This is a genomic window from Burkholderia sp. KCJ3K979 (assembly GCF_016759955.1).
GTDB lineage: Bacteria > Pseudomonadota > Gammaproteobacteria > Burkholderiales > Burkholderiaceae > Burkholderia > Burkholderia orbicola.
In genome coordinates, this window is sequence record NZ_JACFYV010000009.1 from 1 (window position 1) to 55,631 (window position 55,631).

57 protein-coding genes (1 of these 57 running past the window's edge) are annotated in these 55,631 nt (G+C 66.1%); 29 read left to right on the forward strand and 28 right to left on the reverse strand.

Features of this window, described 5'->3' with window-relative positions; translation table 11 throughout:
- Positions 1–72: 72 nt before the first annotated feature.
- The 7 genes from H3O04_RS03760 to H3O04_RS03790 all read right to left on the reverse strand — a co-directional run bounded on the left by H3O04_RS03760 (position 73) and on the right by H3O04_RS03790 (position 5,807).
- On the reverse strand, positions 73–2,004 hold the full coding sequence (locus H3O04_RS03760; RefSeq protein WP_105798111.1) for a type II and III secretion system protein family protein: 1,932 nt from the start codon (positions 2,002–2,004) through the stop codon (positions 73–75).
- A 104-nt stretch (positions 2,005–2,108) separates the two neighbouring features.
- Positions 2,109–2,948, reverse strand: a complete 840-nt coding sequence (gene cpaB, locus H3O04_RS03765; protein WP_105798112.1) for a Flp pilus assembly protein CpaB — start codon at positions 2,946–2,948, stop codon at positions 2,109–2,111.
- Between the two features lie 35 nt (positions 2,949–2,983).
- On the reverse strand, positions 2,984–4,384 hold the full coding sequence (locus tag H3O04_RS03770; RefSeq protein ID WP_202587165.1) for an ATP-binding protein: 1,401 nt from the start codon (positions 4,382–4,384) through the stop codon (positions 2,984–2,986).
- A gap of 43 nt (positions 4,385–4,427) precedes the next feature.
- Positions 4,428–4,967, reverse strand: coding sequence for an A24 family peptidase (locus H3O04_RS03775; protein WP_202587166.1), 540 nt, complete (start codon positions 4,965–4,967; stop codon positions 4,428–4,430).
- A gap of 28 nt (positions 4,968–4,995) precedes the next feature.
- A complete protein-coding gene (locus H3O04_RS03780) occupies positions 4,996–5,202 on the reverse strand; it encodes a Flp family type IVb pilin (protein WP_105798114.1) in 207 nt (68 codons plus the stop codon).
- Between the two features lie 82 nt (positions 5,203–5,284).
- Complete coding sequence (locus H3O04_RS03785) at positions 5,285–5,476, reverse strand: Flp family type IVb pilin (RefSeq protein ID WP_011549059.1); 192 nt, start codon at positions 5,474–5,476, stop codon at positions 5,285–5,287.
- Between the two features lie 139 nt (positions 5,477–5,615).
- On the reverse strand, positions 5,616–5,807 hold the full coding sequence (locus tag H3O04_RS03790; RefSeq protein ID WP_011549060.1) for a Flp family type IVb pilin: 192 nt from the start codon (positions 5,805–5,807) through the stop codon (positions 5,616–5,618).
- Positions 5,808–5,978: 171 nt separating this feature from the next.
- Here H3O04_RS03790 and H3O04_RS03795 point away from each other — a divergent pair, with 171 nt between their 5' ends.
- From H3O04_RS03795 to H3O04_RS03825, 7 genes are all read left to right on the forward strand, one after another.
- A complete protein-coding gene (locus tag H3O04_RS03795; RefSeq protein WP_185921500.1) occupies positions 5,979–6,320 on the forward strand; it encodes a hypothetical protein in 342 nt (113 codons plus the stop codon).
- Between the two features lie 536 nt (positions 6,321–6,856).
- Complete coding sequence (locus H3O04_RS03800) at positions 6,857–8,095, forward strand: glycosyltransferase family 87 protein (RefSeq protein ID WP_202587167.1); 1,239 nt, start codon at positions 6,857–6,859, stop codon at positions 8,093–8,095.
- Complete coding sequence (locus H3O04_RS03805; protein ID WP_202587168.1) at positions 8,092–9,471, forward strand: glycosyltransferase family 87 protein; 1,380 nt, start codon at positions 8,092–8,094, stop codon at positions 9,469–9,471. The genes H3O04_RS03800 and H3O04_RS03805 overlap by 4 nt, the downstream gene beginning before the upstream one ends.
- Before the next feature lie 24 nt (positions 9,472–9,495).
- The gene (locus H3O04_RS03810; protein WP_011549064.1) at positions 9,496–10,539 is read left to right on the forward strand and encodes a glycosyltransferase family 2 protein; all 1,044 of its coding nucleotides are present in this window, start codon (positions 9,496–9,498) and stop codon (positions 10,537–10,539) included.
- A gap of 12 nt (positions 10,540–10,551) precedes the next feature.
- Positions 10,552–10,935 (forward strand): GtrA family protein, encoded by a 384-nt coding sequence (locus H3O04_RS03815; protein WP_202587169.1) that lies wholly within the window; start codon positions 10,552–10,554, stop codon positions 10,933–10,935.
- Positions 10,936–11,230: 295 nt separating this feature from the next.
- On the forward strand, positions 11,231–11,734 hold the full coding sequence (locus H3O04_RS03820; RefSeq protein WP_023475068.1) for an inclusion body family protein: 504 nt from the start codon (positions 11,231–11,233) through the stop codon (positions 11,732–11,734).
- A 65-nt stretch (positions 11,735–11,799) separates the two neighbouring features.
- Positions 11,800–12,339 carry an AidA/PixA family protein gene (locus tag H3O04_RS03825; RefSeq protein WP_023475069.1) on the forward strand — a complete coding sequence of 180 codons (540 nt, stop codon included), beginning with the start codon at positions 11,800–11,802 and terminating at the stop codon, positions 12,337–12,339.
- 72 nt (positions 12,340–12,411) lie between these two features.
- Here H3O04_RS03825 and H3O04_RS03830 read toward each other — a convergent pair whose 3' ends face one another.
- Together H3O04_RS03830 and H3O04_RS35995 are read right to left on the reverse strand one after the other, a co-directional pair.
- Positions 12,412–13,353, reverse strand: a complete 942-nt coding sequence (locus tag H3O04_RS03830; protein ID WP_202587170.1) for an ABC transporter substrate-binding protein — start codon at positions 13,351–13,353, stop codon at positions 12,412–12,414.
- A gap of 96 nt (positions 13,354–13,449) precedes the next feature.
- Positions 13,450–13,875, reverse strand: coding sequence for a TauD/TfdA family dioxygenase (locus tag H3O04_RS35995; RefSeq protein ID WP_337249614.1), 426 nt, complete (start codon positions 13,873–13,875; stop codon positions 13,450–13,452).
- Between the two features lie 67 nt (positions 13,876–13,942).
- On the opposite strand from H3O04_RS35995, the gene H3O04_RS36000 reads away from it, so the two are divergent.
- The 3 genes from H3O04_RS36000 (at position 13,943) to H3O04_RS03845 (ending at position 17,725) form a co-directional block, all read left to right on the forward strand.
- Positions 13,943–14,581: a hypothetical protein gene (locus H3O04_RS36000; protein ID WP_237666166.1), complete on the forward strand. Its 639-nt coding sequence runs from the start codon at positions 13,943–13,945 to the stop codon at positions 14,579–14,581.
- Between the two features lie 380 nt (positions 14,582–14,961).
- Entirely contained in the window at positions 14,962–16,404 is a 1,443-nt protein-coding gene (locus H3O04_RS03840) for an MFS transporter (protein ID WP_202587171.1), read from the forward strand.
- A gap of 52 nt (positions 16,405–16,456) precedes the next feature.
- Positions 16,457–17,725, forward strand: coding sequence for an ATP-grasp domain-containing protein (locus H3O04_RS03845; RefSeq protein WP_202587172.1), 1,269 nt, complete (start codon positions 16,457–16,459; stop codon positions 17,723–17,725).
- An 8-nt stretch (positions 17,726–17,733) separates the two neighbouring features.
- On the opposite strand, the gene H3O04_RS03850 is transcribed toward H3O04_RS03845, so the two are convergent.
- A complete protein-coding gene (locus tag H3O04_RS03850; RefSeq protein WP_202587173.1) occupies positions 17,734–18,609 on the reverse strand; it encodes a LysR family transcriptional regulator in 876 nt (291 codons plus the stop codon).
- Between the two features lie 147 nt (positions 18,610–18,756).
- Here H3O04_RS03850 and H3O04_RS03855 point away from each other — a divergent pair, with 147 nt between their 5' ends.
- Together H3O04_RS03855 and H3O04_RS03860 are read left to right on the forward strand one after the other, a co-directional pair.
- On the forward strand, positions 18,757–19,701 hold the full coding sequence (locus H3O04_RS03855) for a hypothetical protein (RefSeq protein ID WP_175833196.1): 945 nt from the start codon (positions 18,757–18,759) through the stop codon (positions 19,699–19,701).
- Positions 19,702–19,738: 37 nt separating this feature from the next.
- Positions 19,739–20,950, forward strand: coding sequence for an ATP-grasp domain-containing protein (locus tag H3O04_RS03860; RefSeq protein ID WP_202587174.1), 1,212 nt, complete (start codon positions 19,739–19,741; stop codon positions 20,948–20,950).
- Here the strand turns inward: H3O04_RS03860 and H3O04_RS03865 are convergent.
- A complete protein-coding gene (locus H3O04_RS03865) occupies positions 20,934–22,130 on the reverse strand; it encodes an MFS transporter (protein ID WP_202587175.1) in 1,197 nt (398 codons plus the stop codon). The genes H3O04_RS03860 and H3O04_RS03865 overlap by 17 nt on opposite strands.
- A gap of 95 nt (positions 22,131–22,225) precedes the next feature.
- On the opposite strand from H3O04_RS03865, the gene H3O04_RS03870 reads away from it, so the two are divergent.
- Positions 22,226–23,119, forward strand: a complete 894-nt coding sequence (locus tag H3O04_RS03870) for a LysR substrate-binding domain-containing protein (RefSeq protein ID WP_077217491.1) — start codon at positions 22,226–22,228, stop codon at positions 23,117–23,119.
- Positions 23,120–23,185: 66 nt separating this feature from the next.
- Here H3O04_RS03870 and H3O04_RS03875 read toward each other — a convergent pair whose 3' ends face one another.
- Positions 23,186–23,800 (reverse strand): NIPSNAP family protein, encoded by a 615-nt coding sequence (locus H3O04_RS03875; RefSeq protein ID WP_202587176.1) that lies wholly within the window; start codon positions 23,798–23,800, stop codon positions 23,186–23,188.
- A 96-nt stretch (positions 23,801–23,896) separates the two neighbouring features.
- Between H3O04_RS03875 and H3O04_RS03880 the strand changes: the two genes are divergently transcribed.
- Positions 23,897–24,817, forward strand: a complete 921-nt coding sequence (locus tag H3O04_RS03880; protein ID WP_202587177.1) for a LysR family transcriptional regulator — start codon at positions 23,897–23,899, stop codon at positions 24,815–24,817.
- A gap of 183 nt (positions 24,818–25,000) precedes the next feature.
- Here H3O04_RS03880 and H3O04_RS03885 read toward each other — a convergent pair whose 3' ends face one another.
- The 3 genes from H3O04_RS03885 to H3O04_RS03895 all read right to left on the reverse strand — a co-directional run bounded on the left by H3O04_RS03885 (position 25,001) and on the right by H3O04_RS03895 (position 27,113).
- Positions 25,001–25,225 carry a hypothetical protein gene (locus H3O04_RS03885; RefSeq protein ID WP_011549078.1) on the reverse strand — a complete coding sequence of 75 codons (225 nt, stop codon included), beginning with the start codon at positions 25,223–25,225 and terminating at the stop codon, positions 25,001–25,003.
- Between the two features lie 273 nt (positions 25,226–25,498).
- Positions 25,499–25,702, reverse strand: a complete 204-nt coding sequence (locus tag H3O04_RS03890) for a cold-shock protein (RefSeq protein ID WP_011549079.1) — start codon at positions 25,700–25,702, stop codon at positions 25,499–25,501.
- Between the two features lie 307 nt (positions 25,703–26,009).
- Positions 26,010–27,113 (reverse strand): alpha/beta fold hydrolase, encoded by a 1,104-nt coding sequence (locus H3O04_RS03895; RefSeq protein WP_202587200.1) that lies wholly within the window; start codon positions 27,111–27,113, stop codon positions 26,010–26,012.
- Positions 27,114–27,368: 255 nt separating this feature from the next.
- Between H3O04_RS03895 and H3O04_RS03900 the strand changes: the two genes are divergently transcribed.
- Positions 27,369–27,950, forward strand: coding sequence for a TetR/AcrR family transcriptional regulator (locus H3O04_RS03900; RefSeq protein WP_105798128.1), 582 nt, complete (start codon positions 27,369–27,371; stop codon positions 27,948–27,950).
- A gap of 345 nt (positions 27,951–28,295) precedes the next feature.
- Here H3O04_RS03900 and H3O04_RS03905 read toward each other — a convergent pair whose 3' ends face one another.
- Entirely contained in the window at positions 28,296–29,216 is a 921-nt protein-coding gene (locus H3O04_RS03905) for a LysR family transcriptional regulator (protein ID WP_023475092.1), read from the reverse strand.
- Between the two features lie 81 nt (positions 29,217–29,297).
- Between H3O04_RS03905 and H3O04_RS03910 the strand changes: the two genes are divergently transcribed.
- From H3O04_RS03910 to H3O04_RS03935, 6 genes are all read left to right on the forward strand, one after another.
- Positions 29,298–30,248 (forward strand): ketopantoate reductase family protein, encoded by a 951-nt coding sequence (locus H3O04_RS03910; RefSeq protein WP_124478028.1) that lies wholly within the window; start codon positions 29,298–29,300, stop codon positions 30,246–30,248.
- The gene (locus H3O04_RS03915) at positions 30,245–30,637 is read left to right on the forward strand and encodes a VOC family protein (protein WP_023475094.1); all 393 of its coding nucleotides are present in this window, start codon (positions 30,245–30,247) and stop codon (positions 30,635–30,637) included. The genes H3O04_RS03910 and H3O04_RS03915 overlap by 4 nt, the downstream gene beginning before the upstream one ends.
- A 2-nt stretch (positions 30,638–30,639) precedes the next feature.
- Positions 30,640–31,098: a MaoC family dehydratase gene (locus H3O04_RS03920; protein ID WP_023475095.1), complete on the forward strand. Its 459-nt coding sequence runs from the start codon at positions 30,640–30,642 to the stop codon at positions 31,096–31,098.
- Positions 31,098–32,318: a CaiB/BaiF CoA transferase family protein gene (locus tag H3O04_RS03925; RefSeq protein ID WP_202587178.1), complete on the forward strand. Its 1,221-nt coding sequence runs from the start codon at positions 31,098–31,100 to the stop codon at positions 32,316–32,318. The genes H3O04_RS03920 and H3O04_RS03925 overlap by 1 nt, the downstream gene beginning before the upstream one ends.
- Entirely contained in the window at positions 32,318–33,151 is an 834-nt protein-coding gene (gene aroE, locus H3O04_RS03930) for a shikimate dehydrogenase (protein WP_043886748.1), read from the forward strand. The genes H3O04_RS03925 and aroE overlap by 1 nt, the downstream gene beginning before the upstream one ends.
- A 177-nt stretch (positions 33,152–33,328) precedes the next feature.
- Entirely contained in the window at positions 33,329–34,561 is a 1,233-nt protein-coding gene (locus H3O04_RS03935; protein WP_202587179.1) for an MFS transporter, read from the forward strand.
- A 113-nt stretch (positions 34,562–34,674) separates the two neighbouring features.
- Here the strand turns inward: H3O04_RS03935 and H3O04_RS03940 are convergent, their stop codons facing one another.
- The 3 genes from H3O04_RS03940 to H3O04_RS03950 all read right to left on the reverse strand — a co-directional run bounded on the left by H3O04_RS03940 (position 34,675) and on the right by H3O04_RS03950 (position 38,075).
- Positions 34,675–35,724, reverse strand: coding sequence for a class I SAM-dependent methyltransferase (locus H3O04_RS03940; RefSeq protein WP_237666167.1), 1,050 nt, complete (start codon positions 35,722–35,724; stop codon positions 34,675–34,677).
- A 62-nt stretch (positions 35,725–35,786) separates the two neighbouring features.
- Complete coding sequence (locus tag H3O04_RS03945) at positions 35,787–36,689, reverse strand: NAD(P)-dependent oxidoreductase (protein WP_202587180.1); 903 nt, start codon at positions 36,687–36,689, stop codon at positions 35,787–35,789.
- Positions 36,690–36,746: 57 nt separating this feature from the next.
- Positions 36,747–38,075, reverse strand: a complete 1,329-nt coding sequence (locus H3O04_RS03950; RefSeq protein ID WP_202587181.1) for an MFS transporter — start codon at positions 38,073–38,075, stop codon at positions 36,747–36,749.
- A gap of 387 nt (positions 38,076–38,462) precedes the next feature.
- Here H3O04_RS03950 and H3O04_RS03955 point away from each other — a divergent pair, with 387 nt between their 5' ends.
- The 4 genes from H3O04_RS03955 to H3O04_RS03970 all read left to right on the forward strand — a co-directional run bounded on the left by H3O04_RS03955 (position 38,463) and on the right by H3O04_RS03970 (position 42,575).
- A complete protein-coding gene (locus H3O04_RS03955) occupies positions 38,463–39,383 on the forward strand; it encodes a LysR family transcriptional regulator (protein ID WP_027808445.1) in 921 nt (306 codons plus the stop codon).
- Between the two features lie 303 nt (positions 39,384–39,686).
- The gene (locus H3O04_RS03960; protein WP_023475108.1) at positions 39,687–40,790 is read left to right on the forward strand and encodes a tartrate dehydrogenase; all 1,104 of its coding nucleotides are present in this window, start codon (positions 39,687–39,689) and stop codon (positions 40,788–40,790) included.
- Positions 40,791–40,793: 3 nt separating this feature from the next.
- Positions 40,794–42,242 (forward strand): aldehyde dehydrogenase family protein, encoded by a 1,449-nt coding sequence (locus H3O04_RS03965; RefSeq protein WP_202587182.1) that lies wholly within the window; start codon positions 40,794–40,796, stop codon positions 42,240–42,242.
- Between the two features lie 48 nt (positions 42,243–42,290).
- Complete coding sequence (locus H3O04_RS03970) at positions 42,291–42,575, forward strand: hypothetical protein (protein WP_237666168.1); 285 nt, start codon at positions 42,291–42,293, stop codon at positions 42,573–42,575.
- Here the strand turns inward: H3O04_RS03970 and H3O04_RS03975 are convergent.
- From H3O04_RS03975 to H3O04_RS03985, 3 genes are all read right to left on the reverse strand, one after another.
- Positions 42,520–43,458 carry a PLP-dependent cysteine synthase family protein gene (locus H3O04_RS03975; RefSeq protein WP_202587183.1) on the reverse strand — a complete coding sequence of 313 codons (939 nt, stop codon included), beginning with the start codon at positions 43,456–43,458 and terminating at the stop codon, positions 42,520–42,522. The two genes, H3O04_RS03970 and H3O04_RS03975, sit on opposite strands and share 56 nt — an antisense overlap.
- A gap of 46 nt (positions 43,459–43,504) precedes the next feature.
- Positions 43,505–44,035, reverse strand: a complete 531-nt coding sequence (locus H3O04_RS03980; RefSeq protein WP_334028356.1) for an MAPEG family protein — start codon at positions 44,033–44,035, stop codon at positions 43,505–43,507.
- Between the two features lie 98 nt (positions 44,036–44,133).
- The gene (locus tag H3O04_RS03985; protein ID WP_124591840.1) at positions 44,134–45,000 is read right to left on the reverse strand and encodes an NmrA family NAD(P)-binding protein; all 867 of its coding nucleotides are present in this window, start codon (positions 44,998–45,000) and stop codon (positions 44,134–44,136) included.
- 209 nt (positions 45,001–45,209) lie between these two features.
- Between H3O04_RS03985 and H3O04_RS03990 the strand changes: the two genes are divergently transcribed.
- The gene (locus tag H3O04_RS03990; protein WP_105798140.1) at positions 45,210–46,142 is read left to right on the forward strand and encodes a LysR family transcriptional regulator; all 933 of its coding nucleotides are present in this window, start codon (positions 45,210–45,212) and stop codon (positions 46,140–46,142) included.
- 132 nt (positions 46,143–46,274) lie between these two features.
- Here H3O04_RS03990 and H3O04_RS03995 read toward each other — a convergent pair whose 3' ends face one another.
- Positions 46,275–47,237: a GlxA family transcriptional regulator gene (locus H3O04_RS03995; RefSeq protein ID WP_202587184.1), complete on the reverse strand. Its 963-nt coding sequence runs from the start codon at positions 47,235–47,237 to the stop codon at positions 46,275–46,277.
- A 77-nt stretch (positions 47,238–47,314) separates the two neighbouring features.
- Between H3O04_RS03995 and H3O04_RS04000 the strand changes: the two genes are divergently transcribed.
- Positions 47,315–48,313: an SDR family oxidoreductase gene (locus H3O04_RS04000; protein ID WP_260632523.1), complete on the forward strand. Its 999-nt coding sequence runs from the start codon at positions 47,315–47,317 to the stop codon at positions 48,311–48,313.
- Positions 48,314–48,480: 167 nt separating this feature from the next.
- Here the strand turns inward: H3O04_RS04000 and H3O04_RS04005 are convergent, their stop codons facing one another.
- The 4 genes from H3O04_RS04005 to H3O04_RS04020 form a co-directional block, all read right to left on the reverse strand.
- Positions 48,481–49,221, reverse strand: a complete 741-nt coding sequence (locus H3O04_RS04005; RefSeq protein WP_124477671.1) for a GntR family transcriptional regulator — start codon at positions 49,219–49,221, stop codon at positions 48,481–48,483.
- The gene (locus H3O04_RS04010; RefSeq protein ID WP_023475116.1) at positions 49,218–50,600 is read right to left on the reverse strand and encodes an aspartate aminotransferase family protein; all 1,383 of its coding nucleotides are present in this window, start codon (positions 50,598–50,600) and stop codon (positions 49,218–49,220) included. Before H3O04_RS04010 ends, H3O04_RS04005 begins: the two co-directional genes overlap by 4 nt.
- Positions 50,601–50,610: 10 nt before the next feature.
- Positions 50,611–51,945 carry a glutamine synthetase family protein gene (locus H3O04_RS04015; RefSeq protein ID WP_202587185.1) on the reverse strand — a complete coding sequence of 445 codons (1,335 nt, stop codon included), beginning with the start codon at positions 51,943–51,945 and terminating at the stop codon, positions 50,611–50,613.
- A gap of 492 nt (positions 51,946–52,437) precedes the next feature.
- A complete protein-coding gene (locus H3O04_RS04020) occupies positions 52,438–53,202 on the reverse strand; it encodes an SDR family NAD(P)-dependent oxidoreductase (protein WP_023475121.1) in 765 nt (254 codons plus the stop codon).
- 140 nt (positions 53,203–53,342) lie between these two features.
- Here H3O04_RS04020 and H3O04_RS04025 point away from each other — a divergent pair, with 140 nt between their 5' ends.
- On the forward strand, positions 53,343–54,260 hold the full coding sequence (locus H3O04_RS04025) for a LysR family transcriptional regulator (RefSeq protein WP_202587186.1): 918 nt from the start codon (positions 53,343–53,345) through the stop codon (positions 54,258–54,260).
- A 119-nt stretch (positions 54,261–54,379) separates the two neighbouring features.
- Here the strand turns inward: H3O04_RS04025 and H3O04_RS04030 are convergent, their stop codons facing one another.
- Positions 54,380–55,303, reverse strand: a complete 924-nt coding sequence (locus tag H3O04_RS04030) for a LysR family transcriptional regulator (RefSeq protein ID WP_105798149.1) — start codon at positions 55,301–55,303, stop codon at positions 54,380–54,382.
- Between the two features lie 108 nt (positions 55,304–55,411).
- Between H3O04_RS04030 and H3O04_RS04035 the strand changes: the two genes are divergently transcribed.
- Positions 55,412–55,631, forward strand: the 5' portion of a protein-coding gene (locus H3O04_RS04035; RefSeq protein WP_202587187.1) for an SDR family NAD(P)-dependent oxidoreductase. It continues 515 nt past the right edge of the window; 220 of the gene's 735 nt are visible here — the first part of the coding sequence; its start codon is at positions 55,412–55,414; its stop codon lies off the right edge, out of view.

Sequence of the window (55,631 nt, forward strand, 5' to 3'; positions counted from 1 at the left end):
GCGGGGCGGCGAGCGCCGCGCGGCGCACGAATACGAGGTAGGCGGATTTCATGAGCTTCCCCTTGGACGGTTTCAACGATCGGTGGACTGGGGTTCCGCGGCGGCGCGCGCAACCTGCGCTTTCGGCGCCGCCGCGCTCCGGTGCTTCGGTCGCGCCGCCGGCGGGGCCGACGGTTCGGGGCCGGCGGCCGCGAGGCGCGCGGCGGCGGCTTCGATGCGCGCGACACGCGCCGCGGTGGCCGCGTCGGACTGCGGGGCGGCGGCCGCGACCGGCGCCGGCGCCTTCGGCGGCTCGGCCGGCACCGGCGGCTGCACGTCGGCGTCTTGCGGCGCGCGCGGTGCGGGCAACGCGGCCGGCGCGACCGGTGCTTCCGACTTCGGCGCCGGAGCAGGTGCCGGCGCCTGGGCCGGCGTCTGCGGCGCGGCGGCTGCGCCGTTCGCGGGTTGCATCGGCTGCGCGCCTGCCTTGCGCACGCCGCCACGGCCTTCCATGTTGCCGGTCGCAAAGACGTCGACTTCGTTCGGCTTCGAGAAGCTGTCGGTCGGCAGCGCGACGTCCGCGGTCTGCAGCGGCTTCACCAGGTGCGGCGTGATCAGGAAGATCAGCTCGGTGCGATCCTGCTGGAACGACGTGCTGCGGAACAGCGCGCCGAGCACCGGCACTTCGCCGACGCCGGGAATCGCCTTCAGCGCGCCGCTCGCGTTGTCCTTGATCAGCCCGCCGATCGCGAACGATTCGCCGTCGCTCATCTGCACCGTCGTCGACGCTCGCCGTGTCGTGATCAGCGGCAGGATCGACGTGCCGCCGATGTTGGACGCGCTCAGCGTGACGCCCGTCTGCGACAGTTCCGACACTTCCGGCGCGACCTTCAGGCTGATCCGGCCGTTGGCCAGCACCGTCGGCGTGAACTTCAGCGCGACGCCGAATTCCTCTTCCTGCAGCGTGATCGACGAGACGCCATTGCTGCCGCTCTGCGGGATCGGGATGAAGATCTTGCCGCCCGCGAGGAACGTCGCCTCCTGGCCGCTGATCGTCACGAGGTTCGGCTCCGCGAGGATCTTGACGAGGTTGTCGGTGTTCTGCGCGTCGGCCGCGATGCTGAACGGCTTGTTGTTCGCCTTGTTGAACACGGCGCCGCTCGCGACGCCCGCGAGCAGGTTGCTGACCAGCGCGCCGCTCCACGAACCGAAGCCGCCCTGGATGTTGAACGCGCTGCCCATCTGGTTGATCAGCGTCTTCGACACCTCGGCCACCTTCACCTCGAGCATCACCTGCTGCGGCGACGTGACGTTCAGCATGTTGAGCACGCCGCCGCCCTGCTTGCCGCCTGCCGCATCGCCCGCGCTGTCGCCGTACGCATGGGCGATCTGCACGGCCTGCTGCGCGGCCTGCGAGCTCGACACGGTGCCGGCCAGCACGATCGTCCCGGCCGCGGTCGACACATGGATGTCGCGCTCGTTCGGCATCAGTTGCAGCAGCGACGCCTGCAGGCCGCCGGCGTCCGCGCCGACCGCGACGTCGATCACGCGGCATGCGCCGCTCCTGCCCTGCACGATCATGTTGGTCGTGCCGACCGCAAGCCCGAGGATGTACAGCGTCTGCGGCGACACCATCGTCGCCTGCGCGACGGCCGGGTTGCCGATCGTCCGATTGCGGACCGGCTCCGGCATCGGCACCAGCAGCGACTTGCCGAGCGGCACCGCGACGCTGGTCGATTCGCGCACGGCGCCGACGCAGTTCGGCCCGCGCAGCGGCCCCGCCGACGCGGCGGGCGCGGCGGCCGGCACCGGCGCCATGCTGATCGTCATCTGCATCGGCCCCTTGCCGACCGCGGCCGGCGCGCTGGCGCCGCCCTTCGTCAGCACCGCCGACTCGATGCCTTCCTGCGCGAGCGCGCCATACACGGTCAGCCATCCCGAACAGAGGATCGCGGCCATCATCGTGCCCCGTGCGACGCGTGTGCGCAGCGGGCCGGTACCTGTGCGTTGCGGTTTGATCTTCATTTCGTCTGATCCCCCGAGAGACCGGCGCCGTGCCGGTTATCGACTTCCAAGGCCGCCGCGCGATGACGGCGGCCGGTTTGTTGGTCTGGCTATAGGCATTCGTTTCAGAAACATTCGACGCTGCCCTTCACGCCCGTCAGCACGCCGACGCAGTCGCGCCGGACTTCCGGCGCCGCGTGCGACGCGACGTGCACGCGGACCGGCCGCACATGGACGGGCGCCGGTGCCGCTTCCGGCACGGGTTCCTTGCCGAGCAGCGTCAGCTTGGTCGCGCCGCCGGTGGTCAGCGTCTTCTGGTCGACCTGGTTGCGCAGCACGAGCGACAGCGTGCCGACGCTGCGTGCGAGGTCGAGCCGTTCGGCCTGGTCGGGCGTGACTTCCAGCGTCACCGCGTTGACCACCTTCGGCGCCGTGTCGTCGCGGCTGACCTGCTGCGCGACGGCCAGCACGAGGATGTGCTCGAGCACGATCTTCGAGATGCTCTGCCCGTCGGTCTTGCCCTGCTGTTCCTGCGTGTTGACGATCACGTCGACGTAGTTGCCCGGCAGCGCGAAGCCCGCGACGCCGACCACGTCGTTCACGCGCACCGTGATCGCGCGGCTGCCGTCGGCAATCACCGCGGACAGCCCGCCCTTCGTGCCGACCGGCGCGAGCTTCGACTCGATCACCGGCTCGCCGCGCGCGAGGCTGGTGCGCACGACGCGCCCTTCGAGCGTTTTCGTATCGGTGAAGGCGCCGGTCGGCACGCTGCCGGCCGGCCAGCTGACCATGTGGATCTGGTTCGGCCCGAGCGGTTCGCCCAGGTTCAGGTCGGTGGTGGCCACCGCGACGGACGTGACCGAGCTCGTGGACGTCTGTACCAGCCAGCGGGACGCGAACACGACCGCGGCGAGACCCGCGATCATCGCGACGACCAGCATCATGAGCGCTCGACTGTTTTTCATGGCAATGCTCCTCGACGAATCGTGAAAGAAACGGCTCAACCGGTGATGAACGTGCGGCCTCCGCGCTCGACGGGCGGCGGATGGCTGCCGTCCCGTTCAGGCGCCGCGCCGAAATAACTCGCCCACGCGTCGTACAGCGCGTCGTGCGTCACCTCGGGCGGATCGCCGCGGTAACGCGCGCCGGCGGCCACGAGGCGCAGCAAGTCCGCCGGAAAGCACGCGAGAAACGCCTTGCCGGTCGGCAGGTGAAGCCGATGCAGCAGGAAGTCGAAGGCATCGCTCGCCGACACGAGCCCGAGCGACGCGCAGGCCGCGTCGTACACCGCGCGGTAGTCGTCGATCGACATCGCGCCGACGTGCAGCTTCGAGCCGAGGCGGCGCATGAACGCGTCGTCGCAGAACTGCTCCGGCGCCAGGTTGCTCGAGAACACCGGCCACACGTCGAACGGCATCACGAAGCGGTTGCCGGATTCGAGCGTCATGAAATCGACGCCGCGATCGAGCGGACGCAGCCAGCGGTTGAGCAGGTCGCGCGGCTCGACGCGCTGGCGGCCGAGATCGTCGACGACGTACATGCCCATGTTCGCCTTCATGTGCGGCGGCGCCTGATAGAAACCGGCTGCTTCGTCGCGACGCAGGTCGAGCTCGTCGAGCGTCAGCTCGCCGCCCGACATCACGACCGGCCGTTCGCACAAGCGCCAGCGGCGATCGACCGACTGGCCGCCGGCCGGCGACCCGACGTCGACGTGCACGAGCGGGTCGTAGACCTCGATCACTTCGCCGGCCGCGCAGATCGCGTACGGGATCGGCACGCGGCCGTGCATCAGCGCGCCGAGCCGCTCGGCGAGAAAGGTCTTGCCGCTGCCGGCCGGGCCGTAGATCAGCAGCGGCCGGCCCGCGTTCAGCGCGGCGGCCGCCGCATCGAGCACCGCCGTGTCGATCACGATGCCTTCGAACGCCGCCCACACGTCGCTCTGGCCGATGTGCAGCTTGCGCACCGAATGCGCGGCCACGCTCGCGAGATACGCGTCGAGCGTCACCGGCGCGGGTCCGCTGTAGCCGCTGCGCTCCCGTTCCTCGAGCGCGAGCACGCGGCCCGCATCGGTCAGGCGGAACGTCACGTCGAGATCCGTCGCGCCACGATGGATCAGCTCGACGAGATGCTCGCGCACCAGGAACGCAAACACTTCGTCGAGCACCGCGAGCGGCAGGCAGTGCCGTTCGACCAGATCGCCGTACGACGGGCGGCCGAGCACCAGCGTCGACTTCAGCACGAGGCCGCCGACGAACGCCATGCTCAGGCCGGTTTCCGCGAGCGAGCGCGGCGCCGGCGGCAGCTGCGCGCCCGGCTTCGTATGGGCCTCCCGCGACGGCGGCGGATCGGGCAGGCGTGCCACTTGCGCATCGCGTCTCGGTTCGGTGTGGTTCGTGTTCATGATCGTTGCGTCCCCGTTGCATTCTCGTTGCGATTCCGCCGCGCTATGCGCACGACGCGAACAGCGTGCCCAGCGTGCCGACCGCGATCGCCACGCCGTACGGCAGCGTGCCGACCGATGCGATCTCGACGGGGCCGTCGTCGGCCTCGGCGCGCGCCGCCTGCGAGCGCCGCACGATCAGCGTGCGCACGTTCGTCCACATCTGGCGCATCCGCCCGCGCAGCAGCGCGTAGGCGATGGCGCCGATCCCGCCGGCCAGGAACGTGGCCAGCACGATGTAAAACGTCATTTCCGCGCCGACCCATGCGCCGATCGCGAGCATCAGCTTCACGTCGCCCGCCGCCATGCCGCGCAACAGGTAGAACGGCAGCAGCAGGCCGAAGCCGGTCGCCGCGCCGGCGAGCCATCCGAGCACGCCCACCGGCACGCCGTGCAGCAGGCACTGCGCAACCAGCGCACCGCCCAGGCCGAGCAAGACGAGACGGTTCGGAATGCGACGGGTCGCGATGTCCGTGCTGGCCGCGGCGACCGCGAGCAGCGTCACGCACAACGGAACCGGGTAAGGCGGTGCAACGGGAAGCATGACGAACCTCGCGTATCGAATCGGTGGATCAGGAAACCATGGACAACGCGGTGCTCACGGCGGCCGTCACGGCCGCGGCGATCATCTCGTACGCATCGCCGAGCGAGCCCTTCAGCGTGACGACGCTGCCCAGCACCGCGACGGCGAACATCGACGCGAGCAACGCATACTCGATCGACGTCACACCCTGTTCGTCGGCGATCCAGCCGCGTACGACACGCATGATGGTTTGCATGACGGTCTCCGGTTTCCGGTTGACGGAATCGCCGGGGACGGCTCGAACGCTGCACCAGCCGAGCCGTCCGCGGCACGGTCCATCAGATGGCTGCGACCGCCGAATCGAGGTCGTCCGCGATCGTGGTGAACACGGTCTTGAGGTCCTTGCCGACCGTCGACAGCGCGGCAATGATGCCGATGGCGATCAGCGCGGCGATCAGGCCGTATTCGATGGCCGTCACACCGTCTTCATCGCGGACGAAACGGCCGACTTGTTGAATGAACTTGGACATGATGATCTCCTTGCGTAGTCACTTTCGAAGCCTGGCGCGCCGGCTGGATCGGATGATCCGGCATCGATACGTCGAGGCAGGTTGTTGATGCCGTGTGGTGCCGACGAACAATCCGGAGGGTCGTTCGTCGTACCGTTCGTCAAATGGCTGCTACGACCGAATCCAGATCGTCGGCGACCGTGTTGAAGACGGTCTTCAGATCCGTACCGACCGTCGTCAGCGCACCGACGATGCCGATCGCGATCAGCGCGGCGATCAGGCCGTATTCGATGGCCGTCACACCGTCCTGATCCTCGACGAACCAGGCGATCTTTTCGATGATTCTCGACATGAGCACTCTCCTTTCGGACTGCTATGAAATACCCTTCGTCGGTCAGGACGTCGGGGGCTGGCACCACCGGCACTACTCTGGAAATCGGCAACCGGCGATCAGTCGCGGAAACGGGGTGGACCACCCCGGTCCGTGCGAACGGATATCGGCGAGACGGAGCATGAGAGACGCGTGTACGGTTCGACCGGCCGGATGAACCGGGCGAGTCGAGCGACCGGAACGGCACGACTGCCGTTCGACGCATGGAATTCGGTTGAACGAGAGATGAACTCCCGGCAAAGCTGCAATGTGTCTTTAACGCGGCTTGCGATCCGCGATGTGCTGTGGTCGTTCATTTTTATTCCCCATGTACCGCCATGCCGATTTCTTATTGCCCGGAAGCTATCGGGTCTCGTTGGTCGTTCGACGACGGTTGCCGCGGTTGATCGACCTGGAGCGGCGTATTCCCCGACGCGCTCCGGCCCGTCTTTTCCGCAGGTGATTCGCGGGCCGGTTCCTCTGCTGTTTGCCTGAACCGCCCGGTCGTCACGTCGTCGACTGCCGTGCCAACGCTTACGCAAAGAGCGGACCATCCCGGGCGGAATCGAGGCGCACCAAGGGTTCCGGCGATCCACACGGCCGCCCGTCAAACGCCCGGCAGCCGAAATGTTTCACCTTTGATATATGCGGTGCCGGCGAATGCAGCCGGCATGAAACGCCGTCGCCGCGCTGCACAAAGGGCCTAAAAAATTTTCTCGGGATTTTCCCGAACGCCGCAAGCCGCTCGTGTGTCGCGGGTCCGGCGGCACGCACAGCCGGTAAAAATCGCGGAATGTTTCAGGCCAGAAACACGAATCCCGGTAATGGCGTTTTCTCATACCAGAAATGGTGGTTTTCACCCGAATCGCTGAACACATTCAATGTCGGCCGACCGTGCGCGGTTTGCATCACGCGATTTTTTCTTCAACAATGAATTCACGGACAACGCCATTTCAGAGCGATCGATCCGCAGGCACGACAACATCAAACGGCTGCGACAGACCACGCGGCCACACGACAGACGGGGCATCATGTACACAGCCAATCGTGGAACGCGCGATCGCGCAATACGCTGTGCTCAATGGCTAACGGCCGACCGGATCATTCCGTACAGCTGCATCATGCTGATGCTCTTCGCTGCGCTGGTGATCGTCTGGGGCGTCGTCACCAACGGCTTCACGTCGAACGCCACGGCCCGCCCCGGCACCGACTTCTCGGTCTTCTGGACCGCATCGCATCTCGTGTTGCAAGGCCATGCCGCATCGGCCTACGACGCTTCGTCATTCGTGCAGGCCGAGTTCGCGCACTTCGGTGCGTTTCTCCAACACCGGCCGCTTCCCTGGCTCTATCCGCCGACGATGCTGCTGTTCATCGCGCCGGTTGCCCTCGTGCCTTTCCTGCCCGCTTACTTCCTCTTTTTCGCGGGCAGTCTTTTATGCTACGCGCTCGCCGTCTCGCGGTTGTCGGGACTGCGTGCGCATCTTCCCGTGCCGCGCGCCGCGATGGTGGTCGTCATCGCGTATTCGGCGGTGTGCATGTCCGCGCTGTTCGGTCAGAACAGCATCCTGACCGCCGGCCTCGCGGCACTCGCGCTGCATCTGCTCGGCAAGCGTCCGGTGCTCGCGGGCGTGCTGATCGGGCTGCTCGCGATCAAGCCTCAGCTCGCGGTCGTGTTCCCGTTCGTGCTGATCGCGACACGTGCGTGGCGCACCTTCGCGGCCGCGGCGATCAGCGCGACACTGTTCACCGCGGCCGGCGTCGCCCTGGCCGGCCCGGCCGCGCTGCACGGGCTGGCTCGTGCGATGTCGACGGTACGCGAACAGCATTTCATGCTCGCGTCGTACTGGCTCGCGTCGCCGACGCCGTTCGCGGCGCTGCGGCTCGCGGGCGCACCGGTCGCCGCCGCGCTTGCCGCCCAGGCCGCGGTCGCGCTGCTCGCGATCGCCGCGGCCGGCAGCGTGTGGCGCCGTACGCACGACATGCGCCTGCGCGGCGCGGTGCTGGCGGTCGCCACGCTTCTGACGACACCGTATCTGTGGCACTACGAACTGACGTGGCTCGGCATCGCCATCTTCTGCCTGATCGCGCACGGTCTCGACGAAGGCTGGCTTCCCGGCGACCAGGGCATCCTCGTGATCGCATGGTTGCTGCCGATCTTCGAGATGTTCAATCGGCTGATGAAGCTGCCGCAGATCGGGCCCGTCGTGCTGCTCGCGGTGCTGTTCGTCGTCGTGCGTCGCACGGCACTGGCGTCGCGAGGCAAGCAATGAAAGCGCCTTCGTTCGCCCGCCATGGGCATTCCGCCATCGACGTGCATCCGGAACTCCCGATCGCGGGTCCGCGCCGCCATCCGCACTGGCTCAATCGCGACCGCGTGCGCGTCTATGCGGCCGCCGTGCTACTGACGGAACTGCTGTTCATCGCCCTCTACCTGATCCGCATGATCCTGTCGAAGCACGGCGCACCGGAACCGCTGTCGCCCGATTTCTCGCCGATCTGGAGCGCCGCGTGGCTCGCCGCGCACGGGCACGGCGCCAACGCGTGGCATTACGCCACGCTGTTCGCGATCGAGAAATCGGCGGTTCCAACGATCACGCTCGCAAACGGCACGCAGCCGTGGCTCTATCCGCCGACGATGCTGCTGCTCGTGCTGCCGCTCGGCTGGCTGCCGTACACGCTGGCGCTGGTGCTGTGGCTCGGCATCACGTATGCGCTGTTCGCTGCAACGATTCACGCGACCGTGCAGCGCGATGCCGCGTGGCTGTGCGCGCTGGCGTTCCCCGGCGCATTCCTCACGGTGATCGTCGGGCAGACGAGCCTCTTCACCGCGACGCTCGCCGCCGTCGGCCTGCTCGCGCTGAACCGCCGCCCCGTCTGCGCCGGGATCTGCTTCGGGTTGCTGACGATGAAGCCGCAGCTCGCGGTACTGTTCCCGCTCGCGCTGCTGTGTGCCGGCCAATGGCGCGCGCTGGCCGCATGGGCCGCGACGATCGCGGTCAGCGCCCTGCTCGCGACACTCGCGTTCGGCGTCGGCCCGTGGGTCGCGTTCGCGCACGTGATCGCCGACGTCTACGCCATCGTCGGCACCGGCCGTGCACAGCTCGCGCGCATGCCGACCGTGTTCGCGCTCGCGACGATGGCCAGCTGGCCCGCGCTCGTCGCGCGCGGCCTTCAGTTGCTGTCGGCGGCGGTTGCCGCGATCGCGGTCGTCTACGCGTGGCGCGGCGCGTGCTCGTACGCACTGCGCGCCGCGACCCTCGCATGCGCATGCCTGCTCGTCAGCCCCTATCTGTACGACTACGACCTGACCTGGTACGGCATCGTGATCGCGTGGTACGCGCGCTATGCGTTGACGCGCGGCTGGCGCCGCTTCGACCGCGAATGGCTGATGCTGCTGTGGCCGATGCCGCTCGCGGGCCTCGCGGTCGTGCCGCACCTGCCGTTCCAGTTCATGCCGCTCGTGACGCTCGCGTCGCTCGCGCTGCTCGTCAGCCGGATCGCGCAGGAACGACGCGACGTGCCGTCGATGCCCGACGCGCGCGATACCTCGACCGAGACCGGGTTCGCCCATCCGTCCCGAGCACACCACCGCCCGGCGCACGGCATGCGCCGCACCGGCCGCCCGACGCTCGGCGCCGGCCGGTAAGACGACATCACAAGGGGAATCATCATGCGGGAATCCATCTACACGCCGCTCGTCTCGCTGGTCGTGCCGTTCTACAACGAAGGCGAAGCCGTCGAGCGCTTCTTCGACGTCGTGATTCCGTTGCTGAGCGCGATCGATGCGATCCGCTTCGAGATCGTCTGCGTGAACGACGGCAGCCGCGACGATACGCTGGAACGCCTGGTCCGGATCGGCGCCGCCGAGCGGCGCGTGCGCGTGATCGACCTGACCCGCAACTTCGGCAAGGAGGCCGCGCTGACGGCCGGCCTCGACGAAGCCGCCGGCGACGCGGTGATCCCGCTCGACGCCGACCTGCAGGACCCGCCGAGCCTGATCCCGGTGATGATCGAGCACTGGCGCGACGGCGCGGAGGTCGTCGCGGCGAAACGCAGCAACCGCGCGTGCGATTCGTTCGCGAAGCGCACCGCCGCCGCGCTCTACTATCGCGTGCACAACCTGCTGTCGGACGTGAAGCTGCCGGAGAACGTCGGCGATTTCCGGTTGATGGACCGCAAGGTCGTGAACGCGCTGCGCAACCTGCCCGAGCGGCACCGCTTCATGAAAGGGCTGTTCGCGTGGGTCGGCTACAAGACCGTGATCGTCGAATACCAGCGCGATCCGCGCAGCGCCGGGCACTCGAAATTCTCCGGCTGGAAGCTGTGGAATTTCGCGCTGGAAGGCATCACCAGCTTCAGCACCGTGCCGCTGCGCAGCTGGACCTACATCGGCGTCGGCATCGCGGCGCTCGCGTTCGTGTACGGCGCGTTCATCATCCTGCGCACGCTGCTGTTCGGCAACCCGGTGCTCGGCTACGCGTCGCTGATCTCGGTCACGCTGTTCATCGGCGGCATCGAGCTGATCGGGATCGGCGTCGTCGGCGAATACGTCGGACGGATCTACGACGAATCGAAGCAACGACCCGTCTACCTGATCCGCCGCCGCTACCAGGCGCACGGCAAGGTGATCGAACTGCCGGTCGCGCGCGACGCACGCCGGCAGCCGGCTCGCCGGCGCGCGCAGCCGGTCCGGGCGCGCATCGGCGCGCGCTGACCCGCGCCCGCCATGAGCACGCTGCTCCAGGCCGAGCGCACGCGGCTCGTGCGCTTCGGCGTGTCCGGGCTCTGCTCGACCGCGATCCATGTGCTGGTCGCGACGGCGCTGTTCGCGCGCCTCGATGCGGCGCCGGTGACCGCGAACGCGGTCGCATTCCTCTGCGCCACCGCGTTCTCGTACCTGGCGAATACGCTGTGGAGCTTCTCGTCGCCGGTGCGCACCCGCAACGCGATGCGCTTTCTCGCGGTCACGCTCGCCGGCTTCGTCGAAACGATGCTCATCGCGCGCGCCGCCGAGGCGCTGGATGCGCCGCGGGCAATGGGCGTCGTCGCGATCGCCCTGCTGATCCCGCCGACGACGTTCGTGCTGCACCGGCTCTGGACCTACCGGTAAGCGCCCCTTCTTCCGTCCCCGCACATCATCGGCCAATCAATTAACAGATTCAATGTCGTGATATTCATGTCACGCATCGAATCGATTGATTCCGATTTTAAAATTAACTCGATAAATCATTTTATCGACCTGTTTACCTTTACAGCTTCCACGTTTAACCAAACGGGATAATCTGCATTCGCCGTCGCTTCTGGATGTCTCGATACCGGCGAAAAGCCTTGCAGTACAAGGCGATGGCGGCTGCACGAAGCAATTCGCGCAACGATAAGTCCCATTACTTCAAACGGGAGCTTCTATGTCACGCGTTACCGATGTGCTCGTTTCGTTCGATACCGAAACCATTCTCAAAAAATATCCGAATCCCAGCAAGAATCCGGCGGCGCCGACGCTGATCGACTGGCACTACGTCTACATGGTCACCAACCAGGACAATGTCATTTCCGGGCAGGCGGGCGGCGAGCTCGATCTGAAGGCGCAGGTCGGCGACCTGATCCGCTGGCGCGAAACGAGCCTGTCGCTGGGCTTCGAAAACCAGGTGGTGTTCTACAAGTTCATCGGCAACGTCGGCAACGACCTGATCTCGACGCCGACGCCGCGGGTCGCGGAGGCGTCGATCCCGGTGCCGAACACCAGCAAGCCGGAAGTACCGACGTGTCAGAAGGTCGCGAACTACTACTGGTCGTCGGAATGCCTGAAGGTCGGCCGCGTGACCTACCACTTCCAGTTCCAGATCATCGATCGCAATTGCCAGAGCCAGGGTTGCTTCTCGTGGGACCCGTTCATCTCGATCCATAACTGATCGCGGCATGCGGGCGGCCGCACGACGGCTGCCCGCGCCGCTCCCTTGTTGCGGAGGAGGTGCTCATGTCTGGTGTTCGTTGCGATGCGCTCGCGATCGTCGACGCCGTCACGCTTCTGTCGGCCTACCCCGAGGCGAGCCGGGACGCCGACGCGCCGACCGTGATCGACGGCCGGCACATCTACGTGTTGAGCCCCGGCGACGCCGGGCAGGTCGGCCACAACGACAACCGGCTCTTCGCCGGCCTGTCGCCGGGTGACCAGCTTCATCTGCGCGAAACCGCGCTGGCGCTGCGTGCGGAGGTCACCGTGCTGTTCGTCCGGTTCGCGCTGAAGGACGCGGGCATCGTCACGCCGCTCGAAGCGGAAATCCGCGACGCCGCCACACCGGTGCCGGACGGCGATGACCTGCTGCATCCATCGTGCCGGCCGATGAAGGACCATTTCTGGCGCGGCGAAGTGCTGGCGCCGGGCAGTACCACATGCACGGCCGATTTCGCCGTGCTCGATCGCGACGGCGCCGTATCGGGCTACTTCCGCTGGGAAACGACGATCGAGATCGCGGGCAACCGGCCGGGCACGAAACCGTCCGGCGTCAACCCGTAGCCGGATCGCAGCCGCCATTTCATGCTGCAGCCGAACAGCGGCCGCTCGCTCGAGTCTCGCCATGCGCCGTCGTCAAGTGCGCGGCAGCCCCGGCGGATTGGTCTGCGACCGGTCGATCGCCTCGGCATCCAGCTGCCAGTGATCGAGCGCCTTCCGGTAGCTGCCGTTCGCGATCAGCGCATTGATCGCGAGCGTCAGCGGCTCGGCGAGGCCGCTGCCCTTGCGGGTCGTGATCGCGATATCCGCGGTGCGCGGCCAGCCGCCGCTGACGGTGCCGATCAATTTCGCATCGCCGCGCAGCGACGCCTGGTACGCGAGCATCGAATTCACGCTGAAGATCGTGTCGACCCGGCCCGACTGCAGCGCGACCCAGCGCTCGGCCGCATCCGCGTAATACTGGATCTCGACCGGCGCGAGGCCGCGCGCGACGTTCTGCCGGTTCCATTCGAGCAGGATCTTTTCCTGGTTCGTGCCCGAATCGGTCACGACGCGCAGCCCCGCGACGTCCTTCGGCTCGCGGATCGCGGCCAGCTTGCTGCCGGTCTTCACGTAGAAGCCGAGCTGGTCCTTCCGGTAAGTCGAGAAATCGAACTTCTCCTTGCGCTGCTCGGTCACCGTCACGTTCGAGATCACCGCATCGACCTTGCCGGACTGCAGCGCAAGCGGCCAGTCGGCCCACGCGAGCGGCACGATCTTCAGCTTGCGGCCGACGCTGTCCGCGATCAGTTGCGCGAGATCGGGATCGAAGCCGACCACCGTGCGCGCGTCGGTCGCATAGGTGCTGAGCGGCGGCAGGTTCGGCGCGATGCCGATCGTCAGCGTGTTCGCTTCGGCGAACCGGAAGCCAGCCGGCAGCGCCTGCTCGACCGCCGGGTTCACGGTGCCGCGCTGCCGGGCCGGCTGCTCGGGGCTCAGGTCGAACGATGCGGCGTGCGCGGCGACGGCGCTCCCGGCGATCAGCGCGGCGGCCAGCACGCGGGCGATGCGTGTAACGGCAAAGGCGGTTCTGCTCATGTCTTGTGGAATCCTGTTTTTATTCGAGGATGCGTGGAGCGAGGGCGGGCAGCGGGTCGGCAACGGCCGGCGCCGGCCGCTGCCCAGCCGGATCGATCACGCAGGCGTCGCTTCGAGTTCGACCGCGGCCGCACGCTGCGGCGCCGGTTGCACGACGGGCGACGGCTGCCTGGCCTGCGCCGATTCGCCCGCATACAGCGCCTTCGGGTCGAACACACGCGCCTGCAGCGGCGTGAACGCGCGGAAATTCCACAGGCTGCGCGCGACGAACACGCGCTGCACCCAGCGAAACGCGCGGTCGTTCTCGTCGTACTGCGGATCGAAGCGGTCGCGCGAATGCAGCGTGAAGTGATTGTTGATCAGCACCAGCTTGCCCGGCGACACCTGCACGCCGAACGACACCTCGCGCACCGCGCGATACAGGTTGGCCAGCGCTTCCTGCGCGCGCGTGTTGACCGCCAGCACCATGTCCGGATAGAACGCGACCGTCACGCGCGGCGCATCGAGCGGCCCCGACAGCACGGCGCTCAGGTCCGTGTTGTCGCGCGGCGTGGGCGCCGCGCCACCGGTACGGCACGCGGATGATGTAGTGCTCGCCGTAGAGTTGCGCGATATCGTCCGGCGACAGCAGTTGCAGCGCACGGCGCGCATCGGCGAGCCGTGTGTACGGGCCGCCGCCGGCCTCGCTGCGCACGCCGAGCAGCAGCAGCGCGAACGGCGACGTGTCGCCTTCCGGCATGTGCGCCTGCGCGGCGTTCTCGATATGAAAGTCGAGCTCGACCTCCGAGCCGAGGCCCGTGTAGTCGCGCGCGGTCGCCTTGTGCGGCGTCAGGTTGTTCACCAGCTCGCGGCCCTCGTGTGCGATCGAGTACGGTTCGCCGGCCAGCGTGCTCAACGCGACCAGCACGTTCTCGCTCAGCACGCCGGCCTTGAACGAGCGGCCGGTTTCCTCGAACCGCGGGCTGCCCTTCACGTCGTCGTCGATCGGCAGGTTGTCGATCTCGATCGAGCCATGCGCGTCCGCGGTCGGCGCCTTGGCGCGATCGAATGCGTCGACGATCCGGTCGGGAAACGCGTTGTAGGCCAGCTTTCGGACTGCGCTGATATAGCCTGCGCCGCCGGCCGGGTCGTAGGCCAGCGCGCCGAGCGTCTGGCGAATGTGAGCGGATTCCGCTGCCGTCAAAGCGATGCGTGCATCTGCGAGATAGGTCATAGGTCTCTCGTATAAAGATCTGGTTCGAAGAGCGGCGTGGCACACCGCCGCGCTCCGCCGTCCTCGGGGCGAAGCGCTCGACAAGACTAGGAGACCGTCATTGCATTACGAAATGATATTAATTCGATTGCAAACAAAAATTATCGATATAAGTTCAGCAATGCGCACGGAACCGGTTCACGTCCCTGGCGTCATCCCTTAACACGAATACTTGTTAAAAAATCGCTGCTTATTATTTGTATTCGCCAACGGGTCGATGCTAGTTTTCTGTCGGATTCGACAATGCGGCCAGCGCCCGACGGGCAGCCGGCTTCCTTCATCCGCCATACGGAAACCTGCCCGATGAATCGATACCGCCTGCCGCCGCATACCTGCCGCACGCCCCGGGAGCCGCGATGAGCGACCGTGCCCCGACGCTCGACCGCGTCGACCGCGTGCCGACCACCACCGCTGATTCGCGCCGCACGTCGCTGCGCGCGATCTTCCCGACCGTCGCGGCCGCGAGCCTCGGCTTCGCGATCGTCCAGCTCGACGTGACCGTCGTCAACGTCGCGATTCCGAGCCTCGGCCACGCGTTCGGATCGAGCATCCACGGGCTGCAGTGGATCGTCGATGCGTACACGCTGTCGTTCGCCGCACTGCTGCTGACCTCCGGCACGCTGGCCGACCGCTTCGGCAGCCGCCGCCTGTTCGCGTACGGCCTTGCGCTGTTCCTGCTCGCGTCGTTCGGTTGCGCGCTCGCGCCGTCGCTGGTCACGCTGGTCGCCGCGCGGGTCGCGCAGGGCGTCGGCGCCGCGATGATCCTGCCCACGTCGCTCGCGCTCATCACGCATGCCTGCGCCAACGATGCCGCCGCCCGCGTGCGAGCCGTCGCGTGGTGGAGCGCGACGGGCGGCGCAATCAGCGCGGCCGGGCCGACGCTCGGCGGCCTGCTGATCGATTCGCTCGGCTGGCGCGCGATCTTCTTCATCAACCTGCCGATCTGCGCGCTCGGGCTGTGGCTCACGCTGCGCCGCGTGCGGGATTCGGCCGCCGCGCGCACGCGGCTGTTCGATCCGGCCGGCCAGTTCGTCGCGGTGCTCGTGCTCGGGCTGCTGACGGGCGGGATCATCCGGGCCGGCGCGCATGGATTGGGTGATCCGTATGCGGCCGGCGCGCTGATCGCGTCGGCCGTACTCGGCGCGTTGTTCGTCGCGATCGAACGGCGCGTGGCCGCGCCGATGCTGCAGCTCGCGTTGTTCCGGCTCCCGCGCGTGCCGGGCGTGCTGGCAATCGGCGCGGTCACGAATGCGGCGTTCTACGGGCTGATCTTCTCGCTCAGCGTCTATTTCCAGAACGCGCGCGGCTTCACGGCGACCGAATCAGGGCTCGCGCTCGCGCCGCTCACGATCATCATGCTCGCCAACGTCGCAAGCGCGCGGCTCGCGGTCCGCTACGGCTTCCGCGCGACCGTCATCATCGGCCTCGCCGTCTCGCTCGCCGGCTACGCGTGGCTGTGGCAGACGCTCGCCCCGCACACGCCGTACGTGCTGCTGGCGCCCGGGCTCGCGGCGATGGCGATCGGCGGCGGCATCGCGATTCCCGCGCTGACGTCGACGATGCTCGGCAGCGTCGAGGCCGGCCGCTCGGGCACCGCGTCCGCGATCCTCAATACCGCGCGCCAGGTGGGCGCCGCGATCGGCGTCGCGGCACTCGGCGCGCTGGTCGCCGGCCAGGGCGCGGCAATCGTGGCCGGTGCGGCACGTGCGTTTGTCATCGCGGCCGTGCTCGTCGCGATCTGTGTCGTGCTGGCGGTACGCTGGCCCCGCGACGCATCCGCTACCGGCACGCGGGCCTGAGCGCGCCGTCGCCCGACCTCCTTCAACCGATCCCCATCCGAGCGAGGAATCCATGCAGCATCGCTTCATCGATACCGTCCTGATCGTCGACGGCGCGTCGACCGCCGCCTACCTGGCCCCCGCGTTTCGTGCATACGGCATTCGTTGCGCGCATGTGATCAGCGACCCCGATCTGCCGGAAATCTACCGGAACCAGTTCGTGCCATCCGACTACATCCGCCAGGTCCAGCATCGCGGCGACATCGACGCGACACTCGCGCAACTGAGCGATCTGCGGATCGGCGCCGTGCTGCACGGCCTCGATGCGGCGCTGGAGCTGGCCGACACGCTGGCCGAGCGACTCGACGTGCCGTCACGCAACCCGCTCGCGACCTCCGCCGCGCGGCGCGACAAGTTCGCGATGAACGAACGCATTCGCCAGGCCGGGCTGCGCGCGCCGGCGCACTTTCACAGCACGTCGGTCGATGAGGCGCTCGATTGGGCACGCGCGCACGGCACGCTGCCGCTCGTCGTGAAGCCGGCGCGCAGCGCGGGCGTGGCCGGCGTGAAGATCTGCCGGACGCTCGCGCAGGTCGAGGCCGCCGCGCGCGACGTGCTGGCCACCCGTTCGCTGTACAACCAGCCGAACGACGACATCGTGATCCAGAGCTATTCCGAGGGGCAGGAATACATCGTCGACTCGGTATCGTTCGAAGGCCGGCACCGCGTGATCAGCCTGTGGGAAGTGCATCGCGACCGCACGCACGCGCCGCGGCTCGACAAGATGCTGGTGCTGAACCACGCCGACCCGCGCTACGCCCCGCTGCTCGACTACGCGGCCGACGTGCTCGACGCGCTCGACGTGCGTTTCGGGCCGACCCACCTGGAGCTGTTCGATACGGCCGACGGCCCGACGATCGTCGAGCTGAACGCCCGGCTGCACGGCAGCCTCGATCCGCGGCTGACGAGTGCGGTCAGCGGCGAGAATCACGTGTCGGCCGCCGTCGAAGCGGTGCTGCATCCGGAGCGGCTGTTCGGCGACGTCACCGCGCCGACGGATTTTCGCGGGTACTGCGGGCACGTGCTGCTGCTGTCGTCGCGCAACGGCGTGCTGCGGCAGGATTTCACGTGGCAGGCGATCCAGGCGCTGCCGTCGTTCGTCGGGCTCAAGCAGTGGATCAAGGTCGGCGACACGCTGCGCGTGACCACCGACCTGCAGACCGCGCTCGGCACGGTCGGCCTGTACAGCCCGACCTTCGAGCGGCTGCTCGAGGATTGCCGGCGGATTCGCGAGATCGAGGCCGATTTCTTCGCGGACGAAGGCGCGGTTGCGCCGGCCTAGGGCGTGTATCAGCGCGCGAGCAGCGCCCCCGCCTGCCGGCCGAGCACCGCGCGCAACGCGTCGAGCTCGGGCAAGGCAGGCGCTTCGTCGGGCGTGACGAGGTAGGTGGTCACGCTGTCGAGATCGTCGAACGCATGCGTGCGCACTTCCTTGCGCGCCACATGTTCGGTCGTGATCCGCTTCGGCAGGATCGCGACGCCCATCCCGGCCGCCACGCAGCCGAGGATCGCGCCGAACGTGCCGAACGACGACACCGATTCGATCGCGATGCCGCGCGCCTTCAGCCAGTGCTCCGCGACCGCGCGATACGGGCAGCCATCGTGAAACGCGAGCAAGCGCACCGTGTTGTCGGCCAGCAGTTGCCGGCGCGTGACGGTCGCCGCGCTCACCAGCACCATGTCTTCCGCGAACGCGGGCTCGTAACGCAACCCGGGCCGGACCACCGCCCGTGCGGTCAGCGCCGCGTCGATCCGGCCGCGCAGCAGCGCGTCGGCCAGATCCGGCTCGCTGCCGATCTGCACCGCGAGGCCGAGCGCCGGATCGCGTTCCTTCAGCGCGGCGGCCAGCGCCGGCAGCCGCGTGGCGGCCGTGCTTTCCATCGAACCGAGCCGGAAGCTGCGGGCAACCGGCGTTTCGCGCACCACCTGCGTCGCCTCGTCGACGAGGCGCAGGATGCGATCGCAATACGGAATCAGCCGGCGCCCGGCATCGTTCAGCACCAGCCGCTTGCCGTGCCGGTCGAACAGCGGCGCGTCCAGCGACTCCTCGAGCTGACGCAGCCGCGCGGTGACGTTCGATTGCGTGCAGCCGAGCCGTTCGGCCGCACGCAACGCGCTGCCTTCCTGCACGACGGCCCGGAAAGTTTCGAGCAGAGGGATGTTCATATCGATTTCTCTTGTTACTGATTCAGTTTATATCATTTTACTTCGCCCATCATCCGGATTAGCCTAGGGCATGTTCCGAGGAATCCGCATGCCATCTGCTGCCTGCTCCGGCTTTACGTCCGTTCGCCGCCCGCCCGAGGTTCGTCCGTGCGTGCACTGATCGCCGCGCTGGTGCGGCGCGGTCCGACCGTGCTCGCGTGCGGCGTCGGCCTCGGGCTGCTGGTGCCGCCACTCGCGGCGCTCGCGCGGCCGCTGATGCCCGTTACCGTGTTCGTGTTCGTGCTCGGCACGCTGCTGCGCGTCGAACCGAGCGCCGTGCGCGCGGTCGCGCGACGGCCCGCGGTGTCGCTGCTGCTGCCCGCGATGACGATGATCGCGTGCCCGGTCGCGCTCGGCATCGCCGCGCGGCTCGCCGGCCTGCCGTACGACTGGGTCGTGGCACTGGTGATCGCCTACTGCGCGCCGCCGTCGAGCGGCACGTCGACGATCGCGCGGATGCTGTCGCTCGACGCCAGTGTCGCGCTCGTCGCGACCCTCGCGTCGATGGTGTTCGTGCCGCTGACCGCGCCGCTGCTGACCGCCTGGTTCAGCCACGACGCGGCGGTGTCGATCTCGCCGTCGAGCCTCGCGCTGCGGCTCGCGCTGCTGATCGGCAGCGCCGAGGGCGTCGCGCTGCTCGTGCGGCGCTTTGCGGGCGCACGGCTCGCGCGCCATGCGACACCGATCGACGCCATCGTCGTCGTCGCGCTGCTCATATTCGCGCTCGGCACGATGGCCGGCATGCAGCAGTCGATCGTCGACGCCCCGCACCGCGCGTTGACCGCGATCGCCCTCGCGTTCGCCGTCAACGCGGGTTTTCAGATCGTCGCGTACGGGCTCACGCCCGGCGACGTCCGCACGCGCCTGAACGTCGCGCTGATCGTCGCCAATCGCAACGTCGGGCTGATGTGGGCCGCGCTCGGACTGGCCGCGACGCCGACCATGGCGCTCGTGTTCGCGTGCGCGCAGTTGCCGATCTATACGCTGCCGCGCGTCGTCCAGCATCTGCTGCCGCGCCTCGAGGCGCAGCGCCTGCGCAGGCGCGCACGCTAGCCGGCTTCCCTCTTCCGCCCTCGATCAAGGATTCCTCATGAAGCGACTCATCGTGATCGGCGCACGCGCCACCGGCAGCAGCATCGCGCTGGTGCGCGCCGCCCTCGCACGCCAGGTGGCCGTGACCGTCATCACCGCGCCCGGGCATCGTCTCGACGGCGTGTTTCCCGACGGCGTCGAGACGGTCAACCTCGCGCCAGACGCCGGCCAGCTCGCCGGCTGGCTGCGCGCGCACTTTCCGGACGAGCTCGACACGCTGCGCGTGACGACCGCGCACGATACCTATGCGCGCACCGCGGCATGGGTCGCCGATGCGCTCGGGTTGCCCGGTCCCGATGCGCGGCATGTCGCGTACGCGGTGTCGAAGTCGAACCAGAAAGCGCTGCTCGCCGAGCACGGCATCCCGGCCGCGCAGTTCGTCGCGGGTACGCTGGCCGCGCCGGCGGCGCTCGCGGCGGCGGCTGCCCCGTTGCGCTTCCCGGTCGTCGTCAAGCCGTCGGAAGGTTCCGCGAGCGACGGCGTGCGCCGCTGCGAGGACATCGCCGCCGTGCGCGCGCAGCTCGACACGCTCGCCGCCGCCGCGCAAGCCGACGCACCCGCGCTTGCCACCGAACGCGTCGTCATCGAGGAATTCCTGACGGGCAGCGAATATTGTGTCGAGTATTTCGACGGCCGCTACGTCGGCGCGCTGCGCAAGCTGAAGCGGCATGGTGCCGGTTTTCTCGAGCGCGGGTATACGTCGGAACTCGATCTCGACGCTGACACGCTGCGCGCGCTGATCGACGTCGGCACGCGTGCGACGGCCGCCGCCGGGCTCACGTGGGGGCCCGTGCATCTCGACTGCATCGTGCATGACGGCGTGCCGCACGTGATCGAACTGAATCCGCGCATCGCGGGCAGCTTCATCTGCGACATCGTGCGCGACGGCTACGGCTTCAACGTGGTCGAAGCGTTGCTCGACAAGCTCGACGGAAGGACGGTGACGATCCCCGAGCTGTTCGAGCCGCATGCGTATGCGCGCGCCGAATTCCTGCTCGACAGCGATCCCGGCGCGTGGCGTTTCGCGCGGGGCGGGGAGATCGACGATGGCGCGGTCAGGATCAGCTACGGGCCGCAAGTGCTGCCCGATCGAGAACGGCGCGCATTTCTTTATGTGCGGGTGGCGTTGCCGGCAGCACACGGTGCGGCGAACGGCGCAGGAGCGGCGGCTGAGCGCCGTGAATCGAAGTCGACTACCGAGTCAGCCTGACTTCAGGTGAGCGTGGTTTGCTTGCGCCGGCGGGAGGCGTCCCGCGCCAGAAGAAAAACACGAGCGCGCCTGCGATCGCCTGCGCTACGACGACGAATGCGACGCAGCCCACCCAGCCCCACCGATTCCATGCGGGAACGGGCAGGACCGAGCCGAGACTGCCGCCAAAGTAATAGAAGGACAGGTAGACGCCAATCGCCGTCGATCTTGCACCCGGTGCCGCGCGCGAGATGAACGCATTGGCCGACGCCTGCTCGACGAACACCGCGGTTGAACTGAGCGCGAGACCGGTCAGGATCGCGACGACACTGCCCGACAAGGTCAGCAATGCACCGACCATCGCGAGCCCGGTCGCCGCGAGCGCGAGATCGCGCGGGCCGAGTTTCGCCGCGACGCGGCCCGCGAGCGGCGTGACGACGACCGCGACGAGAAACACCGCATAGATCGCGCCGATCTCGACCGTATTGAAGCCAAATGGCGCGCGGGCCAGCCGCAGTCCGACGAAGGTGAACGTCGCGACCTGCGAGGCGAGCACGCATGCGCCGACCAGAAACGAGGCCAGCAGCGGGCCGCGCGTCAGGAGCGTCCAGCGCGGTGTCGACGCTCCCTCGCCTTCCGGACGCGCGGCGCCGGACGACGGCAGGCACGCGTGGATCGCGAGGCCCGTTGCGAGACACAGGACCGCGATGAAATCGAGCGCGTGACGCCAGCCGAACCCGGACGTCAGCACGTTGGTCACGAAGCGTCCGGCGAAGCCGCCGAGTGTCGTGCCGGCGACGAAGAGTGCGCTGACCTCCGTCGCCGCGTCGTGGCTGAAGATCTCGCCGATGCAGGCGATCGAGATCGCGAAGATGAACGGCATCAGCATGCCCGCCGCAAAGCGGGCGGCGAGGAACGATGAGAAGCTCGCCGCGTGTGCCGACCACACGACGGGAAGCGCACACGCCACGGCAGCCCACGAAATCACCGTTCGGCGATCGAAGCGGGCAGCCAGCGCACCGACGAACGGCGCGATAATGGCAACCGCCAACGTGGTGGCGCTGATGCCCTGGCCTGCTCGTTCCGCGCTCACGTTGAAGGCCGCGGCGAGTTCGTGCAGGATGCCCTGCGTCGAATAGAGATTGAGAAAAGCCGCGAAGCCGCACAGGAAAAATGCGAATCGGATGGTTCTGTTGCCCACTGGTGACGCCCTCTCTGATGTGGGTGACAGTCTGACGAGTGGACGACACGCGTGCCAATACTGATTTCGTGGCCATTGATACCGAAACGACAAGAATGCTCGACCTACGCCGCCTCCGCTATTTCGTGACCGTCGCCGAAGAATTGCACTTCGGACGCGCGGCGTTGCGTTTGCGTATCGCCCAGCCGCCGTTGACGCGCCATATCGCCGCGCTGGAAGCCGACCTCGGTATCCGGCTGTTCGAACGATCGACACGTGCGGTGCAGCTCACGCCGGCAGGCGCGCTGTTCCTCGAACACGCGAGGAGCGTCATTCATGCAGTCGACGAGGCGGAGGCAACGGCGCGCAAGATGGCGCAAGGTGTGGTCGGTCGCGTCGTGATCGGCTATGCGAGTTCCATTCCGATGTCCGACGCGTTTTCGGACATCATCCGCAATGCGAGCCGCAGCATGCCGGAAGTCGAGCTGGCGTTTCGGGAAGTATCGACCGCCACTCAGCGCCAGCAGATCGCCGACGGCACGATGGACGTCGGATTCGGCTGGTCAGCGGCGAAGGCACCCGGGGAGCGCATCCGGTCCCTCGTCGTGTCGCGGGAGTCGCTCGTCGCCGCGGTTCCCGCCCGGAGCAAATACGCGGACAAGGCGACGATCGAGTTCCGTGAACTGGTCAAGGAGAACTTCGTCACGTTTCCCGCGGGTTACGGTTCCGCGCTGAACGCCGCGCTCGAGGATCTGTGCGCGCAAGAGGGCGTTACGCCGCGGACAGGGCCGACCGCATCGCAGATCACGACGCTGGTGTCGCTGGTGGCCGCGGAACGCGGCGTCGCCATCGTGCCCGGCTTCACGTCGACGTTGCAACGCTCGGGCGTCGCTTACGTGCCGCTGGCGAGGCCGCACGTTCTCGAATTGGTCGTTACGTGGTCCGAACCGTTCTCGTCGAGCTGCGTCGAGCAGTTCATCGAGTTTGCCAGGTCGATCACGCGCGGCTAGGTCCTGTTGACACAAGCCCCGATCACCCGAGCGGAAAATACGTGACATCCGGCGCGAACGGCGCATTCAACGCAATGGCGACCACGTCTCCGGCAAGCCAATCGTCGACGTCGCCCTTTCGATCTGTTCCGGCCCGCCTGCCGGCGGCCACAGACCCTCGGCGTAGTGCCGCTTTCTCAACGCCATGCGTTCTTCCAGACTTGAGAATCCCCAGATGTGCGTGATGCGCGGCGGTCCATCGAGCGCGTACATGTTGCAGACGAGATGCGACGTATAGGCCTTGGCCGGGCCCACCGCACGTTCCCACGCGGCCATGGTCGGCGCAATACCGCCGGCTTTCAGCCAGTAACGACGAATCTCGTAAAAGCCGCCGAATGCACCCGGTTCGATGTCGGGTAGAAAAGGAAAAAGTGCATGGCTTTCCATGGCCAATCGAACGGACGCGCTTTCAATGCCGAAAGGTCGCGCGGCGCGCAATGCCCGATCGCGTTCATGCTGCAATTCATCCATCGTCTCGAAGCCACGCAGCACGACAATCCGCGATAGCTCACCGATTTCCGTGCGCCATGCGCCAAGCAGCCGCCCTTGCGCGCCGGCATCCGATACCCAGCGATGCGCATGGCGGGACACCCTGTCCTGGTCCAGAAGCGGACACGACAACGTCGTGAGTTCATACGGCATATCTGCTCTCCTTTCGCTCGTCTATCGCACTGTATTTCCAAACCGGTGGCCGATAAACGCGCATCATCTTGAAACAGAATCCAGTACGATTGCGCAATGGACCTCCTCAAGGCGATGGCCGTATTCGTCCGTATCGTGGAAACGGGTAGCCTGACGGCGGCCGCGCAGGCGGCCGATCTGTCGCCGACCATGGTCGGCAACTACCTTCAGGCGCTGGAAAGCCGGCTGGGCGCGGTGCTCGTTCACCGCACGACCCGCAAGCAGAAAGTCAGCGCGTTCGGCCACGCTTACTACGAGCGATGCGTCGAAATCCTCGGTCTGGTCGACGACACGGAACAGCTTGCGCTCGCTCACCTCAAGCAGCCACGAGGGCGTTTGCGCGTGACCGCGCCTGTCGTGTTTACGAACGAGTGCCTGATTCCCGCGCTCGCGGACTATTACCGGCGCTACCCCGAGATCAGGCTCGATATCGTCGCAACCGATTCGCTCGCCGATCTGTTCGACGAAGGCTTCGAGGCGGCCATTCGCATCGGCACGCTCGCCAACCCGGATGTGGTGGCGCGTCCGCTGGCGCCATACCGGCTGGTGCTGTGTGCATCGCCCGCTTACGTTCACGAACATGGCGCACCGGCTACGCCGCACGCGCTAGGCGAGCATCATTGCCTGACCTATGCGTATCCGCCCCGAGCGGAATGGCACGCGGCGCAAACCCAATGGACGCTGGAAGGCCCGGATGGGCCGATGAGCCTGTCCGTGGACGGCAGACTGAAAATTGACAATGCGGACGCGTTGCGCCGGGCGGCGTTGAGAGGGCTGGGTATCGCGATGCTTCCTTCCATCTTGATACGCGACGACATTCGCGAGAAGCGCCTCATCGAGATCATGCCGGGCTTCGCCGGCCCTGAACGGACGATGAACCTGCTTTATCTTCAAGAGAGGCGGCAATCACCGAAGCTTCGCAGCTTTACTGAATTCGTGGTCGACCGGTTCGGCGCCGAAACGGCCTGTCGGACGTGAGGCGACTGCCGCCGGTCGCGAAAGGCGTCGTATTTCATCGACACCTCGCGATTTCGACCCGATGCGCGTTTCCGCCTTCACCCACCGTGGTCGTTCGTCTGCACCGGCCTGCGACGGAATGGCGCCGAAGCGACGGTGCTCGAATCGGATCGCGCCGCCTCCGCCGCCTGCAGGGCGTGGCCGTTAGCCGCGCGAATCGACCCAGTTGCGTGCCCAGCGTGCCGAATGCGCGAGCGCCTGTGCCTCGCTCGTGAAGTAATCGAGCGAATAGAACTGATAGCGGCCTTCGTCGTGCGTGCTATCGGCGCGTTCGAGCAGGAGGTTGGATGAAAAACTACCGTCGGGCAAGCGATGCGCCGAGGGTTGGACGGCATAGCCGTTGTATTGTTGAATTCGTTTGTTGTGCATTTTAATTTTAATGATGTTCGAGTGCGCGCGTGCCGTGCGAAATGCGCACGGATACACCGATTCAAAGCCATTGCGGACTGAATCTGACGCAGTCGGAAAGCGAAAATAGGCGTTGCGGCCGGAGGGGAATGAAGTGCAACGAGACGTGTGACGCTCGGCAAGCTGAATCACTCGATACAGCTCAAGGCGATCGCGCCAACTTGGGGAGGCGAAGCTCCGTTGGGATGTCGCTGCGACCCGGCGTCCGTCGTGGGAGGCCGGGCCCTTCAAACTTTACAGCGGCTTGATGTTCGCCGCTTGCAGACCCTTCGGGCCTTGCTTCGTTTCGAAGCTCACTTTTTGATTTTCAGCCAGCGTCTTGAAGCCGTCGGCACGAATTTCGGAGAAGTGAGCGAACAGGTCGTCACCGCCCTTGTCCGGAGTAATGAAGCCAAAGCCTTTGCTGTCGTTGAACCACTTGACGATACCGGTATCCATGAAGATTCCTTGAGAAAAAAATACGAAGAGTTGCTCTGATGAAGAGCGCGTGAAGCGTCAAGGAGGGAGAGGACAACGAATACCGCTGAGGAGGAGCAGCAATTGATGAACAGCAATCGGACTTCTTGGACTTCGGTGCATACACTAACGGCAGGCGATGGCCGCGTCAACGACTATCTTGTAACTGTGTGACATCCAGCTCGACGCGCCGACATCGAGACGCCCTTCCGCATCGCAGACGTGAGTCCCCGACCGCGGGCAGCGAAGCCGGAGGCTGTCGTCACGACTGGACCCACACCGCCCCGCTTCACGCCTTCGCGAAGGCGAGCAGCAGCTCGCCGAGTTTGCCCGGTTGCTCCTGCTGGATCCAGTGACCTGCGCCGTCGATCAGCTCGATGCCGCGCATGCTCGTCGTCGCCTTCGTTCTCATCAGATCGAGCGCGCCCGGCGCCGAATAGGTGCCCCAATCGCGCTTGCCGCCAATGAAGAGCGACGGGACGTCGATCATCTTGCCCGAAAACAGACGCAACTCAGCATTCAGGTCGGGATCGGACAAGACACGATAAGCCTGAAGCGCGCCTTGAAACCCGGTCCGACCATACTCCGCCGTGTACACGCCCAATTCCGCGTCGGTAAGCCATTTGCAGGCAAGGATTTCGGCGGCGGACGGCTGGAATGGCGCGACGGTCTCGGGCATCGTCTTGCCGAGATCCATCACGTAGTACGTGGGCATTTGCGCCAGTTCAGAGGCCGTGAGCGCCTTCAGCGGATGCGGCTTGTTGCCCGGCCAGTCGGCGCTCTTCACGTGGAAAAATGCACGCAGAAACGCTGATAGACCTTGGGGCGGGTGCCACATGTCCCGGTTGGCGTTCCGTGTGCACAGGTATTGCTGGTAATACGCTCTCGGCGGATCGAGCGCGGCAAGCGCCGCCGCCAACTTTCGACCTTCGCTGTTCGGTTGAGCCGACGATGGCTCGCTTTGCGCCGTGTCGAACGGAAGCGCCGGCGGACCAGGGAACGGCGCACTCATCAGCACCACTGATGGAAAGACGTCCGGCCGCGCCAGCGCGCAATACGCCGCCACGGGCGAGCCGAGGTCGTGCCCGACCAGCATCGACGTATGCCGATACCCCAACGCCAATACCAGTCCGAGGGCGTCGCGCGTCATATTCAGGAGGCTGAAGGGTCCGAGCGGAGCGTCATAGTCGTTCGCCCAACCGGTCGTGCGTCCATAACCGCGCTGGTCGGGCGCCACGACGTGGTATCCCGCGTCGGCCAGGATGGGCATGAGATGCCGCCAGCCGTAGGCCAGATCCGGAAAACCGTGCAAAAGCAACGCGAGCGGCCGGCCGGCGCTTTCATGACCGGCTTCGAGAATGTGAACATCGAGGCCGTTCACCCCATGGATCATGCGCGAGCGCACTCCTTTCGGAAGCGTTCCTGCACCGTATGTCGGCGTGGCCAAATCACTCTCTCCTGTCGGGGTTGCGCGGGCAGGACGAAGCAAGGCAGCAACCAGACCGGCCGCGCCTATCGCCAGAACCGTTCGTCGCGGCGCCGATGGCTTGCTCTTGTCGACGGGCATCGTCGAACTCCGAAATATGGTGATCGCCATAGTATGGCGATCGCCATAGACCGGTCAAGCGGAACGTGATAATTTCCCGGCATGACACGCAAGACTGACGCTCGCGCTCGCGCGATTGCCACGGCCGAACGGCTGTTTCGCATCCAGGGCTACACGGCGACCGGACTGACCCAGATCCTCGAGGAAAGCGGCGCGCCCAAAGGGTCGTTCTACTTTCACTTTCCTCGCGGCAAGGCCCAACTCGCCGAGGAAGCAATCGACAACTACGTCACCCATCGAATTGCGGTCTTGCAGAACATCTCGGCTGATACGACCGGTCATGCGCTGAATTTTGTTCGCCAGATCTTCAGCACGTTTGCGGCCGAAATGGTCGCTACCGATTTTCAGTACGGGTGTCTCATGCAAAACCTGGCAAACGAACTGCCCGCGCTCGACGCCGAGCTGACCCAGCGGGTGGCGCGAGGGTTTGCCGATTCGACCGAGGTGATTGCGGCGCATTTCAGGGGGTGCGGGTTCGCTTCCGCGCGCGCATCCTCGGCCGCGACCGCATTAGTCGCCGCGCTCGAAGGCGCCCGCACGGTCGCGCGCCTGGAACGCTCGCCGGCCGTGTTCGACGCGCTGGCAGATGTCAGCAGCCAGGGATGGGGCGTTTCCGAGGGGTGATCCGGCCCAATGTTCTCGTCATGCGTCGTGCCTTGCGCACATCACGGGGAAATTGCCCATTGCCGTGATGCCGCACCGGTTCGGTATCCGCGAACGCACGACGTGCCGCGAATTCTCTCGACTACGTTTGCTCGAACTGCGCAGCGGTAGCCGGGCAACGTGAACGCGTGGAAACCGGCAAGCAGCCGCACGAGTACCCCGAGTTCCGAAGCATGGCCAGATCGATCAAGCATGACCTCGCCGCGCAGATCGTCTATCGATGATCGACTTGCGGGCATAGCCGACGCGGAAACGCACGAAAACCACGAAACCTCCGGCCGCCATCGCAAACACCCAAACCGCAGGTCAATGCGAAGCACCGAACAGTCGAATCACGACGCCGCGCAACCACCGGTTGCCGGCCTCGTGGTGATAGCGCGCATGCCAATGCTGCCGCACCGCAAAGCCTTCGACCGGGATCGGACATGCGTGAACCGCCAGATCGCCGGCCTGAGCCAGCGTCTCGCCGATATGACGGGGTAGCGTCGTGATCAGGTCGGTCGTCTGAACGATCGCCCCCAGCCCCAGAAAGCCCGGCAATTCCAGCACCACGTCTCGCTCGATGCGCGCCTGCCGCAGCGCCTGTTCGAGGAGTTGCGCCCCCGTTCCCGCCGTAATGGCGACGTGCCCTTCCGAACGATACTGCCTGGCCCCGAGCCGACCGCGAATCCTCGGGTGATGCCGATTCACCAGACAAATCCAGTCCTGGTCATACAGCTTCTGCTGATAAATGCCGCCGCCCAGCCACGGCACGTAGCCGATCGCGAGATCGGCTTCGCCGGATTCGAGCGCCCGCTCCGTATTGCCGTCGATCCGTGCGGCTTCCAGCCGGACGCCCGGCGCCTGCGCCCGGACATGGGCCAGCAGCCGCGGCAGCAGCGTGACGTGACTCGCGTCGGTCATGCAGATGCGAAAGCGTCGCTGGGCGGTCGCGGGATCGAACGCGATCTCCCACGCAGTGAAGCGCCGCAGCGATTCGAGAATTTCCCGGCATGGCCCGATCAGCGCGTCGGCTTGCGGTGTCGGCGCCATGCCGCCGGGCGTGCGGATGAACAGCGGATCGTGCAGGTGTTCCCGCAAATGCCCGAGCCAGATGCTGACGGTCGGCTGGCTCTGGCCGAGCTGCTCGGCGACGCGCGTGACGCTGCGCACGTCGTACAGGAGATCGAATAGCTGAAGCAGCTTCAGGTCCGGCAGATCGGCGGGCATCGTCGCATTATTGTCCAGGGCAATGACGCCATTGTACTCATTGCATTGTCGGCATGAGCGGCGGCTCCTATCGTGAGGCCATACGTCAAGGAGACACCATTGAAAATCGCGATTCTGGGAGCCGGCGCACTGGGTTGTGCGATCGGCGCCACCCTCACCGAAGGCGGTCACGAGACCTGGTTGATCGACCGCTCGCCCGCACACGTCGATGCGATGCGTCGCGACGGCCTGCGGGTCGACGACGCCCGCGGCACCCGGCAGGTACGCGTGCACGCGACGACGCAGGCGGCCGAAGTCGGCACGGCCGACGTGGTCGTGGTGCTGGTCAAGTCGTTCCACACCGACGCCGCGATCCGCGGCGCCCTGTCGCTGGTCGGGCCTGATACCGTCGTGCTGTCGCTGCAGAACGGCCTCGGCCACGAGGACATCCTGAGCGACGCCGTCGGCCGCGAGCGCGTCCTCGCGGGCAAGACCTACGTCGGCGGCGTGCTGCGCGGGCCGGGTCATATCGAATCCGGCGTGATCGGCAAGAGCACCTACATCGGCGAGCTCGACGGCCGCATCACGCCGCGCGTGCAGGCAATCGCCGCCGCGTTCGATACCGCCGGCCTCGCGACGACGATCAGCGACAACATCGTCGGTACGATGTGGGACAAGCTGCTGGTGAATGTCGCGACGGGCGCGCTGACCGGCCTCACTGGCCTCACCTACGGACAGCTCTACGACGAGCCGCTGCTGAAGGCGACGTCGCTCGCGGCGGTCGCCGAAGCAATCGCGGCGGCGCAGGCAGCCGGCGTCAAGCTGTCGATGACCGATCCCGAACAGGCCTGGACGCTCGCCGCCGAGGGGCTGCCCGCCGCCTTCAAGACCTCGATGCTGCAAAGCCTGGAGAAAGGCTCGATCACCGAGATCGACTTCATCAACGGTTCGGTCGTGCGTGCCGGGCAGCGCCATGGCGTGCCGACCCCGGTCAATGCCACGCTCGTCGCCTGCATCAAGGGGCTGGAGCGCGCGATGGCCGATCGCCAACGTGAGGAGGCCACGGCATGAGCGCCACGAAAGCCTATCTCGAACACGTCGCGATCTGGGTGAAGGACATCCACTGGCACATCCGTTTCTTCGAGGACGTGCTCGGCATGACGCTGCGCGAAGTGGACGGCCCGCTCGACGCACCGCGACAGTACTGGACGCTCGGCGGCATGCAGTTCATCCACGCGCCGGAACATGACGGCCCGGAAGGCCGGCTCGCCCATCTCGGCGTGATGTGCGAGGACCTGGAGGCCGCGCTGGCCGCCGCGCGGCGATTCGACGTGACGGAGATGCCGCAGGGGCGCAACTGGATTCGCCTGCCCGACGGGCTTGCCGTCGAACTGATTCAGGCCAGGCCGGCTTCGTGCGTCGCGCAGGCGCTGGCGATCAACCCGCGCGCGGAGGCATGACCATGACGATCGTCGAGAAATACTGGGACGATGCCCGCGAGGGCGACACGTGCACGAGCCCGACCTACCTCGTGACCAAGGAACGCATTCTCGCGTATGCCGACCTCACCGGCGACCATACGCCCGTTCACGTGGACGAGGAATACGCGAACGCCAGCCATTTCGGCTGCCTCGTCGCGCACGGGCTGTTCGGCCTGTCCGTTGCCGACGGCCTGAAGACCCAGAGCGACTATCGCTTCCTGCCGGGCATGTCGCTCGGCTGGACCTGGGATTTCCTGCTGCCGATCAAGGTCGGCGACGTGCTGCACGTGACGTTCCGCGTCGGTTCGATGCGGGCCAGCAAGAGCCGCCCGGACTGGGGCATCGTCGTGCTGCCGTCGGAGCTGATCAATCAGGACGGGCAGGTCGTTCAACGCGGCGAACATCGCCTGATGGTGCCGCGCCGTCCGGAGGCACTGTGATGCAGGCACGTCCCCTCGAAGGCATTCGCGTCGTCGACTACAGCCATTTCCTCGCCGGCCCGTATGTCGGGCGCTGTCTCGCGGCGCTCGGTGCCGAAGTGATCAAGGTCGAGCGCCCGGGCGCCGGCGACGCCGGACGCCAGCACGCGACCGTGCTCGACGACCAGCAAAGCGGCTACTTCCTGCAGCTCAACATGGGCAAGCGTGGCGTGAGCGTCAACATGAAGGACGCGCGCGGCAAGGCGTTCATGCAGCGGCTGTGCGACTCCGCCGACGTCTTCATCGAGAACTATCGGCCGGGCGCGCTGGACAAGCTCGGGCTCGGCTATGAAGAACTGTCGGCGCGCAATCCGGGCCTCGTCTACTGCTCGATTTCCGCGTACGGTCACACCGGTCCCGATGCGCATCGCGCGGGTTTCGGGCTGATCGCCGAAGCGAAGAGCGGGATCATGCAGATGGTCGGCACGCCCGGCGAGCGTCCGCCGCTGCTGCGCGTTTCGCTCGGCGACATGTACACCGGCATTCATGCGGTTGCGGCGATCAACGCCGCGCTGCTGGGGCGCGTGAAGAGCGGTCGCGGGCAACACGTCGACATGGCGCTGTACGACACGCTGGTGTCGATGCACGAATATGCGGTGCAGTGCTACACGCTGAAGGGCGTGCTGCCCGAGCAGACCGGTCACGACATGCCGACCTCGACACTCTATGGCGTGTTCCGTGCCGCCGACGGCGATCTCGTGATCGCCGCGCAAGTCGACGACGCATGGAAGCGCTTTGCACAACTGATCGAAGCACACGGCGGCCCGGCTGGCTTCGGCGCGGACACCCGGTTTCACGACAGCACCGGGCGCAATGCGCATCGCGCGGAGATCCTGTCGGTGGTCGAGCCGTGGGTGGCGGCGCGTTCCGTCGCGTCGGTACTGGACCTGCTGGACGGCATCGACGTTCCGTGCGCGAAGGTGCAGCGCATCGACGAGGTGTTGAACGATCCGCAGATCCAGGCCAGAGGCATGGTCGTCGAGCAGCAGCATCCGCGCTACGGGACGCTGCGCCTGCCCAACCTGCCGTTCCGGTTTTCCGATTGCGATACGACGATTCGCGAGGTCGCGCCCGATCTCGGCCAGCACAACGCGGAAGTCGCGCGGTCCCTCGGGTTCGATGCGGCCGAAATCGACGCGATGCAGGCCGACGGCGTCCTCTATTCAAAAGTGAGCCAATGATGACCGACCAATACGCGGTGATCGGCAATCCGATCGGACACACCAAATCCCCGCTGATTCACGGCCTTTTCGCGCAAGAGACGCAGCAGGACCTCCGCTATACGGCGATCGAGGGCCCGCTCGAGCCGGCAGGCGCTTTTGCTGCCGCGGTGCGGGCGTTTTTCGACGGCGGCGGCAAGGGCATCAACGTCACCGCGCCGTTCAAGCTCGACGCATTCGCGATGTCGGACGAACGCAGTGAGCGGGCGCAGCTCGCGGGCGCGGCCAACGCGCTCAAGTTCGACGGCGGCCGCATCCTGGCGGACAACTTCGACGGCATCGGACTGGTTCGCGATATCGAGGCGAACCTCAATCTGCCGATGGCCGGCAAGCGTGTGCTGGTGCTCGGTGCGGGCGGCGCGGCACGCGGTGCGCTGTTGCCGTTCCTCGAAGCCGGCCCGGCGGAACTCGTGATCGCGAATCGCGACGTCGACAAGGCGCGCGCGCTGGCCGCGCAGGTCGCCGGACGCGGCCCGCTCGTTGCCGGCAGCTACGCGGACCTCGCGCGGATGGGACGTTTCGATCTGGTGGTCAACGCGACGTCGGCCAGTTTGACCGGCGATCTGCCGCCTGTCCCGCCGAGCGTGTTCAGTCCGACGGGCACCGCCTACGAACTCGCCTATGGCAAGCGGCTCACGCCGTTTCTCCGGCTCGCTAAAAACGCCGGCGTGCACGGGATCGCGGATGGTGTCGGCATGCTGGTCGAGCAGGCGGCCGAGGCGTTCGCATGGTGGCGCGGCGTGCGGCCCGCGACCAGCGCGGTGATCGACCGGCTGGCCGTGCCGTTCGACTGAACACGCGATGGGGATCGGCATGCAGGCGATCCCGATGCGCCAAGGCATCGATCGCGACAGTGTCGGCGGGCGCGATCCGGTAGACTCGGCGGGCGCGTCCATACGAACGAGCTGCGCCGAGCAATCTCGCATTACCGCTGTCCTCCGTCCACGCCCGATACCGTGCCGAACACCGTCATGCCGGACACCACGCGCCCCGCTCGCCTGAACTTCGCGCTCATGTTGCCGCTGCTGCTGGCGGCCCAGCCGGTGGCGACCGACAGTTATCTGCCGGCCCTGCCTGAAATCGCCGCGACGCTGGGTTCCGCCAGCGTCAGTCTCACGGTTTTCGCATTGATATTCGGTGTCGGACAATTGCCGATGGGCGGTCTTTCCGACCGCATCGGCCGTCGTCCCGTCTTGCTGACCGGCCTTGCGCTCTATGCGCTGAGTGCATTGGCGGCGGCGCTAGCGTCGAGCGCCGCGATGCTGGTGGCCGCGCGTGCGATACAGGGTTTTGCGATGGCCGCGATCCTGGTATGCGCGCGTGCGACGGTACGTGACCGGTATTCGGCCGGCGACGGCCCGTACGTGATGGCGCGCGGTTTTATGGGAATGGGGATGATGGCGTTCCTTGCCCCGATTCTCGGCGCGTATGTCACGCAGCACGCGGGCTGGCGATGGGTACTCGCGGGGATGAGCCTGTATGCGTTCGGCTTGCTCGTCATGTGCTGGTACGGCTTCGAGGAAAGCGCCGCCAGAATCGCGCCGGGCCGGAACTCGACCGGGGACGTGCGCGAGATATTCGGCAATGCCCCGTTCAGGGTATGGACGCTGCTGGCCGCGTCGACGTACACCGGCATGTTCTGTTTTCTGCTGCTTTCTCCGACGATTTACATCCGGCAGCTCGGCATCTCGCCCCAGCGATACGGCTGGATACCGGCGAGCGGAACGCTCGTCTATGTTCTCAGTACCGTTGGCTGCCGACACTTGCTGCGACGTCAAAGCATGCTACGAACGGTGCGCCAAGGCGCGACTTTGAGCCTGTCAGGCGCGGTGATTCAGGCATTGGGGTGCGCGCTGCTTCCCGGCAGCATCTGGCCGCTGCTCGTCGGGCACGGCGTGTATTGTCTCGGGCACGGAATCCATCAGCCATGCGGGCAGGCAGGCGCGGTCAGCGGCCTGCCTCATCTTGCCGGCCGCGCGGTATCGTGGTCCGGCTTCATCATGATGTTCTTCGCTTTCAGCGTGGGACAGACGGCGGCGGTTTTCACCGATCCGCACTATCAGTCGGGCGCGTGGCCGATGGTGGTGCCGATGCTTGGCGTCGGCGTTACGCTGGTTACGATTGCGTTTGTGTGGTTGCCGAAAATCGGTGGCGCGACTTTGGGCGCGGCAGCAGTTCCGACGCCGGCGGTAGATGGTCGGTGAGTTGTGGTGGGAACTCGGTGGAAAGCGGCGGGATGGGTGTCCAGCGCGTCTCTTGTGACCGCCAAATGGACTTGGTGAACGTGATACTCGACAAGGACGCTGCGAGCGAGCATCTAGGCAGCAGTGGCCTGAACAAGACGCAGGCCCCACCCAGTTTGCAACGTACCGTCTTCGCCTTGCATGGGCGCGAACGCCGACAACAGTTCACTTTTGAACTGCGCGCGCGCCGCTTCCGACATCCGGTCGGCATCGTAGGTGTCCAGCATGTCCAACCACAGCTGCTCGGGTGTAGGTGTCCAGTCGATTTCGATGTCTTCAAAAGCCACATCAACAAAATCGGGCTTGAGTAGTTCTTGCCACCCCGCTTCACTGCGCGTGCGCGCATCACCGAGTCGCAACCCTGTGAGCCGATCCTTCGCGATTGGCTTGAAGATGTCCAAAAAGACTTCGCCGACCTTGCCAGTCAAAAAGCTCCGTCCGACGATAGCGGAAAAGCTGCCGCCGTCACGCAATACCCGGCGAATCTCTCGAACAACTTGTTCGATATCGTCCATCAACATGAGAGCCATGTGCGACAGCACGTAGTCTACTGAGCCGCTATCGAGCGACATTTCTTGTGCACGCTCGTTGAGCAATCGTATTTCGTGCGGCAATATTCCCCGAGCCACGCTTAACTCGCCATCGCTCATGTCTATGCCAATTAGCTTCGTTGCTGCATGCCCCCTGTCATTCAGAATTTGCAGCAATGGCCCGTCACCGCATGCCAGATCGAGCACAGTCCGCGACATTGCTTCATTCGGTACACGATTCGCCAGTGCGTGATAGGAGGACGGGTATGCTGCCTGCGCAGATCGTGCAGGTCGATTACCATAGGCTCGACGCGTTGCTCCTGCCCGGCGGCGATGAAAATCTTTCAGATATATTTCTGCGTACGAGGTCATTCTTGCGCCATTCGATTGTTCGCTAGTTGGGAGCACTCGTGACGCTAGAGCCCGACCCCCAAGCGGATTGTCGACGAACCAGACCACGATGTCGAACGTCTCAAAATGGCCGGCAGCCACCACCCGGCGCCGCTCGACCGACAACGTCGGACCGTGGCTATGCAGCTCGGCGTCCAGCTGTGTGACGGGGCAGTCGATGTCGGCGGATGGCGTGCTCACCATGCGCTGAGCACGCTGCCCCTCCCGACGTCGATCCAGCCCCACACGCACGGCCGCACAACGCATCAACGCGACGTACCCTCGTCGCCCGCGCCCCCCACCATCAGCACATCCGACAACTTCAACACCGGACAATGCGCCCCCGCGCCCGCAACGGCATCACGATACGTATCCGTAACAGCCGTCGCGATCCCATGAGCCGCGGCGACGCCTTCGGCCATCGCCGAGTAGTACGACAGGTCCTTGAGCGCGTTCGCCATATGGAACGGCAGCGCGGACGTGTCGCCGGTCTCCAGGAACGGACGCATCCGGTTCAGCGCGGCGCCGCCGCCACCGCCGTTGGCGAGCACGTCGGCGAGCACCGCGACGTCCACGCCCGAGCGCTTCGCGCACGCGACGGCTTCCGACAGCAGCGCGATGGTCCCGAGCGACACATAGTTGTGCAGCAGCTTCATGCTGTGCCCGGCCCCGACATCGCCGACACGCGTGATGTTTTCCGCGAAGCACGCGAGCACCGGCCTGATCTCGGCAAACAACGCGGGCGTCGCACCGACCAGCAGGTTCAGCCGGCCCTCGTGCGCCTCCCTGGCGCCGCGTGTCATCGGCGCGTCGACGAAGCGCCCGCCTGCCGCTTCGACGAGTCGCGCCATTCTGACGGTCGATTCGGGAACGGCGGTCGAACAATCGACGACGATCGCGTTGTCCTTCAACCCGGCCAACACGCCGTCTTCACCGGTGAGCACCGCTTCCACTTCGGGCGAACCCGTCACGCAGAGGATGACGACGTCCGCTTGCGCGGCCAGTTCGCGCGCGGTCCGCACGGTCCGTACGCCGCCGCGCAGCAGTTCGTCGAGCGGCTGATTGCCCGGATGCTCGACGACCGTGAGCGGATAACCGTGCTTCAGCACGTTGCGCGCAATACCATGCCCCATCAAACCCACGCCGATCAGGCCAATCTGCTGTTTCATGTCGTTCCCGTCAAAAGATCGCACCGCGGCGCAGCGCCGCGGCGAAATGGATAGTCGTTACCGGTCGACGAGCCGTGCCGGCAGCAGCATCGTGAGGACGAGGCCCAGCAACAGGCACCCGACCATCACGAACAGCGGCGCGGCAAGACTGCCGGACGCCTGCTTCAGGTAGCCGACCGCATAGGGCCCGAAGAAGCCGCCGAGGTTCCCGAACGAGCTGATCACCGCGATGCCCATCGATACCGACGCGGTGCCGAGCGCCGCGGTCGGCATGCTCCAGAACAGCGGCGGAAACGAGATGAGCCCCGCGTTCGCGATGCAGAGGGCGAACATGCCGAGCCACAGCTGATCGTGCCAGACGACCGACAGCCCGAGCCCGGTCGCGCCCATCAGCAAAAGGGCGGCGACGTGCAGCCGCTGCCGGCCGCGCCGGTCCGCGCTGCGTCCGAACAGGACCATCACGACCACGGCCACCGCATTCGGCAGCGCGGCGAGCAAGCCGATGACGAAATCGCTGCCGATGCCCATCTGCTTGATCATCGTCGGCGCCCAGAATGTATAGCCGTAAATCGCGAACACGTCGAGAAAGTAGATCACGCAAAACGCCCACACGAGCCAGTGCGAGAACAGGCCGCGGTGATTGACCGACTCGGTCGTCGCACGATCTTCCGCCAGCACGCGCGCCAGGATGGCGCGCTCCGCTTGCGAGAAACGCCCGCTGCGCGTGACGTCGTCGTCGAGGCCCTTCCATACATACAGCGCAGCCACGAATGCGGGCAGCGACTCGAGAATGAAGATCCATTTCCAGCCCGGAATCTGCATCGCCCCGTCGAAATACTGAAGAATGAAGCCGGTCAACGGCGATCCGATCAGCCCGGCCAGCGCGAGCGCCGCATAGAACATCGATAGAATCCGCGCGCGCCGCCGCCCCGGAAACGAACGGGCCATGTAGAGCACGATGGCCGGGATGAAGCCGGCCTCGGCGACGCCGAGCAGAAAGCGCATCACGTAGAACTGCATCGGCGTGGACACGAACGCCGTCAATCCCGACACGACGCCCCAAGACACGACGATCCGCGTGATCCAGCGGCGCGGCCCGACGCGCAACAGCAGCATGTTGCTCGGCACCTCGAAGATCACGTAACCGAGAAAGAATATCCCTGCACCGAAGCCGAACACCGCGTCGGAAAAGCCCAGGTGCTGGCTCATCTGCAGTTTGGCGAAGCTGACGTTCACGCGATCGATGTATGACGTGACGTACGCGAACATCAAAATGGGCAGGATTTGCACGGCGAGCCGGCGAAAGATCCGGTCCTCCTGTGCGAGGTCGTGCGCCGATGCCGGGGCGGCGAGGTCGCCCGGGTTGCAGGCCGCGTCGATTTCCACGTTTGTCTCCGAAAGTTCATGGATGGCCCCGCGTGCGTGCTTGCGTCGTCACGCGTGCAGTCGCTGTCGAGATAGGTGTGTGCGACAGGAGGCGGTTCGAATCTACCGGCTGCCCCGCCCACCCGATATGCGAAATCCTTCAAGCGGCACTTCGAATATCTCGAACGCCCGCGCGGGCCGGCCATCATACGGTGCAATGCACAAGCCACGGAAAAACAGTTTCCGGCCGCCGATCGCTCACGCGACACGGGCCATCGCGGCGTGACGGCGGTGTCGCGGTGTGCGGCGCACCATTCGCGGCCAGTCAGGGTTAGCACCACTTCGCCCGATACCGTCGCGCGCAGCGATGAATGACATACTTGCCGCAGTTTCAATCGGAGCCCGCGCTTGTTCGATCTCACGTCCCTCGCCCTGTTCGTCCGTGCAGCCGAGCTGGGCAGCCTGTCGCGCGCCGCGCAACAGTCCCACATGTCGCTTTCCACCGCAAGCCGCAGGATCGCGCTGCTCGAGCATCACTTTCGCGTGGTGCTGCTGAACCGCACGGTGGCCGGCGTCGAACTCACGCCCGCCGGCGAAGCGCTGTTGCGCCACGCGACCGACCTGCTGCTGCGCACCGATGCGATCTACAGCGAACTGTCCGACTATACGAAAGGCGCGGTCGGCCGCGTCCGCGTGTTCGCGAACATCTCGGCGATCAGCCAGGATCTGCCCGATCAGTTGCGCACCTTTTCGCAACGCTATCGCGACATCAAGCTGCAGATCAGCGAGCTGAGAAGTTCCGACATCCTGCAGGCGCTGCGCGAAGGCCGCGCGGACGTCGGCATCGTCACGTCGCGCACCGCGCCCGAGGGCATCCACCTCGCGCCTTACTGCATGGATCGGGCCAGCGTGGTCGTCCCCGACGACTACCCGCTCAGCGGCGATTCGATCGATTTCAGCGCGTTGCTCGACCACGATCTGGTCGCGCTCGACGACCGCTCGGAACTCACGCGTTCGCTCGTCAGGGAAGCGGCGCTGCTCGGCAAGTCGGTCCGTTTCCGCGTGCAGGTGCAGAGCTTCGAAGCCATGTGCCGGCTGATCGCGGCAGGGCAAGGCATCGGCATCCTGCCCGAACGCGCGGTCGCGCTGTTTCGCGAACCGATGCGCCTGCGTTTCATTCGCCTCAACGATCCGTGGGCCAATCGCGTCATGTCGGTCGGCATTCGCGCCGGCGCCGTGCCGCTGCCGACGCGCAAGCTGTTCGAGTTCCTCGCCTCGTTCGCGCCGCCTTCGCTCGTCTCCGGTGAAGCCGGGCAGTCGAACGACTGACTGCGCCGCCACGCGTGCGCGCGCGCCGGCGTGTTGCAGATTTTCGAAGGTCCCGTTCACGAATCCGCACTTCCTGCCGATGCCGGCGACGCAGTAGATTCGACGGACAGATTCAATAGTCCGCCGGTTACCGCAACGGAAGAGACACGGGAGACATGCCGACGCGATCCGAGGGGAATCGGATGCAGCGTTGCGTATCAAAGGCCGCCGCGCAGCAGTTCGACGCGGCCCGGCTCGCGCAGCTTCCCCATGTCTGCCCCTCCCGTGCGGGACGCCAGCTTCATCATGGAGGCTTCCCGCAACATGAAGAACCCGCACCGCATCGCGGTCATCGCCGGCGACGGCATCGGCAAGGAAGTGATGCCCGAAGGCCTGCGCGTGCTGCGCGCCGCCGCGGATCGCTTCGACATTCCGCTGGCGTTCGACGAATTCGGCGACTGGTGTACCGATCACTACGTGCGCCACGGCACGATGATGCCGGCCGACTGGGCGCGGCAGATCGGCGCGCACGACGCCATTTTCTTCGGGGCCGTCGGCGCGCCCGATATCGTGCCGGACCACGTCGCCGTGTGGGAATCGCTGATCAAGATCCGGCGCGAGTTCGATCAATACGTGAACCTGCGCCCGGTGCGCCTGATGCCGGGCGTGCCCGCGCCGCTCGCCGGGCGCCAGCCGGGCGACATCGACTTCATCGTCGTGCGCGAGAACACGGAAGGCGAGTATTCGTCGGTGGGCGGCCGGATGTTTACCGGAACCGACCGCGAGATCGCCGTGCAGCAGTCGGTTTTCTCGCGCGTCGGCGTCGACCGCGTGCTCAGGTTCGCATTCGAACTCGCCCGCTCGCGCCCGCGCAAGCAGCTGACGGCGGCGACGAAATCCAACGGCATCTCGATCACCATGCCGTTCTGGGACGAGCGCCTCGCCGAAATGGCCCGGTCGTTCCCGGACATCGAAACGCGCAAATATCACATCGACATACTGTGCGCGCACTTCGTCCAGAATCCGGATCGCTTCGACGTCGTCGTCGCCTCGAACCTGTTCGGCGACATCCTGTCCGACCTCGGCCCCGCGTGTACCGGCACGATCGGCATCGCGCCGTCGGCGAACCTGAACCCGGAGCGGCGCTTCCCTTCGCTGTTCGAGCCGGTGCACGGCTCGGCGCCCGACATCGCGGGCCGCGGCATCGCGAACCCGATCGGGCAGATCTGGTCGGCCGCGTTGCTGCTTCAACACCTCGGTCGCGGCGAATCGCGCTACGAAGCCGCGGCCGCCGAAATCGTCGCGGCGATCGAATCCGTGCTCATCGCCGGCCCACACACCCGCGACATGGGCGGCACGGCCAGCACCGAAGAACTGGGCGCCGCGATTGCACACACCATCGCGAATCCCGCATCGATCGAGGAATGACCCATGCAATTTGATCACTACATCGACAACGCCCGCGTCGTACCGAATACCGGCGCGCGGATCGACGTCGTCGACCCGAGCACCGGCGAACCGTTCGCGACGATCGCGCGCGGCAATGCGACCGACGTGCAGCGCGCCGTTTCCGCCGCACAGCGCGCGATGGGCGACACGCTCGACGGCCCGTGGGCGAAGCTGTCGCCGGTCGAACGCAGCAACCTGCTGTTCGCGTACGCCGCGGCCGTCTCGCAGCATGCGGACGAACTCGCGCAGCTCGAAGCGCGCGACACCGGCAAGGCGCTGAACACCGCCCGTACCGATGCCGCGGTGCTCGCGCGCTACCTCCAGTACTACGCCGGATGCGTCGACAAGCTGCACGGCGACACACTGCCCTACACCGCCGGGTTCACGGTATTGACGGTGCGCGAACCGATCGGCGTGACCGGCCACATCATTCCGTGGAATTACCCGATGCAGATCTACGGTCGCTCGGTCGGCGCGTCGCTCGCCGCCGGCAATGCGTGCGTGGTCAAGCCGGCGGAGGACGCGAGCCTGTCCATTCTGCGGCTGGCGGAAATCGCGGCCGAGGTCGGCTTTCCGGCCGGCACCGTCAACGTCGTCACGGGGCTGGGCGGCGAAGCCGGCGCGGCGCTGTCGGCCCATCCCGGCATTCGTCACATCTCGTTTACCGGATCGACGGGAACGGGCGCGCTGGTCGGCCGTGCGGCCGCCGAACGTCACTGCCCGGCAGTGCTCGAGCTGGGCGGCAAGTCGCCCCAATTGCTGTTCGACGATGCCGACCTCGATCAGGCGCTGCCCGTCATCGTCAACGCGATCGTGCAGAACGCGGGGCAGACCTGCTCGGCCGGCAGCCGGCTGCTCGTCCAGCGCACCGTCTACGAACGCGTGCTCGATCGTCTCGCGCAGCAATTCGAGCGGCTGCGTTCGGGGCCGCCGTCGATGAATCTGGAGATGGGGCCGCTCGTCAATGCAAAGCAGCATGCACGGGTGCGGGCCATCGTCGAGCGCGCGCAGGCCGACGGCATTCGCGTGGCGGCGCGCGGCACCATCGCGGCCGGCGCATCGGGCGCAGGCTACTACCAGGAAGCGGTGCTGTTCCGCGACGTGCCGCCCGACAGCGAGCTCGCGCAGGAAGAGGTATTCGGCCCGGTGCTCGCGGCCATGCCGTTCGACGACGAAGACGCGGCGGTCGCCCTCGCGAACGGCACGCAGTATGGCCTCGTCGCGGGTGTCTGGACCCGCGACGGCGCCCGCGCGCTGCGGCTCGCGCGCAAGCTGCAGGCCGGACAGGTCTTCATCAACAACTACGGCGCGGGCGGCGGCGTGGAACTGCCGTTCGGCGGCGTGAAGGCAAGCGGGTATGGCCGCGAGAAAGGCTTCGAGGCATTGCTCGGCTTTACCGCGCTGAAGACCATCGCGATCCGGCACGATTGATCGCGGCCACGCTGCGACGGCCGTTCGGGCCGTCGCCGGAGAATCGCCATGTCCCGACTGACCATCGTGGGCGCCGGCCGCGTCGGCCAGACGCTCGGCAACCTGATCGTCGCGAACCGTGTCGTCGACGTGGGGCAAATCTACGATCGTGACATCGCGTGCGCCGCCGTGGCATTCGTCGGCGCCGGCCGAGCGGTCGACGATCTCGCTCGGGTCGAGCCCGCCGACATCTGGCTGCTGTCCGTACCGGACACCCGGATACGATCCCCCAAAACCATCAACCGATCGTTTGCGCGAACGACTTCAGATACTTCATGCCCGTGTCGCACATGATCGTCACGATCGTGGCGTCCGGGCCGAGCCGTTCGGCGAGTCGCAATGCGCCGGTCACGTTGGCGCCGGTCGACGTACCGCAGAACAGCCCCTCCTCCGCGGCCAGTCGGAACGCCATGGCTTTTGCGTCCTCCGTCGAGACACGCTCGAGCTCGTCGGCGATGCCGTCGCGCCAAAGCGGCACGACATAGCCCGCGCCGATCCCGTCGATCTTGTGCGCGCCGGTCGGCCCACCCGACAGCACCGCCGATTCGGCCGGCTCGACACCGGCGATCCGGATGCGTGCGTCATGCTCGCGCAAGCGCCGCGAAATCCCGCGCAGCGACGCAGCCGTACCGACGCTCTGGACGAAACCGTCGAGACGGCCGCCGGTCTGCTCCCAGATCTCGTCGGCCATCTTCGTATAGGCGTCGAGCTGATCGGTGTTTTCCATCTGCGCGGTGATGTATGCGCCCGTCTCGCCGGCAATCCGATGCGCTTCGCGAATCATGTCCTTCGTCAGCTTCTCGGTTTGCCTGCCGTTGTCGCTCGGGACGAGCGTCAGCTTCGCGCCAAGCAGGCGCATGTGATCGAGCTTCTCCTTCGAGAACGCATCCGACGAGACCAGATGCAGCGGATGCCGCTTGACGGCGCACACCAGCGCGAGCGACACACCCGTGCTGCCGCCGGTGTACTCGACCACCGCGCCGCCGGGCTTCAGGCGCCCATCGCGCTCGGGCGCTTCGATCATCGCGAGCGCGATCCGGTCTTTCATGCTGCCGGTCGGATTCTGACTTTCGAGCTTGACGAACAGACGCGCGCCGTTCTTCGGGACAACGTGTCGTAACGGGACGAGCGACGTGTTGCCGATCGTGTCGAGGATGCTGCCGGGAGTCGATTTCATGTTGACCTCTGAAGTGAGCGAATGGGCAAGACCAGGCGGGTAGCCGTCAGGTCGCGCGACCGAGCAGCGCGACAGCGAACGTGAGCGTTGCCGCGAAGCCGGTCAGGAAAGCGATCGTGCGAACAACCGGAATGCCTGCGGCGTAAACGACGTAGTGAACCAGCCGCGCCCCCAGATAGAGCCTGGCCGAGAACGCCGTCGCCGGGCTGCTCGCCCCCGTCATTGCGCACATCAATACGAGCGGGGCGAACACGGCAAGATTCTCGATCGCGTTCGCATGCGCACGCCGTGCGCGTTCCGCCCATGGCGGATCGGGCGGATGGGACGGATCGGGATTGCTCAAGGCCGCCATCAGGCCACGCGTCATGATTCTGGCCAGCATGTAAGGAATCCACATCAGCAGCGTCGCGATCGCGGTCAGCGTCAGCAGGTGAAGTTCTGGCGAAAATGTCATCGGATTGGCCTCTATCGGACTGAGCCGCAGGCGGGATCTGCGGATGCCGGAAATGCTTCGCAGTCTAGACTCGGGACGAGGCCGCTCGCCATAGTCATAAATGACATTAATAGCGACATTCACGACACCCCTTCGACATGAAAGCCGCTATCCGTCCGACCGGAAATCCGATGCATGGGCGGGGGTAGCGCAGCGCGCCACGCGCCGCCCGCTGCATTCAATCAGACCGTACGCGACACGAGCTCGCCCAGAACCGTGTCCAGTGCAACATGGCCGCGCAGGATTTCTTCAGGATCGCTTTCGAAATCGATCCAGCCTTCGTTGAAGCCGTCCAGCATGCGCATGCGGGGAAGCGGATGCTTCATGCCCTGCGCGCGAAACAGCGCTTCCCACGTTCGTCTGTCGACGACTTCCGCGCGTACGTTCCGGCCCAACACCCGAGCGAAGGCCAGCGCGAGATCGTTGGGGCTCACCCGGCGCGGGCCTTCGAGCTCGACGACACGCACCCCGCTCCACGTCTGCTGGAGCAGTTCTGCCGCCACGCGGCCGACGTCCGCGGTGGCGACCATCGGCACGGGCTTGTCGAGCGGCTGCAGGTAACTGGCGACGACGCCCTCGTCGCGCGCGGACGCGACATCCCATGCGGCGTTCTCCATGAACCAGCCGGGCCGCAGGAACGTCACCGGCATCGGCATCTCGCGCAGCGCCTGCTCCATCAGCGCGAGTTGCGTGAGCAGATTGGGCTCGTCGGCCTGCGCGCCGATCGTCGACAGACACACGACCCTGTCGGGGCGCGCCTTCAGCAGCGCGGCGGATACGGCCTCGATCACCTTTCGCGCTTCGGGAAACCCGGGCGCCGGATCGAACACCGGCGGCAGCAGGATGAACACGCCCGTCGCGCCGGCGAATGCGTCGGCGAGCGACGCCGGGTCTTCCATGAAAGCCGTCGCGATCTCGCACCCGCGCGCCGCCCATGCCGCTGCCCGCGTCGCGTCGCGCACGACCGCGCGCACGGGCCGTCCCGAGGCCAGCAGTTCACGGGCCAGTGCGCCGCCGACCTTGCCGGTGATTCCTGTGATTGCATACATTGCTCGTTCTCCATGTGTGAATACGTGGATCGCATTCTGGACAAACGCCGGCCAAAACAAAACGACATGGATGGCATCAGATAAGTGACAACGTGTCATCAATTCGGCATGATCGACATGGACGCCCGGCATGGCTACGCTGTGCGGCGTCGGCGTGTCGGCCTTCAGTGGGTCGTGCGCGATCCGCCACCGTATTCAGTCGAACCACCATGAGATCCAGTAGCGAGAAGCTGTCAGGCAGCATCAGCGTGTTCGCCGCCGTCGTCGATGCCGGGACGTTTTCGGCTGCCGCCGACGTCATCGGCATGACGCCGCCGGGCGTCAGTCGCGCGATCGCGCGGCTGGAAAAGAGGCTGAACATCCGGCTGTTCAACCGAACGACGCGATCGGTGTCGCTGACCGAAGAGGGCCGCCGCTTTTACGAGCAGGTCATGCCTCATCTCGCCGGGCTGGAGGAAGCCGCCGCGGCGGCCGCGGGCGGCGCCTCCGCGGTGCGCGGCAAGCTGCGCATCAATCTGGATCCGGTCGTCTACCGCGCCATTCTCGGGCCACGGCTCGATGCGTTCATGGATGCCCGTCCCGAACTCGAAATCGAGCTCATCGCGCGAGACAGCCTGGGCGACCTCGTAATGGACGGCTTCGACCTCGCCGTGCGCTTCGGCGAACCGCGGGCATCCAGCCTGATCGCGAGAAAGCTGCTCGATACCGGCGTCGTGACGGTCGCGGCGCCCTCGTACATCGCGCGCCGGGGCCGGCCGGCCAAACCCGAGGATCTCGAAAACCGGCACCACCGCTGCCTCGAATTTCGCAATCCGGAGACGGGCAAGCCGTTCGCATGGGAATTCCATCGCAAGCGCAAACGCATCGTGGTCGACACTCGGGGACGCCTCACGGTCAACGATCCGGGCGCACTGCTCAACGCGTGCCTCGCCGGTTCCGGCATTGCGCAGATGCTGCTGCTCGGTGCCGAGCCGCTGATCGCCGACGGCCGGTTGATCAACCTCTTTCCCGAATGGGCCGACGAGCGGTATCCGCTATACGCGTATTACCCGTCCCGGCATCACGTGCCGGCCAAGACCCGCGCATTCCTGGACTTCATGGTCGAACTGACGGGCATTCACGGGGGCGGCGGCGCGCGCTAGCGCTGTTCCGGTGGCGCCCACGGACCTCGTTTCGGCATTCGCAGCGCACGACAGCACCGCTGTCGACGCAGCGACGACGTTCGAGCCGGACCGCTCACCGTTGGCGAAGCAGTGCCGGCCGTACCGGGCACGCTACCGATTGTCGGCACGCAATTCCCGCACGCCTCGACCGAGCCTGCGACGCAGCAAGGCCCGCAACGTCGCCGAATCCGCGTAGCCCACCTCGCTCGCGATCGTCTCCAGGTCGTACCCCATCGACACGAGGGTCTGCGCCCGTTCGATTCGCAGATCCTGGAAGAACGCCAAGGGCGACTTCCCGAGTACCGCCTCGGTACGGCGTTGCAACGTGCGCGGTCCGACGGCTAGTGCGGCTGCCGCGGTCTGAAGCGAGAAACCGAGGGAAAGATGTTCGCGGGCCCAGCGCTCGAATCGCGCGATCAATGGATCGGCGTGTGCAAGGTAATCCGGAATGATGTATTCGGCCTGCGACGAACGCTTGTCGATCAGCATGAAGCGGGCCACGAGCGTGGCCAGTTCGGGACTGGCCTGACGCAGCAACCACAGCGCGAGGTCGAGATGGCCCATCGCCGACCCTGCCGTGACCACGCGATCCGCGGCGACGACCATGCGCGAATCGTTCAGATCGACTGCCGGATAACGTTGACGGAAAAAAGGCGACAGCGACCAGGTGGTCGTCGCCTCGCGATGATCCAGCAGCCCGGCTTCGGCCAGCAAGAACGTACCGATACAAGCGGCGGCGACGCCTACGCCGTCGGCATGCCACGCACGAAGGTGCGCCATCGCATCGCACACGTCTCGACGCTGCAGTGTCTCGATCAGGCGCTCCGGCTCCCTGATACCGGGCGCGGGCACGGCCACCCAGTCCGGGCGACGCACGCTGCTGGCCGGTTCCACCAGCATCGACAGTCCATGCGTGGTGCGGATGCGTTTGCGCACGCCCGCCACCGTCACGTCGAAGGGCGGTGCGGCGAAGCCCTGGGCTGCAGCCAGTTCGTTGGCCATCGCAAAGGTATCCAGCAGTACCGTCAGCCCGGTGTCGAACAGACCCTCGAGGGCCAGGATCGTCAATCTCATGTCGTAAACATCGCTATTAATGTCATTTACGACTATAGCCCGGTTTCCGGGCAAAGCCTAGACTGCGTGGCAACGTGGTGAAGACATCAGCTGCCTCGGTTTTCGATTACGTCACACGTTTCATCTCGACCGCATCGGGACTGCACGGACGGATGCGGTTGCGGTCCTCTAACCTCATTGGCTGGGAAACACTCAACATGTCCAGAACCATTCTGATCACCGGCGCCAGCAGCGGCTTCGGCCGCGACACCGCGGAAACACTCTCACGTGCCGGGCACCGGGTATTCGCGTCGATGCGTGACGTCGCCGGCCGCAACCGACCGCATGCCGATGCGCTGCGGGCGAGTGGCGTACAGGTCGTCGAACTCGATGTGACGGACGATGCGTCCGTCGAGCGCGGTGTCGCCTCCGTGCTGGAAAATTCGGGGCGCCTCGATGTCCTGATCAATAACGCGGGTATCGGTTCGGCCGGCGTTTCCGAGGCGTTCACGACGAAGCAGGTGCAGGCGCTCTTCGACGTGAATGTATTCGGCATCCAGCGAATGTCGAGAGCGGTATTGCCGACCTTCAGGAAACAGCGTGAAGGCCTGATCATGAACATCGGCTCGATACTCGGCCGCGTGACGTTTCCGTTCTTCGGTCTGTACGGTGCATCGAAGTTTGCGATCGAAGCGTTGACCGACAGCTACCGCTACGAATTGTCGACGTTGGGCATCGACGTCGTTCTCGTTCAACCCAGCAACTATCCAACGAATATCTTCGCCAGCGCGCAGCGGCCCGCCGACGCCGCGCGCGTGCCCGGCTACGGTGAAGCCGGTGCGATTCCGGACAAGATGGTGGAGACGTTGATGGCGTTGTTCGCGAGCGACCACGCGCCGGACCCGCACGACGTCGCCGAAGCCATCGCTCAACTCGTCGAGCAAGCACCGGGCACGCGCCCCGCACGTTGGGTCGTGGGTCAGTCATTCGGCGCCGACGCCCTCAACGCTCAAGCAGCAGCGATTCAGGCGCAGACACTGGAGAGCCTCGGGCTCGCGCACCTCGCCGGGCCGCAAGGACAATCCGCGGCGGCGTGAAGATACGTTCGCGGCAGAAAACATCCGTCGACGCGATGGTCCACCGACTACGCGTCGGACAACGATGACGGTGAACCGCACATCCGCGAACGCTCGCTGGACAGCGTATCGCGGTCTCTTCCATACGACGCCCTATGCGCCGACCATGCCGACCGTCACACCCGTGGTCAATCGCGTTTCAGTGTCGACCTCAGAAACTGTCCCGCCACGAAGATGTCGCGCTCCACTGCGCGTCGCGCCGCGGCGGCATCCCGCCTGTCCAGCGCATCCATCAGGTCTTCGTGGGCGTCGTTCAACACGGCGGAAGCTTCGGACGTGTCGAAGAGGCGGTTCGAGATCGGGCCGGCCTTCAGCCACAGCGTATCGATCAGCTCGAACAGCAACGGCGAGCCGGCCGCCTTGTAGAGCAGGACATGGAAGTCTTCGTTGGCGGCGAGGTAATCGGTGGCTTGGTCGGCCTTCAACGAAACGGCGGCCTGCTTCAGCGTTGGTTTATCTCCCTCGGACTTCCTCGCGCGAGCCGGCTGATCCGCAGGGTGTTTCAACGCCTTCGCCATGCGCTGGCAAAGCTTGCGCAGCGTGGCGAGTTCGGCCGGCTCGAGCCTCAGGCAGCCACGCTCGGCGGCCTCGCCTTCGAGCAGCATGCGCATTTGCAGCAGATCGTCGAACTCGGGCACCGTCAGCCGGGGGACGATCGTTCCGGCGTTGGGCACGTTCACCAGCGCGCCTTCGGCAGCCAGACGCTGCAGCGCGGCGCGCACCGGCATCTGCCCCACCCCCATCTCGGCTGCCACGTTGCGGATCTTCAAGCGCTCGCCGGGAAGGAAGCGGCCTACGGTGACCCATTGCCGCAACGTGGCGTAGATCGTGTCTTGCTGAGTGGTGGTGGGTTCGATGTCGTGACTCATGAATCGGTAGTGGCGGTGAGCGAAGCCAGCACGGTGTCGAATGCGGCAAGCAGGCGCTGCACGTGCATCCGGGTCGTGTCAGGGCAGACGAGCATCATATTGTGAAAAGGCGTGATCAACACGCCGCGGTTCAGCAACGCCAGATGCAGCGCGTGCTCCAGCTCGGCATCCATCACCGCCTCGGCCTGGCTGCCGTTGCGCGGCGGCTGCGGGCAGAACTGGAACTCCACCCGGGCGCCCACCTGGGTGACGCACCAGGGCAGGCCGTGGCGGGCGATGATCGTGCGCAGCCCGGCGGCCAGTTGCTCGGCCAGCGCGTGCATCGGGGCGAAGACCTCGGGCGTCATCAGGTGCGTGAGCGTGGCGCGCATCGCCGCCATGGCCAGCAGGTTGGCGGTCAGCGTGGTGCCGATGCCCGAGTGGCCCGGCGGTGCCGTGCGCTTGGCGGCCTCGGCGCGCTCGGCCAGCGCGGCGCTGAAACCATAGGCTGCGCACGGCATGCCGCCGCCCAGTGCCTTGCCCACCACCACGGCATCGGGCTGCAGGCCGTGAGCGCGCGCATAGCCGCCGGGGCCGCTGCTGAGCGTGTGGGTCTCGTCCAGGACCAGCAGGCTGCCGTGCCGGCGGATGAGGTCCTGCGCCTGCGCCCAGTAGCCCGGTTCCGGCAGCACCATGCCGATGTTGGTCATCACCGGCTCGGCCAGGACGCAGGCCACGTCGCCCGGGGCCAGCGCGGCTTCCAGCGCGGCCAGATCGTTGAATTCCACCACGCGCGTGGTGGTGGTGAGATCGTGCACCTGGCCCAGCAGGCTGGCGCGTTGCGTGGGTTGGCCGTCCACGAGGTCGACGAAGACGTCATCGACCGTGCCGTGGTAGCAGCCGTTGAACACCAGCAAGGTACGCCGCCCGGTGGCGGCACGTACCCAGCGCAGCAAGAAACGGTTGGCATCGCTGGCCGTCATCGCGAACTGCCATTTCGGCAGACCGAAATGCCGAGCCAGCAATTCACCCACGACGGATGCGTCCTCGTTGGGCAGCATGGTGGTCAGGCCGTGCCGTGCCTGGGTCGCCAGTGCCTCGGTCAGGACGGCCGGCGAATGGCCGAACATGGCGCCGGTGTCACCCAGGCAGAAGTCGGCCAGCGTGTGACCGTCCACATCGGTGAGTTGTGCCCCCTGTGCCTGGGCCACGTGCAGCGCGAAAGGCGTCGACCAGTCGTTCATCCAGTGCAGCGGCACGCCGAACATCAGCTGCGGCGCGGCGCGTGCGGACATCACTTGCGACTTCGGGTTGCGTTGCGCGTACTCGGCGCGCTCACGGGCGAGCAAGGCCTGTACGCGTTCGTGCGCGATGCCGGTATGTGGAAGGGTGCGGTTCATGACGGATTCCTCAAACCAGCAGTAACAGGTGCTCTCGTTCCCACGAACTGATCACCCGGTTGTAGGTGGAAAATTCCAGTTCCTTCACCGCGCAGAACGCGTCAACGAAGGTTTCGCCCAGGACCTCCTTCATCGCATCGCAGGCGCGCATGGCCTCGATCGCGTTTTCGAGATGGCGCGGCAATTCATGGGCAACGTTCCAGGCGCTGCCTTCGGTGGGCTCGCTGGGGTGCAGCCGTTCGCGCATGCCAATGTAGCCGCAGGCCAGCGTGGCGGCCATGGCCAGATAGGGATTGGCGTCGACGCCGGGCACGCGGTTTTCGACCCGGCGGGCGCCGGGGCCGGACTTGGGGACGCGGATACCGCAGGTGCGGTTGTCCTGGCCCCAGCGCACGTTGATGGGGGCCGACATGTAGGGCGCCAGCCGCCGGTATGAATTGACGTAGGGCGCCAACATCGGCATCACCTGCGGGATATAGGTTTGCAGTCCGCCGATGAAGTGGTGGAAGTGTTCGCTGGCTGTGCCGTCGGTATTGCTGAAGATGTTGCGGCCTTCGCCGTCGTTGATGCTCTGATGGATGTGCATCGCGCTGCCGGGTTCGCCCTCCATCGGTTTGGCCATGAACGTGGCAAATACGCCGTGGCGCAGCGCCGTCTCGCGCACCGTGCGCTTGAACAGGAAAACGCGGTCGGCCAGGGCGAGCGGTTCGCCGTGGCTGAAGTTGATCTCCATCTGCCCCGGGCCGGCCTCGTGGATCAGCGTTTCCACGCCTAGCTGGTGCTGGTCGCAGAAGGCGGACAGTTCCATGAAGAAGGGATCGAAGTCGTTCACCGCGTCGATCGAGTAGCTCTGCCGCCCCACCTCGGGCTTTCCGGTGCGCCCCAGCGGCGGCTGCAGCGGCTCGTGCGGGTTCTGATTGCGCGCCACCAGATAGAACTCCATCTCGGGCGCCACGATGGGCTGCCAGCCGCGTGCTTCGTACAGCGCCAGCACGCGACGTAGTACGGCGCGGGGCGACAGTTGCACCGGCTGGCCGTCCCACTCCAGGCAGTCGTGGATGACCACGGCCACCGGTTCGGCGGCCCACGGCACGATACGCACGGTGGCGGCGTCGGGCTTGCAGACCATGTCGGGATCGGTATCGCCGACGAAGGGGCTGTTGTCCGGCTGTTGCCCGTTCACGGTGTTGAGCAGCACGCTCTTGGGAATACGCATCTCGCCCGACGCCGTGAACAGATCGCGAGGCAGGATCTTGCCGCGCGCGATGCCCGTCATGTCGGGGATGACACACTCCACCTCACGGATGCGGTGCCGGGTCAGGAAGTCGCTCAAAGCGTCATTCATCGCATGTCACTCATGATGTGATCACAACATTGGGTGCTTATCGATGATATCGCGAAAATAAACAAATTTGTGATCACAAATGTAGTCCGATGAACTACAGGACAACTCGCGACAGCGCGAACACCTCCGGTCGCAGGTCCATGAGCATCCCTTGGGTTGTGCTGACCTACCCTCTCCAGCCGTTTTCAGCGTCGAATAGCAAATGGCCGGTCTGGATGCAGAGCCGGCCATTTCTTTTTATCGGCCATTGATTGCCAAGGCCGAGGTCCGGAAAGGGACCTACCGTCGGATTTCCGAGTGGAGCAGTCGTTTGGCCGTCAGTTTCGGAGATGGAATTGCCGGCTGCTTCCGGCCGGCAACCGGGTCGATCCCCCGCCGCTTCGCCGCCAAGCACGGTCGGCGGCACCGCGACGACACACGCCGACGCGCTCCTGCCGGCACTAAAGACGATCGACGCGACCGCATGCCCCCCGTCGCGCCGATCACTCCCGCTCAGATCTGCTGCTGGCCGCCATCGACGAACAATTCGATGCCGTTCACGAAGCTCGCGTCGTCCGACGCCAGGAACAGCGCCGCGCTCGCGATTTCGCCCGGCTCACCGAGGCGCCCCATCGGGATCTGCGCCGCCAGATAGTCGGCAAGCCCCTGCCGCTGAGCCGCATCGTCGCCGGCGAGATCGAGCAGGCCGGGCGTGCGGGTCGCGCCCGGGCTGATCGTGTTCACGCGGATGCGTCGGTCCTTGAGGTCGAGAATCCAGCTACGCGCAAACGCACGCACCGCCGCCTTCGAAGCCGAATACACGCTGAACGCAGCGGTGCCCGCGCTACCCGCCGTCGAGCCGGTCAGAATCACCGATGCGCCATCGGCCAGCAGCGGCAGCGCCTTCTGCACGGTGAACAGCACGCCCTTCACGTTGCGGTCGAAGGTGTCGTCGTAGTGCGCTTCGGTGATGCTGCCCAGCGGCAGCATCGAACCGCCGCCGGCGTTGACGAACAACACATCGAGGCGCCCCTGTTCTTCCTTGATTTGCGCATACAGCGCGTCGAGCTCATCGAGCTTCGTGGAATCGGAACGCACGCCTGTGGCCGTGCCGCCGGCTTCACGGATACCCGCCACGGCGGCATCGAGTTCGGCCTGACGGCGGCCCGTGAGATAGACGTGCGCCCCTTCAGCCGCGAAGCGCTGGGCGGTGGCCAGGCCGATGCCGCTGGTGGCGCCGGTGACGAGTGCGATCTTGGTGTCGAGCTTGCGTGCCATGGTATTGCTCCTTTCAGTGGGTCAGCAGTGTTTGGGTTGGGTGTTACGTGCTGCGATGTGAGGAGAATATCGACGGCTCGATCTTTTCGAAATAGAATCAATCGCAATCAAACGTTTCATAAATGAAAAGATGAGGGGAAATGGCGCACCTGCCTGATTTCGAAGGATTGGCGATGTTCGCGAAGGTGGCCGAGCACGGGTCGTTTGCGGCTGCGGCGCGCGCGACCGGGGTATCGGTCGCCACCGTCTCCCGCGGGGTGGCGCGTCTGGAGGACCGGCTGGGCGCGCGGCTGTTCAATCGCACGTCGCGGCAGCTCTCGCTGACCGAGTTCGGCCGGACGATCAGCGAGAAGGCCGGCGAGATCTATCGCCAGGCCGAGGAAGCGGAAAGCTCGGCGCGCGAGATGTCGGTGCAGCCGCGCGGGCTGGTGCGTCTGGCCGTGCCGATGTCGTTCGGGCTGCGCTGGGTCGCGCCGCTGCTGCCGGGCTTTTTTCGCGCGTATCCGGAGGTGTCGATCGACCTGCATTTATCGGATGCGTCGGTCGACCTGATCGCCGATGGGTTCGACGCGGCGCTGCGTATCGCCGCACTGCCGGATTCGTCGCTGGTCGCGCGTCGGCTGTGCGCGGTCACGCAATTCGTGGTGGCGTCGCCGGCATATTTGCGACGCGAAGGGCGTCCGACGCATCCGCGTGAGCTGGCGGATCGCCCCTGCCTCCCGTACGCGTATCGCGCGCGGAGTGCCGTATGGCGCTTCACGAACGATGCAGGCGACGAGGAGTCGGTGATGCCGACGGGCCCGCTACGCGTCACCAACGCCGATGCGCTGTTGCCGACGCTGCTCGATGGGCTTGCGATCGCCGAGTTGCCGGAGTTCATCGCGGGCGAATATCTGGCCGATGGCCGTCTCGAAGCCATTCTCCCCGACTGGTCGCTGACGACGGGCGGGCTTTATTTCGTTACACCGTCGGCGCGGGCGCGACCCGCGAAGGTGACAGCGTTGTCCGACTACTTCGCCGAACATCTGGGCAATCCCGTCTGGCGATGGCCAAAGTGATGTTTCGGTGAGTGGCCGCGTCAGGCCCTCTGCTCGACGACCACACTGCCGCCGGATCGGATGCCTTGACCGCGACCGGCCGATAAACGATCGCCGCCATTCCCGAACGCGGCCGCACGTTACGTCGACTTCCCTCTTCGCCCCCTTCGCGAAGGACACTGGCCAAGGAGCTCGACCAGCCGCGTCTCGCATCCGGAAAACGCGTATCCGCGCCGCTGCGAGACCATGAACGTGAGTGGGCGCATGTGCCACGCGCGCCGCTGGAGCTCGACGAGCGTGCCCTTCGCGAGATCCGCGTCGACCATATGGCGCGGCATGTGCCCCCAGCACAGGCTCCCTTTGAGCAGGTCGTGCTTCGCGCCGAGGTCGTTCACCCACCACTGGCGCTCACTGGCGACCCCTTGCTGGGTCTTTTCCGCATCGGGCTGATTGTCGGTGACGACGAGCTGAATGTGCCGGCCGAATTCCTCCCGCGGGATCGGCTTCGCCATGGCAGCCAGCGGATGCGCCGGCCCACATACGGTCACCATTTGCGCATCGAATAAATGATGCCGTTCGATGGTGCCCGGGCTCAGCTCGGGCACGTCGGTGATCGTCACCGCCAATGCGCACGTGCCCTGGAGCACCAGACGCTCGCCGCCCTGCATGGTCGTCATGCGCAGATTGATGGCAACCGTCGGAAATTCCGCCTGCAGCGTGCGCAGGCATTCGATCAGGTGCGTGCGCGAAAAATAGGTGTCCACGGCAATCGACACCTGCGGGACGCCGGTTTCGGCGATCGCAACCGCACGCATCTTCATTTCCTCGGTGCGCGAGATCACCCCGCGCGCATCGGGCAGCAGGCTGCGGCCGGCAGCGGTGAGTGTCGCCTTGCGCGTGTTGCGCTCGAACAGCATCACGTCGAACGCGCTCTCGAGCGCGCCGATCGCATGACTGATAGCCGACTGCGCGCGCCTCAGTTCCCTTGCCGCTCCGGAAAAGCTTCCCTGGTCACACACGGCGACGAATGCCCGAAGTTGATTGATGGTGACGTTGTCGAGCATAGATCTATCTAAAAAGTAGATGGCACTTATAGATATTCAGTCAATTGGCTTCATGAATCAAGCGCGCCAGAATCGGGTTTCCCGCTCTTGTTTCGAAGGACGCACGACATGAACAGACTGAATGGCAAGACCGCCGTGATCACCGGCGGCGCAACCGGCATCGGCCGCGCCGCGGCAAGGCGCTTCATCGACGAAGGCGCGTTCGTCTTCCTCTTCGGCCGCCGGCAAGAAGCGCTCGACGCGGCGGTGGCCGACCTGGGGCCGCATGCCCGCGCGGTGCAGGGCTCGGTCTCCGACCCGGCCGACCTCGAGCGGCTCTACGCGGCGG

What these genes read in the sequence shown, in the direction of transcription:
- H3O04_RS03760 (WP_105798111.1), bottom strand. Translation starts at nt 2,004, where the DNA reads ATGAAGATCAAACCGCAACGCACAGGTACCGGCCCGCTGCGCACACGC.
- cpaB (WP_105798112.1), bottom strand. Translation starts at nt 2,948, where the DNA reads ATGAAAAACAGTCGAGCGCTCATGATGCTGGTCGTCGCGATGATCGCG.
- H3O04_RS03770 (WP_202587165.1), bottom strand. Translation starts at nt 4,384, where the DNA reads ATGAACACGAACCACACCGAACCGAGACGCGATGCGCAAGTGGCACGC.
- H3O04_RS03775 (WP_202587166.1), bottom strand. Translation starts at nt 4,967, where the DNA reads ATGCTTCCCGTTGCACCGCCTTACCCGGTTCCGTTGTGCGTGACGCTG.
- H3O04_RS03780 (WP_105798114.1), bottom strand. Translation starts at nt 5,202, where the DNA reads ATGCAAACCATCATGCGTGTCGTACGCGGCTGGATCGCCGACGAACAG.
- H3O04_RS03785 (WP_011549059.1), bottom strand. Translation starts at nt 5,476, where the DNA reads ATGTCCAAGTTCATTCAACAAGTCGGCCGTTTCGTCCGCGATGAAGAC.
- H3O04_RS03790 (WP_011549060.1), bottom strand. Translation starts at nt 5,807, where the DNA reads ATGTCGAGAATCATCGAAAAGATCGCCTGGTTCGTCGAGGATCAGGAC.
- H3O04_RS03800 (WP_202587167.1), top strand. Translation starts at nt 6,857, where the DNA reads ATGTACACAGCCAATCGTGGAACGCGCGATCGCGCAATACGCTGTGCT.
- H3O04_RS03805 (WP_202587168.1), top strand. Translation starts at nt 8,092, where the DNA reads ATGAAAGCGCCTTCGTTCGCCCGCCATGGGCATTCCGCCATCGACGTG.
- H3O04_RS03810 (WP_011549064.1), top strand. Translation starts at nt 9,496, where the DNA reads ATGCGGGAATCCATCTACACGCCGCTCGTCTCGCTGGTCGTGCCGTTC.
- H3O04_RS03815 (WP_202587169.1), top strand. Translation starts at nt 10,552, where the DNA reads ATGAGCACGCTGCTCCAGGCCGAGCGCACGCGGCTCGTGCGCTTCGGC.
- H3O04_RS03820 (WP_023475068.1), top strand. Translation starts at nt 11,231, where the DNA reads ATGTCACGCGTTACCGATGTGCTCGTTTCGTTCGATACCGAAACCATT.
- H3O04_RS03825 (WP_023475069.1), top strand. Translation starts at nt 11,800, where the DNA reads ATGTCTGGTGTTCGTTGCGATGCGCTCGCGATCGTCGACGCCGTCACG.
- H3O04_RS03830 (WP_202587170.1), bottom strand. Translation starts at nt 13,353, where the DNA reads ATGAGCAGAACCGCCTTTGCCGTTACACGCATCGCCCGCGTGCTGGCC.
- H3O04_RS03840 (WP_202587171.1), top strand. Translation starts at nt 14,962, where the DNA reads ATGAGCGACCGTGCCCCGACGCTCGACCGCGTCGACCGCGTGCCGACC.
- H3O04_RS03845 (WP_202587172.1), top strand. Translation starts at nt 16,457, where the DNA reads ATGCAGCATCGCTTCATCGATACCGTCCTGATCGTCGACGGCGCGTCG.
- H3O04_RS03850 (WP_202587173.1), bottom strand. Translation starts at nt 18,609, where the DNA reads ATGAACATCCCTCTGCTCGAAACTTTCCGGGCCGTCGTGCAGGAAGGC.
- H3O04_RS03860 (WP_202587174.1), top strand. Translation starts at nt 19,739, where the DNA reads ATGAAGCGACTCATCGTGATCGGCGCACGCGCCACCGGCAGCAGCATC.
- H3O04_RS03870 (WP_077217491.1), top strand. Translation starts at nt 22,226, where the DNA reads ATGCTCGACCTACGCCGCCTCCGCTATTTCGTGACCGTCGCCGAAGAA.
- H3O04_RS03875 (WP_202587176.1), bottom strand. Translation starts at nt 23,800, where the DNA reads ATGCCGTATGAACTCACGACGTTGTCGTGTCCGCTTCTGGACCAGGAC.
- H3O04_RS03880 (WP_202587177.1), top strand. Translation starts at nt 23,897, where the DNA reads ATGGACCTCCTCAAGGCGATGGCCGTATTCGTCCGTATCGTGGAAACG.
- H3O04_RS03885 (WP_011549078.1), bottom strand. Translation starts at nt 25,225, where the DNA reads ATGCACAACAAACGAATTCAACAATACAACGGCTATGCCGTCCAACCC.
- H3O04_RS03890 (WP_011549079.1), bottom strand. Translation starts at nt 25,702, where the DNA reads ATGGATACCGGTATCGTCAAGTGGTTCAACGACAGCAAAGGCTTTGGC.
- H3O04_RS03895 (WP_202587200.1), bottom strand. Translation starts at nt 27,113, where the DNA reads ATGATCCATGGGGTGAACGGCCTCGATGTTCACATTCTCGAAGCCGGT.
- H3O04_RS03900 (WP_105798128.1), top strand. Translation starts at nt 27,369, where the DNA reads ATGACACGCAAGACTGACGCTCGCGCTCGCGCGATTGCCACGGCCGAA.
- H3O04_RS03915 (WP_023475094.1), top strand. Translation starts at nt 30,245, where the DNA reads ATGAGCGCCACGAAAGCCTATCTCGAACACGTCGCGATCTGGGTGAAG.
- H3O04_RS03920 (WP_023475095.1), top strand. Translation starts at nt 30,640, where the DNA reads ATGACGATCGTCGAGAAATACTGGGACGATGCCCGCGAGGGCGACACG.
- H3O04_RS03925 (WP_202587178.1), top strand. Translation starts at nt 31,098, where the DNA reads ATGCAGGCACGTCCCCTCGAAGGCATTCGCGTCGTCGACTACAGCCAT.
- aroE (WP_043886748.1), top strand. Translation starts at nt 32,318, where the DNA reads ATGACCGACCAATACGCGGTGATCGGCAATCCGATCGGACACACCAAA.
- H3O04_RS03935 (WP_202587179.1), top strand. Translation starts at nt 33,329, where the DNA reads ATGCCGGACACCACGCGCCCCGCTCGCCTGAACTTCGCGCTCATGTTG.
- H3O04_RS03940 (WP_237666167.1), bottom strand. Translation starts at nt 35,724, where the DNA reads ATGGTGAGCACGCCATCCGCCGACATCGACTGCCCCGTCACACAGCTG.
- H3O04_RS03945 (WP_202587180.1), bottom strand. Translation starts at nt 36,689, where the DNA reads ATGAAACAGCAGATTGGCCTGATCGGCGTGGGTTTGATGGGGCATGGT.
- H3O04_RS03960 (WP_023475108.1), top strand. Translation starts at nt 39,687, where the DNA reads ATGAAGAACCCGCACCGCATCGCGGTCATCGCCGGCGACGGCATCGGC.
- H3O04_RS03965 (WP_202587182.1), top strand. Translation starts at nt 40,794, where the DNA reads ATGCAATTTGATCACTACATCGACAACGCCCGCGTCGTACCGAATACC.
- H3O04_RS03970 (WP_237666168.1), top strand. Translation starts at nt 42,291, where the DNA reads ATGTCCCGACTGACCATCGTGGGCGCCGGCCGCGTCGGCCAGACGCTC.
- H3O04_RS03975 (WP_202587183.1), bottom strand. Translation starts at nt 43,458, where the DNA reads ATGAAATCGACTCCCGGCAGCATCCTCGACACGATCGGCAACACGTCG.
- H3O04_RS03985 (WP_124591840.1), bottom strand. Translation starts at nt 45,000, where the DNA reads ATGTATGCAATCACAGGAATCACCGGCAAGGTCGGCGGCGCACTGGCC.
- H3O04_RS03990 (WP_105798140.1), top strand. Translation starts at nt 45,210, where the DNA reads ATGAGATCCAGTAGCGAGAAGCTGTCAGGCAGCATCAGCGTGTTCGCC.
- H3O04_RS03995 (WP_202587184.1), bottom strand. Translation starts at nt 47,237, where the DNA reads ATGAGATTGACGATCCTGGCCCTCGAGGGTCTGTTCGACACCGGGCTG.
- H3O04_RS04005 (WP_124477671.1), bottom strand. Translation starts at nt 49,221, where the DNA reads ATGAGTCACGACATCGAACCCACCACCACTCAGCAAGACACGATCTAC.
- H3O04_RS04010 (WP_023475116.1), bottom strand. Translation starts at nt 50,600, where the DNA reads ATGAACCGCACCCTTCCACATACCGGCATCGCGCACGAACGCGTACAG.
- H3O04_RS04015 (WP_202587185.1), bottom strand. Translation starts at nt 51,945, where the DNA reads ATGAATGACGCTTTGAGCGACTTCCTGACCCGGCACCGCATCCGTGAG.
- H3O04_RS04020 (WP_023475121.1), bottom strand. Translation starts at nt 53,202, where the DNA reads ATGGCACGCAAGCTCGACACCAAGATCGCACTCGTCACCGGCGCCACC.
- H3O04_RS04025 (WP_202587186.1), top strand. Translation starts at nt 53,343, where the DNA reads ATGGCGCACCTGCCTGATTTCGAAGGATTGGCGATGTTCGCGAAGGTG.
- H3O04_RS04030 (WP_105798149.1), bottom strand. Translation starts at nt 55,303, where the DNA reads ATGCTCGACAACGTCACCATCAATCAACTTCGGGCATTCGTCGCCGTG.